The organism is Streptomyces sp. NBC_01217 (genome assembly GCF_035994185.1).
Taxonomy (GTDB): Bacteria; Actinomycetota; Actinomycetes; order Streptomycetales; family Streptomycetaceae; genus Streptomyces.
This window is the reverse complement of record NZ_CP108538.1, coordinates 6,347,079-6,404,749: the sequence shown is the minus strand read 5'-3', so window position 1 is coordinate 6,404,749 and position 57,671 is coordinate 6,347,079. Positions and strand designations below refer to the sequence as shown.

The 57,671-nt window shown below is 70.9% G+C and carries 42 protein-coding genes and 2 pseudogenes (2 of these 44 cut by a window edge); 12 read left to right on the top strand and 32 right to left on the bottom strand.

Translation table 11 applies throughout. The annotated features are described in order from the left end of the window. From OG507_RS28720 to OG507_RS28690, 7 genes are all read right to left on the bottom strand, one after another. Positions 1-1,167, bottom strand: the 5' portion of a protein-coding gene (locus OG507_RS28720; RefSeq protein WP_327370039.1) for an MFS transporter. It extends 168 nt beyond the left edge of the window; 1,167 of the gene's 1,335 nt are visible here — the first part of the coding sequence; its start codon is at positions 1,165-1,167; its stop codon lies off the left edge, out of view. 81 nt (positions 1,168-1,248) lie between these two features. Beyond that, entirely contained in the window at positions 1,249-1,872 is a 624-nt protein-coding gene (locus OG507_RS28715) for a TetR/AcrR family transcriptional regulator (protein WP_327370038.1), read from the bottom strand. 3 nt (positions 1,873-1,875) lie between these two features. Continuing rightward, positions 1,876-2,877 (bottom strand): agmatine deiminase family protein, encoded by a 1,002-nt coding sequence (locus tag OG507_RS28710; protein WP_327372139.1) that lies wholly within the window; start codon positions 2,875-2,877, stop codon positions 1,876-1,878. Between the two features lie 22 nt (positions 2,878-2,899). After that, the gene (locus OG507_RS28705; RefSeq protein ID WP_327370037.1) at positions 2,900-4,588 is read right to left on the bottom strand and encodes an urease subunit alpha; all 1,689 of its coding nucleotides are present in this window, start codon (positions 4,586-4,588) and stop codon (positions 2,900-2,902) included. Further along, positions 4,585-5,265 (bottom strand): urease subunit gamma, encoded by a 681-nt coding sequence (ureA, locus tag OG507_RS28700; RefSeq protein WP_327370036.1) that lies wholly within the window; start codon positions 5,263-5,265, stop codon positions 4,585-4,587. The genes OG507_RS28705 and ureA overlap by 4 nt, the downstream gene beginning before the upstream one ends. Positions 5,266-5,436: 171 nt before the next feature. Next, positions 5,437-6,525: a branched-chain amino acid aminotransferase gene (locus OG507_RS28695; protein ID WP_327370035.1), complete on the bottom strand. Its 1,089-nt coding sequence runs from the start codon at positions 6,523-6,525 to the stop codon at positions 5,437-5,439. A 241-nt stretch (positions 6,526-6,766) separates the two neighbouring features. Then, positions 6,767-7,807, bottom strand: a complete 1,041-nt coding sequence (locus OG507_RS28690) for a 3-isopropylmalate dehydrogenase (protein ID WP_327370034.1) — start codon at positions 7,805-7,807, stop codon at positions 6,767-6,769. A 128-nt stretch (positions 7,808-7,935) separates the two neighbouring features. On the opposite strand from OG507_RS28690, the pseudogene OG507_RS28685 reads away from it, so the two are divergent. Further along, positions 7,936-9,403, top strand: a pseudogene (locus OG507_RS28685) (purple acid phosphatase family protein). Positions 9,404-9,409: 6 nt separating this feature from the next. On the opposite strand, the gene OG507_RS28680 reads toward OG507_RS28685, so the two are convergent. Beyond that, positions 9,410-9,538 carry a hypothetical protein gene (locus OG507_RS28680; RefSeq protein WP_327370033.1) on the bottom strand — a complete coding sequence of 43 codons (129 nt, stop codon included), beginning with the start codon at positions 9,536-9,538 and terminating at the stop codon, positions 9,410-9,412. Positions 9,539-9,722: 184 nt separating this feature from the next. Continuing rightward, a complete protein-coding gene (locus OG507_RS28675) occupies positions 9,723-10,583 on the bottom strand; it encodes a LysR family transcriptional regulator (protein WP_442811036.1) in 861 nt (286 codons plus the stop codon). Between OG507_RS28675 and OG507_RS28670 the strand changes: the two genes are divergently transcribed. The 7 genes and pseudogenes from OG507_RS28670 (at position 10,560) to OG507_RS28645 (ending at position 18,937) form a co-directional block, all read left to right on the top strand. Beyond that, positions 10,560-11,579, top strand: a complete 1,020-nt coding sequence (locus OG507_RS28670) for a zinc-binding dehydrogenase (RefSeq protein WP_442811035.1) — start codon at positions 10,560-10,562, stop codon at positions 11,577-11,579. The two genes, OG507_RS28675 and OG507_RS28670, sit on opposite strands and share 24 nt — an antisense overlap. 143 nt (positions 11,580-11,722) lie before the next feature. Continuing rightward, positions 11,723-12,295, top strand: coding sequence for a CDP-alcohol phosphatidyltransferase family protein (locus tag OG507_RS28665; RefSeq protein WP_327370031.1), 573 nt, complete (start codon positions 11,723-11,725; stop codon positions 12,293-12,295). Further along, entirely contained in the window at positions 12,292-13,152 is an 861-nt protein-coding gene (locus tag OG507_RS28660) for a phosphatidate cytidylyltransferase (protein ID WP_327370030.1), read from the top strand. The genes OG507_RS28665 and OG507_RS28660 overlap by 4 nt, the downstream gene beginning before the upstream one ends. After that, positions 13,149-14,357, top strand: a complete 1,209-nt coding sequence (locus OG507_RS28655; protein ID WP_327370029.1) for a lysophospholipid acyltransferase family protein — start codon at positions 13,149-13,151, stop codon at positions 14,355-14,357. The genes OG507_RS28660 and OG507_RS28655 overlap by 4 nt, the downstream gene beginning before the upstream one ends. A 135-nt stretch (positions 14,358-14,492) precedes the next feature. Next, a complete protein-coding gene (locus tag OG507_RS28650) occupies positions 14,493-16,844 on the top strand; it encodes a SpoIIE family protein phosphatase (protein ID WP_327370028.1) in 2,352 nt (783 codons plus the stop codon). 130 nt (positions 16,845-16,974) lie between these two features. Beyond that, positions 16,975-17,295: pseudogene (locus OG507_RS40455) on the top strand (PAS domain-containing protein); the annotation flags it as partial. Between the two features lie 199 nt (positions 17,296-17,494). Then, positions 17,495-18,937, top strand: a complete 1,443-nt coding sequence (locus OG507_RS28645; protein ID WP_327370027.1) for a PP2C family protein-serine/threonine phosphatase — start codon at positions 17,495-17,497, stop codon at positions 18,935-18,937. Positions 18,938-19,036: 99 nt separating this feature from the next. On the opposite strand, the gene pruA is transcribed toward OG507_RS28645, so the two are convergent. Beyond that, the gene (gene pruA / locus OG507_RS28640) at positions 19,037-20,668 is read right to left on the bottom strand and encodes an L-glutamate gamma-semialdehyde dehydrogenase (RefSeq protein ID WP_327370026.1); all 1,632 of its coding nucleotides are present in this window, start codon (positions 20,666-20,668) and stop codon (positions 19,037-19,039) included. Between the two features lie 47 nt (positions 20,669-20,715). After that, positions 20,716-21,696, bottom strand: a complete 981-nt coding sequence (locus tag OG507_RS28635) for a proline dehydrogenase family protein (protein ID WP_327370025.1) — start codon at positions 21,694-21,696, stop codon at positions 20,716-20,718. A 179-nt stretch (positions 21,697-21,875) separates the two neighbouring features. Here OG507_RS28635 and OG507_RS28630 point away from each other — a divergent pair, with 179 nt between their 5' ends. Then, a complete protein-coding gene (locus OG507_RS28630; RefSeq protein WP_327370024.1) occupies positions 21,876-23,018 on the top strand; it encodes a PucR family transcriptional regulator in 1,143 nt (380 codons plus the stop codon). A gap of 20 nt (positions 23,019-23,038) precedes the next feature. On the opposite strand, the gene helR is transcribed toward OG507_RS28630, so the two are convergent. The 9 genes from helR to OG507_RS28585 form a co-directional block, all read right to left on the bottom strand. Then, positions 23,039-25,192: an RNA polymerase recycling motor ATPase HelR gene (gene helR / locus OG507_RS28625; protein WP_327370023.1), complete on the bottom strand. Its 2,154-nt coding sequence runs from the start codon at positions 25,190-25,192 to the stop codon at positions 23,039-23,041. 75 nt (positions 25,193-25,267) lie between these two features. Continuing rightward, a complete protein-coding gene (locus OG507_RS28620; RefSeq protein ID WP_327370022.1) occupies positions 25,268-26,509 on the bottom strand; it encodes a glycosyltransferase in 1,242 nt (413 codons plus the stop codon). Positions 26,510-26,666: 157 nt separating this feature from the next. Continuing rightward, positions 26,667-27,260, bottom strand: a complete 594-nt coding sequence (locus OG507_RS28615; protein ID WP_327370021.1) for a TetR/AcrR family transcriptional regulator — start codon at positions 27,258-27,260, stop codon at positions 26,667-26,669. 77 nt (positions 27,261-27,337) lie between these two features. Further along, a complete protein-coding gene (gene serA / locus OG507_RS28610; RefSeq protein WP_327370020.1) occupies positions 27,338-28,930 on the bottom strand; it encodes a phosphoglycerate dehydrogenase in 1,593 nt (530 codons plus the stop codon). A 273-nt stretch (positions 28,931-29,203) separates the two neighbouring features. Continuing rightward, positions 29,204-30,205: a ketol-acid reductoisomerase gene (ilvC, locus tag OG507_RS28605; RefSeq protein WP_327370019.1), complete on the bottom strand. Its 1,002-nt coding sequence runs from the start codon at positions 30,203-30,205 to the stop codon at positions 29,204-29,206. 115 nt (positions 30,206-30,320) lie between these two features. Continuing rightward, positions 30,321-30,848, bottom strand: coding sequence for an acetolactate synthase small subunit (gene ilvN, locus OG507_RS28600; protein ID WP_327370018.1), 528 nt, complete (start codon positions 30,846-30,848; stop codon positions 30,321-30,323). A gap of 22 nt (positions 30,849-30,870) precedes the next feature. Beyond that, positions 30,871-32,727, bottom strand: coding sequence for an acetolactate synthase large subunit (locus OG507_RS28595; RefSeq protein ID WP_327370017.1), 1,857 nt, complete (start codon positions 32,725-32,727; stop codon positions 30,871-30,873). A gap of 217 nt (positions 32,728-32,944) precedes the next feature. Then, the gene (locus tag OG507_RS28590; RefSeq protein ID WP_327370016.1) at positions 32,945-35,782 is read right to left on the bottom strand and encodes a putative bifunctional diguanylate cyclase/phosphodiesterase; all 2,838 of its coding nucleotides are present in this window, start codon (positions 35,780-35,782) and stop codon (positions 32,945-32,947) included. A gap of 362 nt (positions 35,783-36,144) precedes the next feature. Beyond that, complete coding sequence (locus tag OG507_RS28585) at positions 36,145-37,095, bottom strand: 2-hydroxyacid dehydrogenase (RefSeq protein ID WP_327370015.1); 951 nt, start codon at positions 37,093-37,095, stop codon at positions 36,145-36,147. Positions 37,096-37,263: 168 nt separating this feature from the next. Here OG507_RS28585 and OG507_RS28580 point away from each other — a divergent pair, with 168 nt between their 5' ends. From OG507_RS28580 to OG507_RS28570, 3 genes are all read left to right on the top strand, one after another. Next, positions 37,264-38,220, top strand: a complete 957-nt coding sequence (locus tag OG507_RS28580; protein ID WP_327372138.1) for an aldo/keto reductase — start codon at positions 37,264-37,266, stop codon at positions 38,218-38,220. Between the two features lie 204 nt (positions 38,221-38,424). Beyond that, positions 38,425-39,591: a PQQ-dependent sugar dehydrogenase gene (locus tag OG507_RS28575; RefSeq protein ID WP_327372137.1), complete on the top strand. Its 1,167-nt coding sequence runs from the start codon at positions 38,425-38,427 to the stop codon at positions 39,589-39,591. A gap of 22 nt (positions 39,592-39,613) precedes the next feature. Then, a complete protein-coding gene (locus tag OG507_RS28570; protein ID WP_442811034.1) occupies positions 39,614-39,934 on the top strand; it encodes a DUF6191 domain-containing protein in 321 nt (106 codons plus the stop codon). 32 nt (positions 39,935-39,966) lie between these two features. Here the strand turns inward: OG507_RS28570 and OG507_RS28565 are convergent, their stop codons facing one another. The 12 genes from OG507_RS28565 to ligA all read right to left on the bottom strand — a co-directional run. After that, positions 39,967-43,119, bottom strand: a complete 3,153-nt coding sequence (locus OG507_RS28565) for a helix-turn-helix transcriptional regulator (RefSeq protein ID WP_327372135.1) — start codon at positions 43,117-43,119, stop codon at positions 39,967-39,969. Between the two features lie 69 nt (positions 43,120-43,188). Beyond that, on the bottom strand, positions 43,189-43,374 hold the full coding sequence (locus OG507_RS28560; RefSeq protein WP_327370014.1) for a hypothetical protein: 186 nt from the start codon (positions 43,372-43,374) through the stop codon (positions 43,189-43,191). Between the two features lie 229 nt (positions 43,375-43,603). Next, entirely contained in the window at positions 43,604-44,248 is a 645-nt protein-coding gene (locus OG507_RS28555) for a hypothetical protein (RefSeq protein WP_327370013.1), read from the bottom strand. Positions 44,249-44,328: 80 nt separating this feature from the next. Next, on the bottom strand, positions 44,329-44,883 hold the full coding sequence (locus OG507_RS28550; protein WP_327372134.1) for a GNAT family N-acetyltransferase: 555 nt from the start codon (positions 44,881-44,883) through the stop codon (positions 44,329-44,331). Then, complete coding sequence (locus OG507_RS28545; RefSeq protein ID WP_327370012.1) at positions 44,883-47,126, bottom strand: MMPL family transporter; 2,244 nt, start codon at positions 47,124-47,126, stop codon at positions 44,883-44,885. Before OG507_RS28545 ends, OG507_RS28550 begins: the two co-directional genes overlap by 1 nt. A gap of 169 nt (positions 47,127-47,295) precedes the next feature. Next, the gene (locus OG507_RS28540) at positions 47,296-49,422 is read right to left on the bottom strand and encodes a phosphocholine-specific phospholipase C (RefSeq protein ID WP_327370011.1); all 2,127 of its coding nucleotides are present in this window, start codon (positions 49,420-49,422) and stop codon (positions 47,296-47,298) included. A 221-nt stretch (positions 49,423-49,643) separates the two neighbouring features. Next, on the bottom strand, positions 49,644-51,152 hold the full coding sequence (gatB, locus tag OG507_RS28535; protein ID WP_327370010.1) for an Asp-tRNA(Asn)/Glu-tRNA(Gln) amidotransferase subunit GatB: 1,509 nt from the start codon (positions 51,150-51,152) through the stop codon (positions 49,644-49,646). A gap of 15 nt (positions 51,153-51,167) precedes the next feature. Next, complete coding sequence (locus tag OG507_RS28530) at positions 51,168-51,407, bottom strand: hypothetical protein (RefSeq protein ID WP_093897778.1); 240 nt, start codon at positions 51,405-51,407, stop codon at positions 51,168-51,170. Continuing rightward, the gene (gene gatA / locus OG507_RS28525) at positions 51,404-52,906 is read right to left on the bottom strand and encodes an Asp-tRNA(Asn)/Glu-tRNA(Gln) amidotransferase subunit GatA (RefSeq protein WP_327370009.1); all 1,503 of its coding nucleotides are present in this window, start codon (positions 52,904-52,906) and stop codon (positions 51,404-51,406) included. The genes OG507_RS28530 and gatA overlap by 4 nt, the downstream gene beginning before the upstream one ends. Before the next feature lie 5 nt (positions 52,907-52,911). Further along, complete coding sequence (gene gatC, locus OG507_RS28520) at positions 52,912-53,208, bottom strand: Asp-tRNA(Asn)/Glu-tRNA(Gln) amidotransferase subunit GatC (RefSeq protein ID WP_015036350.1); 297 nt, start codon at positions 53,206-53,208, stop codon at positions 52,912-52,914. A 139-nt stretch (positions 53,209-53,347) separates the two neighbouring features. Beyond that, positions 53,348-55,504, bottom strand: coding sequence for a putative bifunctional diguanylate cyclase/phosphodiesterase (locus OG507_RS28515; protein WP_327370008.1), 2,157 nt, complete (start codon positions 55,502-55,504; stop codon positions 53,348-53,350). Positions 55,505-55,873: 369 nt separating this feature from the next. Continuing rightward, on the bottom strand, positions 55,874-57,671 hold the 3' portion of the coding sequence (ligA, locus tag OG507_RS28510) for an NAD-dependent DNA ligase LigA (RefSeq protein ID WP_327370007.1). Its footprint extends 431 nt past the window's final position; the window shows 1,798 of its 2,229 coding nt (coding positions 432-2,229); the start codon falls outside the window, past its right edge; the stop codon is at positions 55,874-55,876.

The following is a 57,671-nucleotide window of genomic DNA, read 5'->3' as shown; positions in this document are numbered from 1 at the left end:
GACGCCCGCCTTCTTGAACCAGAGCGCCACGTACTCGGCGGTGCCGCCGAAGAGCGCGTTGGCGATGGCGTACGGGAGGGCGACGCCCAGGGCGCGGATGCCGGTCGGGAAGAGCTCGGCCTTCACACAGGCGTTGATCGAGGTGTACCCGGTGACGACGACCAGGGCCAGGAGCGCCAGGCCGAACGCGGGCCAGAAGGTGCCCGCGTGCCTGAGCATCGTCATGATCGGCACGGTCAGGAAGGTGGAGCCGAGCGCGAAGGTGATCAGCAGCGGGCGGCGGCCGATCCGGTCGGAGAGCAGTCCCGCCAGTGGCTGGATGCACATGAAGACGAACAGGGCGCAGAAGCTGACGAGCGAGGCGGTGGACTTCTCCATGCCCGCGCTCTTGGCGAGGAACTTGGTGAGATAGGTCGTGTACGTGTAGTACGCGACGGTCCCGCCCATGGTCAGCGCCATCACCAGGAACGCCTCGCGCCTGTGCCGCCACAGCGCCTTCAGCGTGCCGCGGTCCTCCTGCTCGGCGGCGCCGGACTTCGCGTACACCTCGGTCTCCAGCATCGAGCGGCGCAGATAGAAGACGACCGCGGCACCGAGCGCGCCGACAACGAACGGGATGCGCCAGCCCCAGCCGTGCAGGGCCGTTTCGGACATGGTGCGCTGCAGGATGATCAGGAGGCCGAGGCCGATGAGCTGTCCCGCGGTCATGGACACGTACTGGAAGCTGGAGGCGAAGCCGCGCCGGTGGGGTGCGGAGGCCTCGGTCAGATAGGTGGCGCTGGCGGCGTACTCGCCGCCGACGGAGAGGCCCTGCAGCAGCCGGGCCACCAGCAGGACGGCCACGCCGCCGTATCCCGCGACGTCGTACGTCGGCGCGGCCGCGATGAGGACCGCGGAGGCCGACATGAGGGTGACGGTGAGGGTGAGCGCCGCCTTGCGGCCTCTGCGGTCACCGATCCGGCCGAGCATCCAGCCGCCGACCGGCCGCATGAAGAAGCCGACGGCGAAGATGCCCATGGTGTTCATGAGGTTGGCGGTCTCATTGCCTTCGGGGAAGAAGGAATCCGCGAAGTAGACCGCGAAGGTCGCGTACACGAACCAGTCGAACCACTCGACCATGTTGCCGGCGGAGCCGACCCAGATTTTCTTCCACTGCTCTCGTCCCATGGTCACTCACCGTGCCCGAATGTCCGGGAGCGTAACAAGGGCGCAACAGGCAACGATCACGCGTACTTACGTGCGTTGCGTTCACGACGTCCCTGGACGCTCCGGCGCGGTGAGCGAGTCGTCGATGAACTCCCTCACCCGGTCGAGTACTTGACCGCGGCTCATACCGGGGATGCCGACGGCGACATGGACGCTGAACCCGTCGAGCAGGGCCCGCAGCCGGGTCGCGAACCGTTCGGCGTCGACGGTACGGAACTCGCCGTGCGAGGCGCCCTCCGCCAGCAGCGCCACCAGGTCGCGGTGCCAGGCGCCCTCGATCGCGGCCTGCCGGGCGCGGGCGTCGTCGTCGGCGTTCTGCGAGCGGTTCCAGACCTCCAGCCAGAGCGTCCAGTGCGGATCGCGGTGGCCGTCGGGCAGGTAGAGATCGATGTACGCGTCGAGCCGCTCGCGGACCGCCGTCCGCCCGGACAGCAGGGTGCGCCGCTCGGCGCCGAGCCGGCCCTCGCTCCACTCCAGGGTCTGGAGCAGCAGTTCGTCCTTGGTGCGGAAGTAGTAGAGAAGGTGTCCGCTGCTCATGCCGACCTCACGGCCGAGCCCGGCCATGGTGAGGCCGTCCAGGCCCCGTTCGGCGATGGTGGCCATGGCGGCGGCCAGCACGTCCTCGCGGGGCGGGGCGGTGTTGCGGCGGCGTGGAGCGGGGGGCACGGTTCAGACCTTCGGCTGCTGCTGGGTGATGCAGTGGACACCTCCACCGCCGGCAAAGATCGTACGGGCGTCGACGAGTGTCACCGTACGGCCGGGGAACAGCTCGCCGAAGATTGCCGCGGCCTCCTTGTCGCGCGGGTCGTCGAAGGCGCAGAGGATCACGCCGTCGTTGCAGAGGTAGTGGTTGATGTAGGAGTAGTCGACCCACTCCCCGTCGGCCCTGAGCACGGTGGGGGCGGGGACCTCCACGACGTTCAGGGTGCGGCCCCTGGCGTCGGTGGCGGCGCGCAGGATGCGGACGGTCTCGCGGGTGATCTCGTGGTCGGGGTGGGCCGGGTCCGGCTGGACATGGGCGACGACGGTGCCGGGGCGGGCGAAGGCGGCGACGATGTCGACATGGCCGAGGGTGCCGTACGTACCGTAGTCACCGGCCAGTCCGCGCGGCAGCCAGATGGCCTTTTCGGTGCCGAGCCTGGCGTGGATCTCGGCCTCGGCCTCGGCCCTGGTCCACTCGGGGTTGCGTTCCTTGCCGAGCTGGACGGTCTCGGTGAGCAGGACGGTGCCCTCGCCGTCGACGTGGATGGCGCCGCCCTCGTTGACGAGCGGGGAGCTGTGCACGGGCACGTCGGCGAGCTCGGCGACTGAGCGCGCGATGTGCTGGTCGTGCTCCCAGCGGGCCCAGCCCTGGGCGCCCCAGCCGTTGAACGTCCAGTCGACGGCGGCAAGTTGATGCCCGTCGCTGACGAAGGTGGGGCCGATGTCGCGCATCCAGGCGTCGTCGAGCGGACGGACGGCGAGATCGATGTCCGGGCCGAGGAGGGCGCGGGCGCCGTCCTCCTGGCCGGGGCCGACGACCATCGTGACGGGTTCGAAGCGGCGCACGGCGCGGGCGACACCGGCCCAGGCGCCGCGGGCCTCGTCCAGTGCGGCGTCGGTGCCGAAGGTGGGGTTGGGGCCCGGCCAGGCCATCCAGGTGCGTTCGTGCGGGGCCCACTCGGGCGGCATGCGGAAGGTCACAGCGGGGTCCTTACAGAAAGTAGAGGCGGTTGAGGGAGACGGAGTCGGCGGGCTCGGAGCGCAGCGGGTCTCCGTCCAGGGTGACCAGACCGCTGCGGGCGTCCACGGCGACCTCTCCGGTACGGGAGTTGTGGACGAGGTCGCCGGGGCCGATGCCTCGGGTGCCGCGCACCCCGACGCGGCGCCGGCGGGTGGGCATGAGGTCCGCGCCGAACTGGGTGGCGGCCTGCGAGACGAAGGCCACGGAGAGATCGGCCGCGGTGGCTCCGTACGCCCCGAACTGCGGTCCGAGGACCAGGGGTTCACAGGTGTCGGTGGCGGCGTTCGGGTCGCCCGTGACCCCGTACGCCGGGAAACCGGACTTCAGTACGAGCTGTGGCTTCGCGCCGAAGAACTCGGGCCGCCACAGCACGATGTCGGCGAGCTTCCCGGTCTCGATGGAGCCGATCTCGTGCGCGAGGCCGTGGGCGATGGCGGGGTTGATGGTGAGCTTGGCGTTGTAGCGCAGCACCCGGGCGTTGTCGTCCGCGGGGCCGTCGCCGTCCATCGGTCCGAGCTCGGCCTTCATCTTCCCGGCCATCGCGAAGGTGCGGCGTACGGTCTCACCGGCGCGTCCCATGCCCTGGGCGTCGGAGGACGTGATGCCGATGGCGCCCAGGTCGTGCAGGACGTCCTCGGCGCCCATCGTTCCCGCGCGGATGCGGTCGCGGGCCATGGCGGTGTCGCCCGGCAGGTCCGTCTTGAGGTCGTGTACGGAGACGATCATCCCGTAGTGCTCGGCGACGGCGTCCCGGCCGAAGGGCAGCGTCGGGTTGGTGGACGAGCCGATGACGTTCTCGACGCCCGCCATCTTCAGTACGTCGGGGACGTGGCCGCCGCCGCAGCCCTCGATGTGGAAGGCGTGGATGGTGCGGCCTTCCAGGACGCGCAGGGTGTCCTCGACCGACAGGCACTCGTTCAGCCCGTCGCTGTGCAGGGCGACCTGGACGTCGTGCTCCTCGGCGACGCGCAGCGCGGTGTCCAGGGCGCGGGTGTGGGCGCCCATGTCCTCGTGGACCTTGAAGCCGCACGCCCCGCCCGCGGCGAGCGCCTCGACCAGCGGGGCCTCGTGGGAGGACGAACCGCGGCCCAGGAAGCCGATGTTGACGGGCCAGGCGTCGAACGCGTTGAAGGCATGGCGCAGGGCCCACGGCGAGTTGACGCCGACGCCCCAGACCGGGCCGAACTCCTGGCCGATGACCGTGGTGACGCCGGAGGCGAGCGAGGCCTCCATGATCCGCGGCGAGAGCAGATGGACATGGGTGTCGACGGCTCCCGCCGTCGCGATCATCCCCTCGCCGGAGACGATGGTGGTCCCCGTGCCGACGACAACGTCGACGCCGTCGAGGGTGTCCGGGTTGCCGGCCCGTCCGATCGCCGCGATCCGGCCCTCGCGGATGCCGATCGACACCTTGCGGATGCCCTGCACGGCGTCGATGACCAGCACATTGCTGATGACGACGTCGCAGGTGTCGCGGACGGCGGCGGCCTTGAGATGCAGTCCGTCGCGGGCGGTCTTGCCGAATCCGGCAAGGAACTCGTCCCCGTACCGCTGAGCGTCGGACTCGACGCGGACGGTCAGCCCGGAGTCACCGAGCCTGACCCGGTCCCCGGCGCGCGGGCCGTGCACGGAGGCGTATTCGTGAGGGTCGATGCTCATCGTCCGACTCCCAGATATCCGCAGGCCGCCGCGCGCCGCAGGGCCTCCTCGCGTGCGCCGGGCGCATCCAGCGGCCCGTCGACCAGTCCGGCGAACCCGATGGCGATCCGGTCGCCGCCGATGGGTACGAGCCCCACCTCGGCCGACTCCCCCGGCCCGAAGCGGACGGAGGACCCGGCGGGGACGCTCAGCCGCATCCCGTAGGCGGCCGCCCGGTCGAAGTCGAGGCGCGGGTTGGCCTCGAAGAAGTGGAAGTGCGAGGTCACGGAGACCGGCACGGTCGCGGTGTTACGGACCGTCAGCAGCGCCGCCGGTTCCGGCTCGGGCACCGCGGGGCCGGGGAGGACGGCCCCGGGCGCGTCGGCACCGAGCCCGTCGCCCAGCGGCCGGGAGACCACCGCGAGCCGCGAACCGTCGTCGAAGACGGCCTCCACATGGACCTCGGTGACGACATCGGCGACCCCCGGAAGGACATCGTCCGGGCCGAGCACGCAGCGCGCGGCCTCGATGGCCTCGGCGAGCCTGCGCCCGTCGCGGGCGGCCTCGCAGACCGTGTCCGCGATCAATGCGGTCGCCTCGGGGACATTGAGCTTCAGGCCCCGGGCGCGGCGGGCCCGGGCCAGTTCCGCGGCGCCGAAGAGCAGCAGCCGGTCACGTTCCGTCGGGGTCAGTCGCATGCCCGTACACCTCCTGTTTAGAGCAGCACTCTAACCGCGAATCAGCGTGAATCGAAGGGTTGAATGGCTCACTATTGAGCGATGCTCGAACAGCGCGACAGACCCCGGCACATGCAGAAGGCCGCGCCCGGCAGAACCGGGCGCGGCCTTCGCGCGTACGTAAGGGGGCTGCTAGCCGAGCGGGTGCATCCAGCCGTGGGTGTCATCGGCGACGCCGCGCTGGATGTCCAGCAGGCGCTCGCGCAGCTTCATCGTGACCTCGCCGGGCGCGCCGTCGCCCTGGGTCCACTCGCCGCCCGCGGACTTGACGGTGCCGACGGGGGTGATGACGGCGGCCGTGCCGCAGGCGAAGACCTCGGTCAGCGTGCCGTTCGCGGTGTCGTCGCGCCACTGGTCGATGGAGACGCGGCCCTCCTCGGACTCGTGGCCCAGGTCACGGGCGACCTTGAGCAGCGAGTCACGGGTGACACCGGCGAGCAGGGAGCCGGTCAGGGCCGGGGTGACGATCTTGTTCCCGTACACGAAGTACAGGTTCATCCCGCCCAGTTCCTCGACCCACTTGTGCTCGACCGCGTCGAGGTAGGCGACCTGGTCGCAGCCCTTCGCGGAGGCCTCGGCCTGGGCGAGGAGGGACGCGGCGTAGTTGCCGCCGGTCTTGGCGTCGCCCATGCCGCCGGGGACGGCCCGCACCCGGTCCTCGGAGAGCCAGATGGAGACCGGCTTGACGCCCCCGGGGAAGTACGCGCCCGCGGGCGAGGCGATCACCAGGAACAGGTACTCGTTGGCGGGCCGCACTCCGAGACCGACCTCGGCCGCGATCATGAACGGGCGCAGGTAGAGCGACTCCTCGCCGCCGTGCTCCGGAACCCATGCCTCGTCCTGCTGGACGAGCGCGTCACAGGCCGCGATGAACGTCTCGACGGGCAGCTCCGGCATGGCGAGCCGGCGCGCGGAGGCCTGGAAACGCCTGGCGTTGGCCTCGGGGCGGAACGTGGCGACCGAGCCGTCCGGCTGGCGGTAGGCCTTGAGGCCCTCGAAGATCTCCTGCCCGTAGTGCAGGGTCATGTTGGCGGGGTCGATCGACAGCGGTGCGTAGGGAACGAGCTGGGCGTCGTGCCAGCCACGGCCCTCGGTCCACTTGATCGTCACCATGTGATCGGTGAAGTAGCGGCCGAATCCGGGCTTGACCAGGATCGCCTCGCGCTCCGCGTCGGACAGCGGGTTCGAGGAGGGCTTGAGCTCGATCGTGGGCGTCGTCATGAGTGCGTGTCCTTCACCGGTTGTGTGTGTTGGACCGCGCTCACGCCGCTCCTGTCAGACAGGTGCTAGGACGTCCGAGCTTCATGGCGAGCCACGGCCCCGTTCGATTATCGCTCCCGGGGGGCCGTGCACGAAATGACGCGAATGCGGTCCAGTGGTCGATGGTGGCACCCGGGACCGCAGAGGAGAAGCCGCCGGGTGCGGTTGCGACCCGGCGGCTTCGAAAAATGGAGTCGTCGGGTCAGCTCGCTACTCGTACCGCGAGCGCGTCGCCGATCTGATCGGTCGTACGGGGGGTGTCGCCCCGCTCCGCGAGGTCGGCGGAGACGGCGTCCTCGATGCGCCCGGCCTCGGTCTCGTAGCCGAGGTGGCGCAGCAGGAGGGCGACGGAGAGGACCGTGGCCGTGGGGTCGGCCTTGCCCTGGCCCGCGATGTCCGGGGCGGAGCCGTGCACCGGCTCGAACATCGAGGGGAATTCGCCGCTCGGGTTGATGTTGCCCGATGCCGCGACGCCGATGCCGCCGGAGACGGCCGCGGCGAGGTCGGTGATGATGTCGCCGAAGAGGTTGTCGGTGACGATCACGTCGAAGCGCTCGGGCTGCGTGACGAGGAAGATCGTCGCCGCGTCCACGTGCAGGTAGTCGGTGGTGACGTCCGGGAATTCGGCAGCGACCCGGTTGAAGACGTTGGTCCACAGGTGCCCGGCGTAGGCCAGCACGTTGTTCTTGTGAACGAGCGTCAGCTTCTTGCGCGGGCGGGCCTGGGCGCGGGCGAAGGCGTCACGGACCACGCGCTCGACACCGAAGGCGGTGTTGACCGAGACCTCGGTGGCGACCTCGTGCGGGGTGCCGGTGCGGATCGAACCGCCGTTGCCGGTGTACGGACCCTCGGTGCCCTCGCGGACCACGACGAAGTCGATCTCCGGCTGGCCCTTGAGCGGGGTGGCGACACCCGGGAGGAGCCTCGACGGCCGCAGGTTCACATGGTGGTCGAAGAGGAAGCGGAGCTTCAACAGGAAGCCGCGCTCCAGGACGCCGGACGGGACCGAGGGGTCACCGATCGCGCCGAGCAGGATCGCGTCGTGCCGCTTGAGCGCCTGGACGTCCGCGTCGGTGAGGGTCTCACCGGTCGCGTGGTAGCGCTTGGCGCCGAAGTCGAACTCCTGGGTCTCCAGCTTCACATCCTGCGGGAGAACAGCATTGAGGACCTTGAGGCCCTGAGCCACGACCTCCTGGCCGATACCGTCACCAGGGATCACTGCGAGATTGATGCTGTGAGACATATCGGCACCTTACTGCGCGTCCCACCCCATGACATTTTACGTCCACCATACGGACACATGGGAGCTGTACGTGTACCGTTCACCTATCTGAGGCGATGGCGTCAGGCGACGGGTGGCTGTTCTCGTCCATGGACATCCCACGTTTCGGCATTCCCGAGCAACTCGCCGGCCGTACGAGCATGGCCGAGCAGCACGAATACCTGCGCACCCGGCTCACCCGGCGCGGCGTGCTCCGTACGAGCGTGGCGACCGCGGCCGTCGCGGGCCTGGGCACCGCACTCGCCTCCTCGCCCGCCCACGCGGCACCGGCCGTTCTCACCTCCGGCCGCACCTCCACCCAGGTGGACGGATCGCTGGTTGCGCCGTTCGGGCGGCACCTGGCGTACGGCGCCGGCCCGCGCACGCAGATGGCGGTCTCCTGGCAGGTCCCGTTCGCCGTGAAGAAGCCCTACATCCACATCGGCCTCAAGCCGTGGGCGCTGAGCCACCGCATCGACGCCGAGGTGCGCCACCTCACCACCCCCGAGCTGAACGACGGCAAGATCGCGGCCGTCGAGCAGTTCTACGTACACGCGAGCCTGGAGCGGCTGCAGCCCGGCACGACGTACTACTACGGCGTCGGCCACAACGGCTTCGACCCCGCCGACCCCCGCAACCTGGGCACGCTCGGCACCTTCATCACCGCGCCCGCGCGCGCCGAGGCCTTCACCTTCACCGCCTTCGGCGACCAGGGCGTGAGCTACCACGCGCTGGGCAACGACCAGCTGATCCTGGGCCAGAACCCGGCGTTCCACCTGCACGCGGGCGACATCTGCTACGCCGACCCGTCCGGCTCCGGGCAGAGCACCGACACCTACGACGCCCGCACCTGGGACCAGTTCCTGGCGCAGACGGAGACCGTGTCGAAGACCGTGCCGTGGATGGTGACCACCGGCAACCACGACATGGAGGCCTGGTACTCGCCGGACGGCTACGGCGGCCAGAACGCGCGCTGGACACTGCCCGGCAACGGTCCGGACCCGGTGAACCAGCCCGGTGCGTACTCGTTCGTACACGGCAACGTGGGCGTCATCGCCCTCGACGCCAATGACGTCTCGTACGAGATCCCGGCCAACTTCGGGATCAGCGACGACCAACGCACACGCCTCGGACGGCGGGGTGCGCGACGCCTGGGTGCCGCTCTTCGAGAAGCACCAGGTGGATCTGGTCATCAACGGGCACAACCACGTCTACGAGCGCACGGACGCGATCCTGAAGAACGCGGTCCAGCGCAAGGTGCCGATCGGCGAGCGCACCGACCCGACGCGGGACGGCATCGTGTACGTCACGGCGGGCGGCGCGGGCAAGGCGCTGTACGACTTCCCCGCGCCGGACACCTACGAGGGGCACGTCGATGACCGGGAGAGCGTGAACACGTACCACGTGGTCAAGGGCAGCGGGAAGGCCACCGAGACCGTGGAGTGGTCGCGGGTGCGTTACACAGGCTTCTCGTTCCTCGCGGTGGAGGTGCAGCCCGGGCAGCACGCCCGGATGAAGGTGACCGCGCTCGCCGAGTCGGGCGAGCGCATCGACCACTTCGAGATCAGCCGCGGCTGACCTCTCTCAGTGGCCCGTGGAGCCGCCGTTGTCCCTGCGGTCGAGAGCCCGCTGCAGGGCGGCGGCGGCGTTCTGGCGCTCCGAGTCGGTCGGGCGGTGGGTGTGACGGACGCGGCGGACAGTCGTCTCTGCCATGGTGGATCGACTCCTTGAGATCGCGAGGACTTCGAGATCGAAAAATCGTGAACGTGATTTCGAGATCGGGATTTCGAGGCGCCGGAAGGGGCGGGGAGCGGGCGCCGCAGGGGTTGCCTGCACAGGAGCGCGCACTCACGACCGCCAGTCGCTGGATCTAGCGAGACGTTCGGCTCCTACAAAGCTAGGACAGCTCGGCCGGTCTGTCTCCACAATTACTCGGACTTCCTACTATCTGAGACGGAGGTTTACGCCAGCCCGCTCTCAGTTCCCGGATCAGGGCCCGCACTGCGAGCGATCGTGCCTGCTCAGGGGTGGTGACATAGCCGACCGAACGCGTCGGCCGCTCCGGCCCGAGGGCAGTGATCTCGACCGTGCCGGGTGCTCCTTCGAGTGACAGCTCCGGCATGATCGCCATACCGAGACCACGGGACACCATCGAGAGCACCGCTCCGTCGTCCTCCGCCTCGATGGTCGCCCGCGGAATCCACTCCTGCGCGGCCCACCAGTCGCGGGTGTACGAGGTGCAGCTCTCCGCCCAGTCCACCAGCGGGAGCGTCCGCGGCGCCGGATGACCGGCGGGGTGCACCAGCGCGTACTCCTCCTCCATCAGCACTCCCCCGACCAGCTCCTTCGGTACGGGGGAACTCGTCCCGATCGTCGCGATCCCCAGATCGGCGCGCCCGTCCAGGACCTCGCCCGACGTGCCCCGTCCCACCTCGCGCACCATCCGCACCACCGGCTCGATCCCCGGGTGGCGGGCCCTGAGCCGCTCCAGCGCGGGCGGCAGCAGATACAGCGCGGCGCTGCGGAAAGCGGCGATCCGCAGCGGCCCGGCCACCACGTCGGACCCCGAGCGCCCGGCCGCCACGCCCCGCGCCTCGGCGCCCATCAGATCGAGGAGCCGCAGAATGCGTCGGGCGTGCGCGACGGCGCTCTCACCGGCGGGGGTGGGCCTGGCACCCTTCCTGCCGCGGTCGAAGAGCACCGCCCCGATCCTGCGCTCGCTGGTACGCACGGAGTGGGACACCGCGGACTGCGTCATGCCCAGCGCCTGTGCCGCGCCGGAGAAGCTGCGGGCGTCCTCGACGGGCGACGAGTACCCGCAGCTCGTGCGGGGCGAGGTCGGTCATCTCGCGGTTCCCCCTCATTGCATGAACACCGCTCATGGAAACGGCCTTTCCATCGACGCAACCCACTGCCCGGCACCCCGCTGGAGGGCCGGACCGTCGGCCGGGTCGTCGCCTCCCGCGACCCCGCTCTCGCCGAGGGCGATCTGGTCTTCCACCGGCAGGGCTGGCGCACCCACGCCCTGGTCACGGCCGGGGCCCTCGGCGCGCGCAAGCTCCCGTCGTACGAGGGAGTGCCGCTGACCGCCCACCTCTCGATCCTCGGCGGCACCGGACTGACCGCCTATGTGGCCCTCACCCGCACGCTGGATCTCCGGGCGGGCGAGGACCTGTTCGTCTCGGCCGCCGCGGGCGGGGTCGGCTCCGCCGTGGGCCGGATCGCCCGGCTGCTCGGCGCCGGACGGATCATCGGCAGCGCGGGCTCGGCCGCGAAGGTGGCCCGGCTCACCGGGGAGTTCGGATTCGACGCGGCCTTCGACTACCACGACGGACCGGTCGGCGAACTGCCGGCGAAGGCGGCACCCCAGGGGATCGACGCCGCGGTCGACAACGTGGGCGGGGACCATCTGGAGGGCGCGATCTCGGCGCTGCGCGAGCACGGGCGGATCGCCTGGGTCGGTGCGATCGCCCAGTACCACTCCCCGGACCGGCCCCCGGCCGCCCCGCGCAACCTCTACGACGTGGTGGGCAAGAGCCTGCGCCTCGAAGGGGTACTGGTTCGCAACCACCGCGAAGTGCAGGGCGAGTTGGAGGACTTCCTGGTGCCGCATCTGCGCAGCGGGCTGATCGCTGCGGACGTCACGGTCATCGACGGTATCGAGCGGACCGTGGACGGCTTCCTGGGGATGCTGCGCGGCGAGAACACCGGCAAGATGCTGATCCGCATCGCCGGTCAGGGCGCCCGGCCCTGATCCGGGGACGGCCCCGGAGCGCCGGCTCGGTGGACTCAGTCATGCGCCCCGGCCTCCCGGGCACCGCACGCACCAGGTACTCAGCCCTCATCTGAGTACCTGCCACGTGTCGAAGAACCGTGCGCCGCAGGAGAGTTGAGCCCATGAACGGCCTCTACGCTCTCAAGCCCTGGTACGCGGACCGGCTCTCCGGTGTCCGCGCCTCGCTGGTCCGCCGTGAGGTGTCGCCCGACACCCTCACCGCGGCCGGCGTGGTCTCGGCGGCCGGTGCCGCCGCCGCACTGGCCTGGCTGCCCACCGGCCTCGCCGCCCTGCCGGTCGCCGTGCTGCTCGCGGCCCGGCTCGCCTTCGCCAATCTTGACGGCGCACTGGCTCGCGACACCGGCCGGACGACCCGGCGCGGCGCCGTCCTCAACGAACTCGGCGACCGGGTGGCGGATCTGGTCGTGCTGGCCGGTTTCCTGGCACTCGCCCCGCTGTGGCTGGTGGCAACGGCCGGACTCGCGGCCACGCTGCCGTCGTGGGTGTCGCTGGCCGGGGCCGCCGCGGGCGCGCCCCGGCGCAACGGCGGCCCGGTCGGCAAGACCGAGCGCTGTCTGCTGGTCGTGTTCGCCGCGGCGATCGGCTGGGCCGTACCCGTCCTGATCGTGATCGCCGTCGGCTCGCTGCTCACCGCGGCGCTCCGGCTGGCCGGGCTGTGGCGGGAGCTGGCATGAGCGCCGTACTGATCGCCGAGGAGGCGGCGGCCCGGGCCGTGCCGCTGGTCGCGGGGGTTCTGGGGGCGGGCGGCGTCGCCGTCGCCGTACTGCCGTCGAGGGTCCGGATGCGGGCCGAGCTGCGCAAGCGGTGGCGTACCTGGGCGCTGGTGGCGCCGGTCTTCCTGGGGGCGTACTTCCTTGGCGGCGGCGGGACGTTCACACTGGCCGCGGGGCTCGGGGTGATCGCGGTGAGCGAGTTCGTCCGGATGGCGGGGCTCACACGCGGCGATCACGCGGTGCTCGCGGTGGCGGCCCTCGCGCTTCCGGCGCTGGCCTGGCTGGCGCCGCAACTCCTCGACGTACGGGCGGCGGCGCTGCTGCTGGTCGCGGCCGCGCTTCCCGCGGTGCTGTCCGGGGACGACCGGGCGGGCTTCACCCGCACCGCCCGCACCGTCTTCGGGCTGCTGTGGATCCCGGTCGCGCTGACCGGTCTGGTGACGCTCGGCGACACGGGTGTGGCGGTGGGGCTGGCGGTGGCGCTCGGCGATGTCGGCGCCTGGTGCGGGGGTACGGCGCTGGGCCGGCGCGGCCCGCTCGCCCGGCCGCTGTCGCCGCTCTCCCCCAACAAGACCTGGGCGGGTGTGGCCGGTGCCGCGGCGGCAACCGCCGCACTCCTGCTCGTACTCGGCACGTTCACCCTCCCGCTGTGGGCAGCGGTGCTCGGCGGCTGTGTCCTCGGCGACCTGCTCGAATCGATGGTCAAGCGCGAGTCGGGGGTGAAGGACGCGGGCAGCTGGCTGCCCGGCTTCGGCGGCCTCCTCGACCGGATCGACTCCCTGCTGGTGGCCCTTCTCCTGGCGATGGTGATGACATGACCTCCGCACTCCCGCGCATCCGCGACCGGATCGTGCTGCCCGTGCGCTCCCGCGCGACCGCCGCGCTCCGGCGCGGCCTGTGGTGGGGCGTCCTCAGCCTCACCGGCGGGGTGGAGCGGCGCGGCAGGCTGCCGCGCGGCGGCTGTGTCGTCGTCGCCAACCACTCCTCGCACGCGGACACGGCGGCGCTCCTCGCCGCGCTCGACGCCCGGCACACCCCGGCGATCGGCGCGGCGGCCGACTACTGGTTCGCCTCGCCGTGGCGGCGCCGGATCTGCCGCAGGCTCGCGGCCGGGTTCCCGGTGCGGCGCAGCGGCGGCGGCATGGACGACCTGCTGTCGATGGCGGACGAGCTGCGGGCGGGCCGGGCCGTCGTCCTGTTCCCCGAGGGCACCCGGGGCGGGGACGGCGAGCTGGGCTCCTTCCACCGGGGCGCGCTGGTCCTGGCCGAGCGGGCGGGTGTCCCGGTCGTGCCGGTGGGGATCGCGGGCACGGACCGGCTGCTGCCCAAGCACGGCCGGCTGCGCTCGGCGCTGGTGCGGGTGTCGATCGGTGACCCGCTGCCGTCGGCCCTCACGCCGGAGGAGGCCCGCGACGCGGTGGCGGCGCTGCACGCGCGTACGGTCGCCGAGCCGCTGAGGGACTCCGCAGCGCGGCGCCGGGTGGCCTCGGTCGTCACCTCGCGCTGGGGCATTCCGCTCGCCTCCCTCTGGGCGCTGGCGGAGGCGCTCAGCTGGCCGCTGATGCCGGAGCTGCTGCTGGGCGCGGTCTGTGTGGCGGTGCCGAGGGCGGCGCCGAAGATGTCGCTGGCGGCCCTGGCCGGCAGTCTGGCCGGTGGCCTGCTCGCCCTACAGCTGGCCTCGGCGGGCGTGCAGTTGCCCGCACCGATGACCACGGACCGGATGCGCGCGGAGGTCCGCGGCGAACTGGTCCTGGAGGGTGCGTCCGCGGTGCGTCACCAGCCGTGGAACGGCATCCCCTTCAAGGTGTACGGCGCCGAGGCGGGCCGCGCCGAAGTGCCCGCGCTCGACTGGCTCACCGCATCGGCCGCGGCACGCGGCTCGCGGACCCTCACCGTGGGGCTGGGCTTCGCCGCCTTCGGTCTGCTGATGCGCCGTCACCGTCGTCACTACGGCCGCTATCTGGTCCTGCTGGGCGGCGGCTTCACGGCCGGACTCTCACTGATCGTGCACGGCTGGAGCTGAACGGACGCAGCGGGAGGCCGGGATCGGCTCGCTCCGGCCGGCGGTCCGCGGGCTGAGCCGATCGGCGCAACTGCCCGGTGAGCGGGCCTGTCGTCCGCACGGGGCGGGCAGGGATGGGCGCGGAGGTGTTTTCGAATGCCCAGCGGTGACGTGCTCGTACTCATCGATGAGAGTGGCCGGGTGATCGAGTGGGGGCGTCCGGCCGAGGAACTGTTCGGATGGTCCGCCGAGGAGGCCGTCGGCCGGTCCGTGACCACGCTCATGCATGCGGTCGCCGCTGACCGGGAAGGTCGGCGGGAAAGGTTCTCGGATGCGGCCGCGGTGCTGGTCAAGCCGGTACTGCGCGGTACTTCCGTGGTGTGGCAGGTGCTCGCGGCGGCGGACACCGCGCCGGGGCGGGACATGGCGATCCTGAAGGCCGTGTTCACCCATTCCCCGGTGGCACTGCACGTCCTCGACAGCCGGCTGCGCGTGGTCCGTATGAGCACCGCAACCGGCGGGCCGCACGACACGCCGGTGGAGCACCTGCTGGGCAAGCATTTCACCGAGGCGTGCGAACTCGCGGACCCCGAGGAAGAAGCCGCCGTGGCGCAGAGGGTCCTGGAGAGCGGAGAGCCGGTGGTGAACCGGCTCGTCCGGCGCATCAAGACACCGGGCCGGCCCACGCGCCGTATCGACGCCTTCTCCTACTTCCGCCTGGAGGACTCCCACGGCGAAGTGGTCGGACTGGTGGCATCCGCACTCGACGTCACCGAGCGGGAGAACGCACAGAACCGACTGGCCCTCCTGGACACGGTCCGCACACGGGTGGGGCACCGGCTGAGCGTGATGGACGTCTGCCGTGAGCTGGTGGAGGCGGTGGTGCCCGCCTTCGCGGGCATCGCCGACGTCGAGGTGATCGAAGACGTCATCGGCGGAGAGGACCCTCCCCCGGTACCCGTCCACCGCGACGTTCCACTGCGCCGAGCAGCCTTCGAAGGACGGATCGCGGGTCACCCGGCGGGAGCCTTCCGCCCTCTGCCGGTCGGAGTCTTCCACCCCCTGCCGGTCGGCACCCCCTTCTCGGACGTCCTGTCCGACCTTCGCCCGCGCCTCGTGGTGATCGAGGAGGACAGCTCGTGGCTGGCCGCCGACCCGGCCCGGGCCGACGTCATCCGGCGATCCGGTGCCCACTCCCTGATCGTGGCACCGCTGGCGTTGCGCGGCCATGCTCTGGGCGTGGTCAGCTTCTACCGCCACCAGCGGGAAGACTTCTTCGAGGAGGAGGACGTCGCGGTGGCGTCCGCCATGTGTGCGCACGCTGCGCTCTGCATCGACAACGCCCGTCAGTTCATGCGCGAGTGGATCATCGCGCGAACCGTCCAGCGCAGGCTTCTTCCCCAACGACCGGCCACACATGCCACCGTGGAGGTCTCCCAACTCCACCTTCCTGCCCCGGAGGGCGGCGGGGCGTGGTCCGACGCGATCGCGCTGCCCGGTGCACGAACCGCGCTGATCGTCGGCGACGTGGCAGGGCGAGGCATCGCCGCAGCCATCACGATGGGACTCCTGCGGACGGCCGTCCACACACTCGCCGCCCTGGACCTGCCACCCGACGAGCTGCTGGCCCGCCTCAGCGACACCGCGGCCCGCCTCGTGGCCGCGCGCGCAACGCTGCCTCCCATGGACCCCCTGAGCCACGAGCCGCTCACCGCCGACTGCGTCATCGCGATCTACGACCCGGTCGATCTCACCTGCGCCATCGCCCGCGCCGGCCTCCCGGAGCCGATCGTGGCCTTTCCCGACGGGACCTCGGCCGACCTGCCCGTCCCCCCGGGTCCCCCACTCGCCGAGACGGGCAACGCCCCGTTCCCTGCGACCACCGTCGACCTCCGCGAAGGAAGCACACTGGTGATGGGCACGGCCGCGCTCGCGGACGAGGTCCTGGCGCCGTCCGGTCCACTGCGCCCGCTCCTGGACGGCGCCTGCACAGGGCCCCTGTCGGATCTGTGCGACGACATCACGCACGCGCTCGCGGGCGGCCGCCGGACCGGCGAGACACTGATGCTGCTCGCCCGCACGAAGGCGCTCCCCCGGGACCGGGTACTGACCCTCGCGCTGCCTGAGGGCCCCGAGGCCGCACCGGTCGCCCGCGCGGCGGCCCGCCGCCGGCTGGACGCCTGGGGGGTGGACGAGGAGACGGCGTTCACCACCGAGCTCATCGTCAGCGAGCTCGTCGGCAACGCGGTCCGCTACGGCACTCCGCCTCTGCAACTGCGCCTGATCTTCGAGCGGATGCTGACCTGCGAGGTCAGCGACACCGCGACCAGCGCCCCGCAGGTGAAACACGCCCGCACCATCGACGAGACAGGCCGGGGGCTGTTCATCATCGCGAGCCTCGCGGACCAGTGGGGCACGCGTTACCGGACCCGGGGAAAGACCGTCTGGGCGGAGCAACCGACAGGGATGTCCACGGAGCGCGGAAGCGGTGCCGGGCCTCCTGCGTGAGCCCGGCAGGCGGGGCCCGCCGCGTGGCGTCCCGGATCGCGAAACTTCCGGGGCGCCGCTGCGAAAGGACCGGAATATGATGTAGAAGGATCGTTTGTGTCATCGCCCTAGGATTGTCAGGGAGTGACCGATGGACACCTGGGACGAATTCCTTCGATGGGCCACTCCATCGGCTCTTCTGGCGCTGGACGGCACCGTCCGCTCCCTCAACGCCCCGATGGCCGCGACGCTGGGCAGGCCCGAGAAGCAGTGCGTGGGTTATGACTTCCTCGGCCTGCTGCCCGAAACCCAGCGGGCCTCGGCCGAGAGTCTGCTGATACACGGGGCCACGACGAAGACGGTCGCAATGCGTGTGCTGGAGTTCTCCGGACCGGGCAGAGCATCCGTGATCAGCCTCATCGAGGCCCGGCCGGTAAGGGATCCCGCAGGTCACGAGCGGCTGGTGTGGGTGCACTCGGTGGACGCGCGAAACGACCCGGGCGGCCTGCTGATCCCGTTCCGGCTGGCGGCCGCGGCCGCGGATCTCGGTCTGTGGATGTACGCGCCCCGGAAGCACCAGCTGGACTGGCTGGGCGGCTCACCCGCCCTGGCGGCGCTGTTCCCGGAGGCCTCGGTCTCCTTGTCCAGGGTGGTCCGGCGAGTACACCCGGATGACCGGGAGGCCCTGGGGCGGCTCGCGCTCGACTGCCGCCCAGTCCCCCTGGGTCAGCCTGCGGTTCCGTACCGAGAACGGCGGGTGGCACCATATGACCTGCCAGATCCGTCGGATCCAGCTGGGCTACGGCGGCCGCGAGCAGGTCTTCGGGGTGATCCGCGACGACACCCGGCTGGAGGCGGGCCGACGCAAAGCGCTGGCCAAACTGGCTGCCGAGCGGCAGCGTGCCGGCGAGATCGCCGAATTCTCCGCCGCCCTGATCACCGCCGCCAGCGAGCAGGAACTGCGGCAGGTCGTCCTGACACGGGTCGCAGCGACCTTCGGCGGCACGGGCGCCATGCTCATGCTCCTCGACGATGAGACAGGGTGCCTACGCGCCTCCTCCGATGCCAGTGTCGACCCGCGTCAGGTAGATGCCATGGGCGGTTTGTCGCTGGATGATCCGGTACCGGTGACCGATGCGATCCGAACTGGCAGGCCGCACTTCATCCCCAACCACGAGGAGTTCATACACCTCTGGCCGCAGGCAGTCGGTATTCCGTGGCTCGACTCCTTCACCGCCCTATCGATCGCCCCCCTCAGTCCGGTCGGCGCCCATCCGCTCGGGGCGTGGGCGGTGACCTACGACAGCGAGCACCACTCGCCCCCGGACGAGCGCGCCCTCATGACCACTCTGGCCGACCTGGCGGGCCAGGCACTCAAGCGCATCCGACTGCAGCAGGCCCGCGTCGAGCTGGCCACGGCGCTCCAGCAGCACATGCTCCCCACGCTGCCCGACCATCTCCCGGGCCTGGAGGTCGCCGCCCGCTACCAGCCCAGCCGGGACGGGCTCGACATCGGCGGGGACTGGTACGACGCCTTCGTGATGCCCGGCGGTGCGGTGGCCCTGGAGATCGGCGACAGCCAAGGGCACGACGTGGACGCCGCCGCCTTCATGGGGCAGGTACGCACCTCCATCCGCGCGATCGCCCCGCACGAACCGGAGCCGGCAACCGTGCTGACGCGCACCAACGAACTGCTCATCACGATGAACGCGCCACGATTCGCCAGCTGCACCATGCTGTACATCGATCCACGCGACGGACAGGTCACCGGCACCAGCGCGGGCCATGTGCCGTTGCTGTGCGCACGCGGGGACGGCAGCAGCGACGTCCGCGAGCTGCCGGGCGGTCCGGTGCTGGGAGTCCTGTCAGGCACCGACTACCTGGAGGAGACCTTCGTGCTGGAGAAGGGCACCGCGCTGGTCATGGTCACCGACGGCGTGGTCGAAGGGCCGGGCCTGACGCTGGACGCCGGTCTGGAGCGGGCCGGAACACTGGTTGCACAGGCCCTCCATGACGGACTGAACGCCGAGGCGGTCGCCGACCGGATCCTCGACGCCGCGGTCGCGGTGGACCACCTCGACGACGTGGCCGTGCTGGTCATCAAGCGCACATGACGGCGCCACCGCAATGGAAACCGCCTCCCGGCCGGCAGGGGAACCGGGCGGGAGGCGGGAATCGTGGCGGGGCGCCGGGGTGCGGCGCCCCGGAGGGCATCAGCCCTGGTGGGGGTAGGTGTAGTCGGTCGGCGGGACCAGCGTCTCCTTGATGGCGCGGGTCAGCGTCCAGCGCTGCAGGTTCTGCGGGGCGCCCGCCTTGTCGTTCGTGCCCGAGGCACGGCCGCCGCCGAAGGGCTGCTGGCCGACGACGGCACCGGTCGACTTGTCGTTGATGTAGAAGTTGCCCGCCGCGTAGCGGAGCTTCTCCATCGTGTGCGCGGCCGCGGCGCGGTCGTTCGAGATGACCGAGCCGGTCAGCGCGTAGTCGGAGACCGACTCCATCTGCTCCAGCATCTCGTCGTACTTGTCGTCCTCGTAGACGTGCACGGCGAGGATCGGGCCGAAGTACTCGGTCGTGAAGACCTCGTTCGAGGGGTCGCTGCACTCGATGACGGTCGGGCGGACGAAGTAGCCCACCGAGTCGTCGTACGTGCCGCCCGCGACGACCGTGCAGGCCGGGTCGGACTTGGCTCGGTCGATCGCGGCCTTGTTCTTGGCGAACGCGCGCTCGTCGATGACGGCACCGATGAAGTTCGACAGGTCGGTGACGTCACCCATGGTGATGGAGTCGACCTCGGCGGCGAACTTCTCCTTGAAACCGGAGTTCCAGATGGAGGCCGGGACGTACGCGCGGGAGGACGCCGAGCACTTCTGTCCCTGGTACTCGAAGGAGCCACGGGTCAGCGCGGTCTTCAGGACGGCGTGGTCGGCCGACGGGTGGGCGACGACGAAGTCCTTGCCGCCGGTCTCGCCGACGAGCCGCGGGTAGGTGCGGTAGTTGGCGATGTTGGTGCCGACCGTCTTCCACAGGTGCTGGAAGGTGGGGGTCGAGCCGGTGAAGTGGATGCCGGCCAGGTCGCGGTGGTTCAGGGCCACCTCGGAGACGGCGATGCCGTCACCGGTCACCAGGTTGATGACGCCCTTGGGCAGCCCGGCCTCCTCCAGGAGCTGCATCAGCAGCACGGCGGAGTGGGTCTGCGTGGGGGACGGCTTCCACACCACGACGTTGCCCATGAGGGCGGGGGCGGTGGGCAGGTTGCCCGCGATGGCAGTGAAGTTGAACGGCGTGATCGCGTAGACGAAGCCCTCCAGCGGGCGGTGGTCCATGCGGTTCCACACGCCCGGCGAGTTCGCCGGGGGCTGCTCGGCCAGGATCTGGCGCGCGTAGTGCACGTTGAAGCGCCAGAAGTCGACGAGCTCACAGGGGGTGTCGATCTCGGCCTGCTGGACGGTCTTCGACTGGCCGAGCATCGTGGACGCGGCCAGCGTCTCGCGCCAGGGGCCGGACAGCAGCTCGGCGGCGCGCAGGATGATCGCGGCGCGGTCGTCGAAGGACATCGCGCGCCAGGCCGGGGCGGCGGCCAGCGCGGCGTCGATCGCGTCCTGGGCGTCCTGCTGGGTGGCAGCGGCGAACGTACCGATGACGGCCTTGTGGTTGTGCGGCTGTACGACGTCGAAGCGCTCGCCGCCGCCCATCCGCTTCTCGCCGCCGATGGTCATCGGAAGGTCGATCGGGTTCTGGCTGAGCTCCTTGAGCTTCGCCTCCAGGCGGGCGCGCTCGGGAGAACCCGGGGCGTAGGAGTGGACCGGCTCGTTGACCGGCGCGGGGACCTGGGTGACAGCGTCCATGAGTGCCTTGTCTCCTTGTGTCAGGGGGTGGGGGTCAGCCGGGCAGGTCAGCCCTTGGTGAGGATGGAGCGGCCGAAGAACAGCAGGTTCGCGGGCTTCTCCGCGAGGCGGCGCATGAAGTAGCCGTACCAGTCGGTGCCGTACGCGGTGTAGACGCGCATCCGGTGGCCCTCGGCCGCGAGCCGGATGTGCTCCTCGCTGCGGATGCCGTACAGCATCTGGAACTCGTACTCGTCCAGTTTGCGCCCGGCCTTGCGGGCCAGCTCCTGACCGATGGCGATCAGACGCGGGTCGTGCGACCCGATCATCGGGTAGCCCTCGCCCTCCATCAGGGTCTTCAGGATGCGGACGTACGCCTTGTCGATCTCGGCCTTGTTCTGGTACGCGACGGAGGCGGGCTCCTTGTAGGCGCCCTTCACGAGGCGGACGCGGCTGCCCGCGGCGGCCAGGCGGCGGGCGTCCTCCTCGGTGCGGAACAGGTAGGACTGGATCACGCAGCCGGTCTGCGGGAAGTCCTTCCGCAGCTCCTCGTGGATGGCGAACATCGAGTCGAGGGTGGTGTGGTCCTCGGCGTCCAGCGTGACCGTGGTGCCGATCGCGGCGGCGGCCTCGACAACCGGGCGGACGTTGGCGAGCGCCAGCTCGTGACCGCCGGGGAATCGAGCAGCGAGCCCGGAGGGCTCTGCGTCGAGGGTGGCGGCGGGCGACGGGAGTGACTGGCCGAACATCGACAGCTTGATGGACATCTCGGCCCTGGTGCCCAGGCCGAGGTCCTTGAGGCGCTCGATCAGTTCCAGGTAGGCGTCGCGGGCGGCGGCGGCCTGCTCGGGGGTGGTGATGTCCTCGCCCACCACATCGAGGGTGACTTCGAGGCCCTTGTCGGCGGCGTCCTCGATGATCGGGACGACCTGGTCGACGGTCTCACCGGCGATGAACCGGTCGACGACCTGCTTGGTGCCAGGTGCGGCCGAGATGAAACGGCGCATCCTGTCGCTGCGGGACGCGGCGAGAATCACGGGACCCAGCACGGGGCACCTCCACGGAAAGTACGAACGATGGCCGTACCGGCGAAAAGGGAACAGAGCGGTACAGCACGGAGAACCACCGTGAAATCTAAGGATCCCTCCGATGGTGTGCCATCGACAGCTGTCACGCATCCATTCGCGGGTTCTCAGACATATGTCTGAAGGGGTGCGAGAATGGCCGGGTGAAGGGCGATTACCAGGAGCTGGTCGACGAGATCTCCGGGCTGCTCGGCGCCCCCGCGACGCTGGAGAACCGGGATTTCGGCCTGGTCGCCTTCGGTGCCCACGACAGCGACGACGACACGGCGATGGACCCGGTCCGCACCCGCTCGATCCTCACCAGGCGCTCCACGCCCGCGGTCCGCGCCTGGTTCGAGGGCTTCGGCATCGCCCGCGCCACCGGCCCGGTCCGCATCCCGGCCGCCCCGGAGGCCGGGGTGTTCCGCGGCCGTATCTGTCTGCCGGTACGCCATCGGGGTGTCGTCCTCGGTTACGTATGGCTGCTCGACGCCGACCCCGGGCCCACCGACGAGCAGCTGAAGGCGGCGATGGAGGCGGCGACCCGGATCGGGGGGCTGCTGTCAGACGAGGCGCGGGCCGGTACGGATCTGTCCCGGGAGTTCGGCGCGGTCCTCACCGCCGGGCGGGGCTGGCAGCGCGACATGGCGGTGGCCGCGCTGCACGAGGCGCTGGGCCGGGACGCGGAGGGACTGCACGCGGTGGTGTGCGTGACCCCGTGGACCGACGATCCGCCGTCGGCCCGTACGGTCTCGGCGGCGTCGGCCCTGACCTCGCTCCCGGCCCCCGGGGCCGCCGGTCCCCCCTCGCTGGCCGCGCTGGTCCGGCTGCGCTCCGCCGATGTCCTCGATCCGGCGCTCACCGCGGCGGACCGGCTGCGCGCCACCGCGGTCCGGGGCGCCACCGCCGGGGTCGGGGTGCCCCGCCGCGGCCTGGCGGACCTGGCCGAGGCCTGGCAGGAGGCGTCGGCCGCGGCCCGCGCCGCGGCGGCCGAGTCCCGCTTCGGCCCGGTCGCGAACTGGTCGGCGATCGGCCCGTACCGGCTGCTGACCGCGCTCCCCGCGGAGGCGACCGCGGACCCCGCGGTCCGCGCCCTGCTCACCCCGCCGAACAAGGAGCTGGCCCGCACCGCCGAGGTGTTCCTCGACTGCGCGGGCCAGGCGTCCCGCACGGCCGCCGCACTCGGCATCCACCGCCAGACGCTCTACTACCGGATCTCCCGGGTCCAGCAGCTCACCGGCCTCGACCTGAACGACGGCGAGGACCGGCTGCTGCTGCACATGGCACTCAAGAGCGCCCGCCTCTGAGCCCGCTCCAGGATCCGGCGTCAGGAGCTCGTGAGGATGACGAGCTGCTGGGTCGCCCGGGTCATCGCGACATAGCGGTCGACCGCTCCCTCGATGCCCTTGCCGAACGTCTCCGGGTCGATGAGGACGACCAGGTCGAACTCAAGTCCCTTCGACAGCTCCGGGGTCAGCGACCGGACACGGGACGTCGTCCGGAACGCGGGATCGCCGATGACGCAGGCGATCCCGTCGGCATGTGCGGCGAGCCAGGTGTCGAGGACCGAGCTCAGATCCGAAGCGGATCCATGGACGACGGGGACGTCGCTGCTGCGGATGGAGGTCGGCACGTTGGCGTCCGGGAGCACGGCCCGGATGACCGGCTCGGCTTCCGCCATGATTCCCGCCGGTGTCCGGTAGTTGATGCTCAGGGACGCCAGGTCGATCCGGTCGAGCCCGACCCGGTCGAGCCGTTCCTGCCACGACTCCGTGAACCCGTGCCTGGCCTGGGCACGGTCCCCGACAATGGTGAAACTCCGGGACGGGCACCGCAGCAGCAGCATCTGCCACTCCGCGTCGGTCAGTTCCTGGGCCTCGTCCACGACGATGTGGGCGAACGGGCCCGCGAGCAGGTCCGGTTCGGCGCCGGGCGGTGCGCTCTCGTCGATCAGGGCGTCCTGCAGGTCGCGTCCGCGCAGCATCCCCACCGCGCCTTCGCTCTCGTCGATCTGGGTGTCCCGCAGGATGCCGTCGATGACGTCGGCCCGGCGCGCGCGTTCGGCGGCGAGGGTGGCCTCGTGCCGACGCCTGCGCAGTGACGCCTCCGGGTCGCCGAGCCGCTGCCGTGCCGCGTCCAGGAGCGGCAGGTCGGACACCGTCCAGGCCCGGGCGTCCTCACGCTGCAGTTTCGACACGTCGTCGGGGCCGAGCCAGGGAGCGCACATCCGCAGGTAGGCGGGTACGGACCACAGGTCTGCGACGAGGTCCGCCGCTTCCAGCAGCGGCCACGCACGGTCGAAGGCCGTGAGCAACTCCCTGTTCTGCAGCAGCGACTTGCGGAGCCGGTCGGCCGGGGCGTCACCGTCGTGCTTGTCCACCAGGATGGTGAGCAGCTCCTCCCAGACCTGGTCGCGCGCCTCGTTGTGCGGGGTACCGGGTTCTGCCGCCTCGAACGCCACGGCCCAGTCGTCGGCGCTCAGCCGGATGTCGGACCAGTGGGTCGTGACCGTCATCCCCCTGGCGGGCGGCTTCTCGTAGAACCTGACGGCCGTCTCGATCGCGTTCACCAGGTTCGCGGACGACTTCAGGCGGGCCACGTCCGGGGCGGTCTCGATCGCTGCCGCGGCTCCCTCGGCGACGAGGTCCCGCAGGATGCAGGTCTGCACACCCTCCTCCCCGAGGCTGGGCAGGACGTCGGCCACGTAGGCCAGGTAGGGCCGGTGCGGACCGACGAACAGCACGCCGCCCCGGCGGTGACTCAGGCGGGGGTCGGAGTAGAGGAGGTAGGCGGAGCGGTGCAGGGCGACGACGGTCTTCCCCGTACCCGGACCGCCGTCGACGACGAGAGCGCCGCGGGATCCCGCGCGGATGATGGCGTCCTGGTCGGCCTGGATGGTGCCGAGCACGTCTCGCATCCGGGGCGAGCGGTTGCTGCCCAGGCTGGCGATGAAGGCGGACTGGTCGTCGAGCGCGGCGTGCCCGGCGAACCCGTCCGAGGTGAACACCTCGTCCCAGTAGTCGCTGATCCGGCCACCGGTCCAGCGATACCTGCGGCGGCTCGCCAGACCCGTCGGGTTGGCGTGGGTGGCTCCGAAGAAGGGCTCGGCCGCAGGGGAGCGCCAGTCGAGCAGCAGCCGCCGCCCCGTACTGTCCGTGAGGCCGAGCCGTCCGACGTACACGGGCTCGGGGTCGTCCGCGCCGACCATGCGTCCGAGGCACAGGTCCAGGCCGAAGCGGCGCAGTGCGCGCAGGCGCGCGGTCAGCCGGTGGACCTCCACGTCCCGGTCCATCGCCTGCCGGCCTGCGCCGCCGGGCGACTTGAGCTCGGCATCGAGGCGGTCGGACAGCTCGGCGATCGACTGCTCAAGGCACTCCGCGATGGCCGCGAAGTGCTGCTCGTCCCCGGCGATCAGCGCCGGGTCCGCCTTGTGGGAGAGGCGGTCGGGAAGGCCGAACGCACTGGTGGTCAGGGGGTTCACGTCATCAGCTCCGTTTTGAGGCCGCTTGCGACCATTGCGCGCGGCAAGGCGTCCGGCTTGGCGGTCCCGCGTGGTTCACGCGGACACCGATGGCCTTTCGCGGTCGGCCATGTCGAGCAGCAGCCTCGCGGCCACGGTCGTCCCGTCGGCGCGGACCGTGCCGGCCACGGCCCTCGCTCGTGCGCGGGTCCCGGGGGTCAGGGCCGTCCTGAGCGCGGCCGACAGGGATTCGGCGGTCGGAGTCGGACCGTCGTGTGCCGCGCCGATGCCCAGCTCTGCCACCCGGCCCGCCCAGTACGGCTGGTCCGTCGCCTGGGGTACCACCACCTGAGGCGCACCGGCCCGGGTGGCCGTCGTCGTGGTGCCCGCGCCGCCGTGGTGCACGACGGCGGCCACCCGGCCGAACAGTGCCTGCTGGTTGACCTCGCCGACGACGAAGCAGTCGTCCTGGTCGTCGATCAGGGCCAGGTCGGCCCAGCCGTGGGCGAGGAGTGCGCGGCGGCCCTGCGCGCGGACCGCCTCGATGGCCACCCGGGCGACGTCCGTCGATGTGCGCATGGGCATGCTGCCGAAGCCCACGTACACGGGTGGTGCGCCGGCGTCCAGGAACGCCGTCAACTCGGCCGGGAGGGTCCGTTCGTCCGGCAGGATCCACGCGCCGGTCTGTACGACGTCGAGGTCCGCCGACCCCTTCCACGGGTCCAGGACCGGGTCCGTCGCGAGCCACGGCCGGTCACCGATGACATGGTCGCGGACGTTGTCCACCGGTGGCAGACCGATCGACGCCCGGTTCGTGTTGAGCGCCGCACCGAACAGCGCGTTGATGCTCCGGGCGTCCAGATCCCACAGCACCCGGTTGTCGGTCACCTCCGGCGGGAACGGCCGGCCCGGATACGCCAGCGGCGCGTGGTGCGGGGACGGCAGGGTGACCTGCTGGAAGGTCACGGACACGGAGCGGATGCCCAGTTTCTCGGCCACCGACCGCGCGCCGGCCACGGCCGGCATCACGCCGGTCGCCACCAGCACATCGCATCCCTCGGCCGCCGTGGTGACCGCGTCGAACTGACCGGCGATCAGCTCGGCCGCTCGCTGGGGCAGGCCCGCGGCGGACGGCGGCGTCGTCCCGATCGTCAACGCGCGCGCCGACCGGCCGACCGGCACCAGCTCCACGCCGACACCGGCCAGCAGCTTCGCGAACTCCTCGTCCGGCGGCGCGCACACCCGCACCTGCGCGCCGAGTGCCCGCAGCCGCACCGCGAGTCCCACCAGCGGTTCGACGTCCCCACGCGACCCATACGTAGACAACAGCACACGCACTTCGTGACTCTCCCATTTCCGCAGGTTCTGGCCTCGGCCGATGATTCTGCGGCACGATGGGGGCCTTGCCGCAAGGCCCCCCATGCGCTATATGTTGAGAGTGGAAAGGAGTGGGTACTCCTCCTTCCCCGCTGTCGTGCGATCCGCCCTGAGCCGACTACGGCGCCCGCCCCTCCAGCACCGCCTTCAGGCCGTCCGTCAGGTCCTGTGCGGACGGCGCGGATTCACTGTCCATCAGCCACTGCACCATCACGCCCGCGAGCAGCGCCTGGCAGAACAGTCCGGCCACCCGCGCCTTCTCCGGTTCCGTCTCCGGGTCGATGCCGAGCATGCTCTGGGCGAGCCCGTTTCGCCCCTCGCGCTGCGGGCCCGCCAGGGCCTTTTGCAGTTCGGGGTCGGAGTCGATGCGGGAGACGACCTCCGTCTGGAGCTGCCAGACGGACCGGGACTGCTCGTAGCCGGCGATCACCCGCTCCCAGGTGTCGCGGAACTGGTCGAGCGGCGGCTTCTCCACCTCGGCGTCACCCGCGGCCGCGTCTTCGTCCGGCTGCTTCGTGAGCACATCGCCCCACTCCTCCGTCACCTTGAGGAAGGCGAGGTTGAGCAGGGCCTCCTTGGAGCCGTAGTGGTAGCCGATGGAGGCGAGGTTCGTACCGGAGGCGGCCACGATGTCGCGTGCCGTCGTCCGGGCGTACCCCTTCTCCAGCAGGCAGCGCTTGGCGCCTTCGAGCAGATCCTCACGATGTCCCATGACAGCAGCGTACCCGGCATCCAGACGTCCGTGTAAGACGCACGTCTAGATGCCGGGTACGTGGGACTCCGGAGCCGTCAGTCGGAGAGGTTCACCATACGGGCCGACGCCGCACCGATCTCCGTGGCGATCTCGGCGAGCACCGAAGCCGGGACGTCGTCGTCGACGGTGAGGACGACCAGCGCCTCGCCGCCCGCGTCCGTCCGCGAGACCTGCATGCCCGCGATGTTCAGTCCTGCCTCGCCGAGGATGCGGCCGACCGTGCCGACGACACCGGGACGGTCCTCGTAACGCAGCACCACCATGTGGTCGGCCAGGGCCAGATCCACGTCGTACTCGCCGACGGCGACGATCTTCTGGAGGTGCTTGGGTCCGGCCAGCGTGCCGGAGACCGCGACCTCCTCGCCGCCGGAGAGCGTGCCGCGGACGGTGACCACATTGCGGTGGTCGGGCGACTCGGAGCTGGTGGTGAGGCGGACCTCGACACCGCGCTCCTGCGCGAAGAGCGGGGCGTTCACATACGACACGGTCTCGTCGACCACGTCCTCGAACACGCCCTTGAGCGCGGAGAGTTCGAGCACCTTGACGTCGTGCTGGGTGATCTCGCCGTACACCTCGACGTCCAGGCGGACCGCGACCTCGCCCGCGAGCGCGGTGAAGATCCGGCCGAGCTTCTCGGCGAGCGGCAGGCCGGGGCGTACGTCCTCGGCGATGACGCCGCCCTGGACGTTGACCGCGTCCGGCACGAGCTCACCGGCGAGGGCGAGGCGCACGGACTTGGCTACCGCGATGCCCGCCTTCTCCTGCGCCTCGTCGGTGGAGGCGCCGAGGTGCGGGGTGCAGACGACCTGGTCGAACTCGAACAGCGGGGAGTCCGTGCAGGGTTCCTTCGCGTACACGTCGAGACCGGCGCCGGCGACCCGGCCCTCCTTGAGGGCGGAGGCGAGCGCCGCCTCGTCGACGATGCCGCCGCGCGCGGCGTTGACGATGCGCACCGAGGGCTTCACCTTGTGCAGCGCCTCGTCGCCGATCAGACCGAGCGTCTCGGGGGTCTTGGGCAGGTGCACGGTGATGAAGTCGGCGACTTCGAGGAGCTCGTCCAGCGTGAGGAGCTTGACGCCCATCTGCGCGGCGCGCGCGGGCTGCACATAGGGGTCGTACGCGACGATCTTCATGCCGAAGGCCGACATGCGCTGCGCGACCAGCACGCCGATGCGGCCGAGGCCGACGACACCGAGGGTCTTCTCGCTCAGCTCGACGCCGGTGTACTTGGAGCGCTTCCACTCGCCGTTCTTGAGGGCGGTGTTGGCCTGCGGGATGTTGCGCGCGGTGGCGACGAGCAGACCGCAGGCCAGCTCGGCGGCGGTCACGATGTTGGACGTCGGCGCGTTGACGACCATCACGCCGGCCTTGGTGGCGGCGGAGACGTCGACGTTGTCCAGACCGACGCCCGCGCGGGCGACGACCCTCAGCTTCTTCGCGGCGGCGATGGCCTCGGCGTCGACCTTGGTGGCGGAGCGCACCAGGATGGCATCGACGTCGGCGATCGCGGGGAGGAGCTCGGCGCGGTCCGCGCCGTTGCAGTGCCGGATGTCGAAATCCGGACCCAGGGCGTCAACCGTGGCAGGCGACAGCTCTTCAGCGATGAGTACGACAGGTTTCGAGCTCACGTGAGTCCTCACAGGTCCAGTGCGGACGGCCGTCCCGACGGCCGCAGGCGGTGGAGGGGCTTGCCGCGTGGAAGACGCACGACACTGTGGGCCTGACGCGTGTATGTGTGGAGAAGTGTAGTCATGCGCCAGGACGCATACTGAGCCCCGATGGAAGGATCACCCACACGGGGGTGGACGACTTGTACACACGTACGACGCCGCCTCTTCCAGCGGTGAAGCAGGGCAACGCCCCGGGGGCGGGCCGGATGACCCGCCCCCGGGGCGAAAGAGTTACGCGTCCTCGTCGTTGACCCAGCTCATGAGCTTGCGCAGCTCACGGCCCGTGGTCTCCAGGAGGTGGTCGCTGTCGGCCTTCTTGTACTCGTTGTACTTGGGCAGACCGGCGTGGTACTCGGCCATCCAGTTCTTGGCGAAGGTGCCGTCCTGGATCTCCGCGAGGATCTTCTTCATCTCGGCCTTGGTGGCGTCCGTGATGATCCGCGGGCCGGTGACGTAGTCGCCCCACTCGGCGGTCTCCGAGATGGACCAGCGCATCTTCTCCAGGCCGCCCTCGTACATGAGGTCCACGATGAGCTTCAGCTCGTGCAGGCACTCGAAGTACGCGATCTCCGGCTGGTATCCGGCCTCGGTCAGGGTCTCGAAACCGGCTTTGACCAGAGCGGCGGTGCCACCGCACAGGACGGCCTGCTCGCCGAAGAGGTCGGTCTCGGTCTCCTCGGTGAAGGTCGTCTTGATGACGCCGGCGCGGGTGCCGCCGATGCCCTTCGCGTACGAGAGGGCGAGCGCCAGGCCGTTGCCCGAGGCGTCCTGCTCGACGGCCACGATGCACGGAACGCCGCGGCCCTCCTCGTACTGACGGCGGACCAGGTGGCCCGGGCCCTTCGGGGCGACCATGCAGACGTCGACATTGGCCGGCGGCTTGATGAAGTCGAAGCGGATGTTCAGGCCGTGGCCGAAGAACAGCGCGTCGCCGTCCTTGAGGTTGTCCTTGATGGACTCCTCGTAGACCTGGGCCTGGATCGGGTCCGGGACGAGGATCATGATGACGTCGGCCTCGGCGGCGGCCTCGGCCGGGGTCACCACGCGCAGGCCCTGCTCCTCGGCCTTGGCCTTGGACTTGGAGCCCTCGTGCAGACCGACACGGACGTCGACACCCGAGTCACGCAGCGACAGCGCGTGGGCGTGGCCCTGGCTGCCGTAGCCGATGACCGCGACCTTGCGGCCCTGGATGATGGACAGGTCGGCATCGTCGTCGTAGAACAGCTCGGCCACTGGGTCTTCTCCTTGGTGTGCAGGTGTTGCGTCCCACCGTACGGCGGGGTGCGTCAGATACGTTTTCGGGTCTCGCCATACGAGCGGCGAGGCGGCGGCGACTGGTGCTTTCGGATCAGGCCGAACGGTCGAGTGCCCGCAGCGAACGGTCGGTGATCGAGCGCGCGCCGCGCCCTATGGCGATGGTGCCGGACTGGACGAGCTCCTTGATGCCGTACTGCTCCAGCATCTTGAGCATGGCCTCCAGCTTGTCGGCGCCGCCGGTCGCCTCGATCGTGACGGCCTCCGGGGAGACGTCCACGGTCTTGGCGCGGAACAGCTGGACGATCTCGACGATCTGGGAGCGGGTCTCGCTGTCGGCGCGGACCTTCACCAGGACGAGCTCGCGCTGGATCGCAGCGGACGGCTCGAGTTCGACGATCTTCAGGACGTTGACCAGCTTGTTGAGCTGTTTGGTCACCTGCTCCAGGGGCAGGTCCTCGACATTGACGACGATGGTGATGCGCGAGATGTCGGGGTGTTCGGTGGTACCGACCGCGAGCGAGTCGATGTTGAAGCCGCGGCGGGAGAACAGGGCGGTGATCCGGGCGAGGACACCGGGCTTGTTCTCGACCAGGACGGAGAGCGTGTGCTTGGTGGACATGGAGTCGGTCTCTCTCTGTCTCTCAGTCGTCTTCGTTGTCGCCGAAGTCGGGGCGGACCCCGCGGGCGGCCATGACCTCGTCGTTGGAGGTGCCTGCGGCGACCATCGGCCACACCATGGCGTCCTCGTGGACGATGAAGTCGATCACGACGGGGCGGTCGTTGACGGAATTGGCCTCTTCGATGACCTTGTCCAGGTCGGCCGGGTCCTCGCAGCGGATCGCGTAGCAGCCCATGGCCTCGGACAGCTTGACGAAGTCCGGGACGCGGGTGCCCTTCGCCGGGATGCCCTCGGTGTCGGCGCCGGAGTGCAGCACGGTGTTGGAGTACCGCTGGTTGTAGAACAGGGTCTGCCACTGGCGGACCATCCCGAGCGCGCCGTTGTTGATGATCGCGACCTTGATCGGGATGTTGTTCAGCGCGCAGGTGGTGAGTTCCTGATTGGTCATCTGGAAGCAGCCGTCGCCGTCGATCGCCCAGACGGTGCGGTCCGGCATGCCGGCCTTGGCGCCCATCGCGGCCGGGACCGCGTATCCCATCGTTCCGGCGCCGCCGGAGTTCAGCCAGGTGGCGGGCTGCTCGTACTGGATGAAGTGCGAGGCCCACATCTGGTGCTGGCCGACGCCCGCCGCGAAGATCGTGCCCTCGGGGGCGAGCCGGCCGATGCGCTGGATGACCTGCTGCGGCGAGAGGCTGCCGTCCTCGGGCAGGTCGTAGCCGAGCGGGTAGGTGTCGCGCCAGCGGTTGAGATCTTGCCACCAGGCCGCGTAGTCGCCGGTGTGGCCCTCTGTGTGTTCGGCCTGGACGGCCTGGACGAGGTCGGCGATGACCTCGCGGGCGTCACCGACGATCGGCACGTCGGCCGTGCGGTTCTTGCCGATCTCGGCCGGGTCGATGTCGGCGTGGACGATCTTGGCGTACGGGGCGAAGCTGTCCAGCCTGCCGGTGACGCGGTCGTCGAAGCGGGCTCCGAGGGCGACGATCAGGTCGGCCTTCTGCAGCGCGGTGACGGCGGTGACCGCACCGTGCATGCCCGGCATTCCGACGTGCAGCGGGTGGCTGTCGGGGAATGCGCCGAGCGCCATCAGTGTGGTGGTGACGGGCGCTCCGGTGAGCTCTGCGAGGACCTTCAGTTCGGCGGTGGCCCCCGCCTTGATGACACCGCCGCCGACGTACAGCACCGGGCGCTTGGCCTGGGTGATCAGCTTGGCGGCTTCGCGGATCTGCTTGGCGTGCGGCTTGGTGACCGGGCGGTAGCCGGGCAGGTCCATGGTCGGCGGCCAGCTGAACGTGGTCTGCGCCTGGAGGGCGTCCTTGGCGATGTCGACGAGGACGGGGCCCGGACGGCCGGTGGAGGCGATATGGAAGGCCTCGGCGATGGTGTGCGGGATGTCCTCGGCCTTGGTGACGAGGAAGTTGTGCTTGGTGACCGGCATCGTGATGCCGACGATGTCCGCCTCCTGGAAGGCGTCCGTGCCGATCGCCGCGGAGGCGACCTGGCCGGTGATCGCGACCAGCGGGACGGAGTCCATGTGGGCGTCGGCGATCGGGGTGACCAGGTTGGTGGCGCCGGGGCCCGAGGTGGCCATGCAGACGCCGACCTTGCCGGTGGCCTGCGCGTAGCCGGTGGCGGCGTGTCCGGCGCCCTGCTCGTGACGGACCAGCACATGACGGACCCGGGTGGAGTCCATCATCGGGTCGTACGCCGGAAGGATGGCGCCGCCGGGGATGCCGAATACCGTGTCGGCCCCCACTTCCTCAAGAGACCGGATGAGTGACTGCGCGCCCGTGACGTGCTCAACGGTGGCGGCGGACGATCCGCCGTTACGGGCCCGCGGCTGGGGATGGTGGGCCCCGGTGGCCTGCTCGGTCATCGGCATTCTCTTCTCGAAGCTGAGGGTTTTTGCGGGTGTTTTGCGAGGTTATGCCTGGTCTTAGTGCAACAAAAAACCCCTCGTGCCGTGAGGCAAGCGAGGGGAGCGCGCCGGTGCGGTCTGCAGAGTGTCAGGGAGGGACTCTGCTTCAGCCGACGCGCTTTCCAAGTACGAGAATTCGGGTGCGCATGGCCATGACCCTCTCTCCGGCGCCTACAGCGTGTCAAGTGGGTGGGACGGGCGTCTCAACATGTGAGCCACTGAGGAGCGGGATCGAGCCGCCTGCCAGGACCGGCTGGGCGGTGGCGCTGCTGGGCACCGGGAACTCGCCCCGGGCCAGGGCGCGGCGCAGCCGGTACTCGTCGAGCGGCCCGGAGAAGGCCATTCCCTGGCCGTGCGTACAGCCCATGGCGCGCAGTGCGAGGACCTGCTCCGGTACGTCCACGCCGTCGGCCACGGACTGCATACCGAGGTCGCAGGCGATGCGCAGGAGGCCGCTGGTGATCTTGTGCAGCCGGGCGGATTCCACGACTCCCTCGACGAGACCGCGGTCCAGTTTCAGTACGTCGATGGGGAGCCGGCGCAGGGCGTTGATCGCGGCGTAGCCGCTGCCGAAGCCGTCGAGTGCGATGCGGACGCCGAGCCGGCGCAGCGCGACGAGGCGCTGTTCGAGTTCTTCGAAGGAGATCCGGGGGTCGCTGTCGGCGACCTCGATCATCAGGGCGCCGGAGGGCAGGCCGTGCCGGGTGAGCAGCGCCTCGACGGAGCCGAACGGCATGCCCTTGTCGAGGAGGCGGCGGGCGGAGAGCCGCACGGCGACGGAGACCGGGTGGCCGGCCCTGGCCCGGTCGGCGGCCTGCTCGACGGCCTCTTCGAGGAGCCAGCGGCCCAGCTCGGCGGTGCGGTCGCCGTCCTCGGCGACGCGGAGGAATTCGGCCGGGGTGAACAGGATGCCCTGGGCGGAGCGCCAGCGGGCCTGGGCGGCGACGGCGGCGACGGTGCCGCTGGCGAGATGCACCACGGGCTGGTGGAGCAGGGCGAACTCGCCGTCGCGCAGGGCGGTGCGCAGCCGGGCGGCCAGCTCGGAGCGGCGTACGACTTCGGCCTGCATCTGCGGGGCGTACAGCTCGACGCGGTCCTTGCCGCCCGCCTTGGCGCGGTACATGGCGAGGTCGGCGTTGCGCATGAGGTCGCTCGGGGAGATGCCGGGCTCGGCGAAGGCGACGCCGATGGACGCGGCGACCCTGACCTCACCGGCGCCGATGCGGTACGGCTGGGAGAGGGTCAGGCGCAGCCGGTCGGCGATCTCGTGGACCTGGCATTCGCGGGCGGACTGTTCGCGGATGCCGTCGCCGAGGATGATCGCCGCGAATTCGTCACCGCCGAGGCGGGCGGCGGTGTCACCGGCCCGTACGGACTCGTGGAGGCGGCGGGCGGCCTGGATGAGGAGCTCGTCGCCCGCCTGGTGGCCGAGGCGGTCGTTGACCGCCTTGAAGCCGTCGAGGTCGATGAAGAGCACCGCGGTGCCGGGGTCGCCGGAGCGGCGGCCGCCCAGGGCCTGGCGTACCCGCTCGGTGAACAGGGCGCGGTTGGGCAGGTCGGTGAGCGGGTCGTGTTCGGCGTTGTGCTGCAGCTGGGCCTGCAGGCGCACCCGTTCGGTGACGTCGCGGCTGTTGAGGATCAGTCCGCCCTGGTGGCGGTTGACCGTGGATTCGACGTTGAGCCAGTCGCCCGTACCGGATCTGAAGCGGCACTCGATGCGGGTGGTGGGTTCCTCTCCCGGGGAGGCGGCGAGGAACCGGCGCACCTCGTGGACCACCCGCCCCAGGTCCTCGGGATGGATGATCGAGGCGAGCTCGGCGCCGACCAGGTCGTCGGCATCGCGCCCGTACACCCCCGCGGCGGCGGGGCTGACGTAGCGCAGGACGCCGGAGGGGGCGGCGATCATGATGACGTCGCTGGAGCCCTGCACCAGGGAGCGGAAGTGGTTCTCCTTCTGGGCCAGCTCCTGGGTGAGGGCGATGTTGTCGACGAGCATGATGCCCTGCCGTACGACCAGGGCGAGCACCACCGTGCAGCCGGTGAAGACCACGACCCGGTCCACCCGGCGGCCCTCGATGACGTTGTACAGAATGCCGAGGGTGCAGACGGCGGCGGCGAGATACGGCGTCAGCGCGGCCAGCGATCCCGCGATGGGGCGGCTGGTCGAGCGCGGCGCCCCCCGCGGCGGGAAGGCGTTGTCCGCCGCGCTGTTCGCGCCCCAGGGTGCGTACGCGAGGAGCAGGGAACCGGCGAACCAGCCCGCGTCCAGCAGCTGGCCGGAGTGGTAGCTCTGGCGCAGCAGCGGAGAAGTGAACAGCGCGTCGGACAGGACCGTCAGGGCGAGGGCGGCGACGGCGGTGTTCACCGCGGAGCGATTGACGCTGGATCGCCGGAAGTGCAGGGCCAGCACCATGGAGACCAGCACGATGTCGAGCAGCGGATAGGCCAGCGAGAGCGCGGCGCGGGCCACGCTCGCGCCCTCGGCGTCCACGAGATGTGCGGTGTGGGCGAGGGCGAGGCTCCAGGAGAGCGTGAGGAGCGATCCGCCGATCAGCCAGGAGTCCAGTGCGAGACAGAGCCAGCCGGCCCGGGTGACGGGGCGCTTGGCGAGGACGAGCAGCCCGACGACGGCGGGCGGTGCGAAGCAGAGGTAGAAGACGTCGGCGAGGGAGGTGCCGGGCACCGGGATGCCGAGCACGACCTCGTACCAGCCCCAGACCGCGTTGCCCCCGGCGGCCATGAGCGAGGAGAGCGAGAACAGCAGCCAGGCGGGCCGGAACCGGTCACCGCCGGTCCGCGCGTAGAGGAAACAGGAGACGGCCGCGACCAGCGCGGCGGCGCTGAGGCCGAAGTCCCCCATGATGAGCGCCAGTTCCGAAGAACCCCAGCCGAGGGCCGCCCCCACCGCGTAGCCGCCGCAGACGAGGCCGAGCAGGACCTGCGGGACCAGTGCGGATGCGCCGCCGACGGCCGACCGCCGGGAGAGGAACGCCCCGAGGGCGCCGGCCGGGGCGCTCACCGGGGATCACCCGACGCCGCCGGGTGCGCGCGCACCCGGCGCCCGGACGGGGCCCGCTCCGGCCCTGCCGTCCGCCTCGCGACAACCGGCGCGCACGCCCCGCGGCCGGACTGCGGGGAGCCCGGAACGGGTACCGCTCGCCGCCGACTGCCCCGCGGTGTCGGATCGTTCGCCCATCGGCCGTACATCGCCCGTATCCCCCTCGCGTATTGCGTCCTCCCCGGCGCAGCCCTCTCCTCGGCGCAGCGCCCCTTTCGGGACGATACACCAGACCGGTCACGCAGGGACATAGCTTGTCTACTCTCCGTGACGATCAAGGGTCTTGTCGGTACGGTACGCAGTCGCGTGGACCCGCAGCGTGGTCAGCCGGTGGTGCGCACGACGTTGTGCACCGGCTCCCCCGCGGCGAAGCGGCTCAGCTGCCCTGCCACCAGCCGTCGGGCGCGCGGCAGGAACGCCGAGGTGCTGCCGCCCACATGAGGAGTGATCAGGATATTCGGAGCATGCCAGAGCGGATGGCCGGAAGGCAGCGGTTCCGGATCGGTGACATCGAGGGCGGCACGCAGCCGGCCGGACTCGAGTTCGAGCAGCAGCGACCCGGTGTCGACGACACCGCCGCGCGCGACGTTCACGAGCAGCGCTCCGTCCCGCATCGCGGCGAGGAACTCCGCGCCCACCAGCCCTTGTGTGGACGCGTTCAGCGGGGTGGACAGCACGACGACATCGGCCTCGGGCAGCAGTGCGGGCAGTTCGTCGAGTGCGTGTACGGGGCCGCGTGCTGTTGCCCGTGCAGAGCGCGCGACGCGCGCCACCCGCGCACACTCGAAGGGCGCGAGCCGGTCCTCGATGGCGGCGCCGATCGATCCGTACCCCACGATCAGCACGGACTTGTCGGCGAGCGCGGGGTAGAAGCCGCTCCGCCACTCCTCCTCGTCCTGGCCCCGGACGAACCCGGGAAGGCCGCGCAGGAAGGCGAGGATCAGGGTGAGGGCGAGCTCCGAGGTCGACGCCTCGTGGACTCCCCTGGCATTGCACAGCCGAACCCCGACGGGCAGCAGTCCGAGCCCCGGCTCGATGTGGTCGATGCCCGCGGAGAGCGTCTGCACGATCCGCACGGCCGTCATGCCGGCAAGCGGACGGACCGCGACCTCGGGGCCCTTCATGTACGGCACGACGTAGAAGGCGCAGTCGGCCGGATCGGCGGGATAGTCCTGCGCGCCGTCCCAGAAAAGGTAGTTGAGACCCTCGGGGAGTCCTTCGATCTCCTCGGCGGGAAGCGGCAGCCATACGTCGGGCGTCTTGGTCGAAGTCACGGTCAGGAGGCTAATCCCCGGGAGGCCGGGCAAGGGCGGTGGGCGGCAGAGGCTACTTTGGGGTGCTGTGTGGTCCCGTGACTGCGGGGCCGAGGTCTCGTGGTCACGGGACCTTAGGGAGGGTCAGGGGAGTTGGAGCGCAGGAGTCTCGGTGCGGCGGCACTCGCCGTGGGTGCGGTCGGGCTCGGCTGCATGCCGATGAGCTGGGCGTACAGCGCGTCGCAGCAGCGCGGTGACCGTGCGTTGCGCGCGGTGCACGCGGCGCTGGACGCGGGCGTCCAACTGCTCGACACGGCCGACATGTACGGCCCCTTCACCAACGAGCTGCTGGTGGGCCGGGCGCTGAAGGGCCGCAGGTCCGATGCGTTCGTCTCCACCAAGTGCGGGCTGCTGGTGGGCGATCAGCACATCGTCGCCAACGGCCGCCCCGGCTATGTGCGGCGGGCCTGTGACGCCTCGCTGCGGCGGCTGCAGACCGAGGTGATCGATCTGTACCAGCTGCACCGGGCCGATCCCGAGGTGCCGGTGGAGGAGACCTGGGGCGCGATGGCGGAGCTGGTGAGCGCCGGGAAAGTGCGGGCGCTCGGACTCTGTGCGGTCGGGGCGCGGGCCTCGCGCCGGCCGGGGGCGCGGATGTACGACGAAACGATCCGTCAGCTGGAGCGGGTGCAGCAGGTCTTCCCCGTGAGCGCGGTCCAGGCGGAGCTCTCGGTCTGGTCGCCGGACGCGCTGGAATCGCTGCTTCCGTGGTGCTCGGCGCGGGGAGTCGGGCTGCTGGCGGCGATGCCGCTGGGGAACGGCTATCTGACGGGAACCCTGACCCCGGGTCAGGGTTTCGAGCCGGAGGATCTGCGGGCCAGGCATCCGCGGTTCACGGCCGAGATGATGGCGGCGAACCAGCCGGTGGTGGTCGGGCTGCGGCGGATCGCCGAGCGGCACGGGGCGAGTACGGCGCAGGTGGCGCTGGCCTGGGTACTGCGGCAGGGGCCGCATGTGGTACCGGTGCCGGGGACCAAGCGGGAGCGGTGGGCGGTGGAGAACGCGGGGGCGGCCGGGCTGACGCTGACCGCGCAGGACCTGGCGGAGATCGCCCGGCTGCCCGCGGCGCGGGGGTCGTGGGACTGAGCGCAGGCGTTGTCCGCGTGGTCGGCGGCCGAGAAAGTTGGCGGCGTCGGGAACCCTGAGCGGGGCCGCGGTGTAAGAACGAACAGTGGTCGGGTCGCCGTCGAAGGGATCGATGCTGTGCGCGGTGTTCTGTTCAAAGATGCTGGAGATGTACGAGGCCCCGCGGGCCGCGCGGGACGGCGCCGGGGCGTGCGCCGCGGGGCGGTGGCCGCGCTGGCGGCGGGCACGCTGCTGCTGACGGCCGGGTGCTCCTCGGAGGACGGTTCCGGCACCACGGCAGGCGGCGGCACGACGCCTGCCCGGCCCTCCCCCGCCGCCTCGGGCCCGTCGGCCGCCCCGTCCCCGTCGGTCGCCCTGCCGCCCGCGAAGGGCTCGGTGAAGGTGGTCTCCACCCTCACCGAGGGTCTCGACTCGCCGTGGGGGCTGGCGCAGCTGCCCGACGGCGATCTGCTGGTGTCCTCGCGCGACCGGGGCACGATCACCCGGATCGACCAGAAGAGCGGCAGGAAGACCCTGCTGGGCTCCGTGCCCGGGGTGGCGCCCGACGGGGAGGGCGGGCTGCTGGGCATCGCAGTCTCACCCACGTACGGCTCGGACCATTTCGTGTACGCGTATTTCACGACCGCGTCCGACAACCGCATCGCGCGCATGCAGTACGACGAGAACGGCACGACGCCCGGACAGCTGCTGGGTGCACCGGACACGATTCTGCGGGGCATCCCGAAGGGCACGATCCACAACGGCGGGCGGATCGCGTTCGGCCCGGACCGCATGCTGTACGCGGGCACCGGTGAGACGGGGGACACCGGGCTCGCGCAGGACAAGAGGTCGCTGGCCGGCAAGATCCTGCGGATGACCCCGGACGGGCAGCCGCTGCACGGCAATCCGGAGGCCGACTCCGTGGTGTATTCGTACGGTCACCGCAATGTGCAGGGGCTGGCCTGGGACGGGCAGAAGCAGCTGTGGGCGTCCGAATTCGGACAGGACACCTGGGACGAGCTGAACCGGATCGTGCCGGGCGGGAACTACGGCTGGCCGGAGGCCGAGGGCACGGCGAAGAAGCCGGGATTCATCGACCCCGTGGCCCAGTGGAAGACCTCCGAGGCCTCCCCGAGCGGGATCGCCTTCGCCGCGGGTTCGGTCTGGATGGCGGGCCTGCGCGGTGAGCGACTGTGGCGGATTCCACTGTCCGGCAAGCCGGACAAGGAATCTCTGGCGCCCCCGCAGGCGTTCCTGGAGGGAAGGTACGGGCGTTTGCGCACGGTGCTCGCCGCGGGCGGCAACAGGCTCTGGCTCGTCACGAACAACACGGACACCCGTGGCACCCCGAAGCCGGGAGACGACAGGATCCTGGTGCTGGAGGTGCGGTAGCGGCTACAGCAGGTGAAAGGGCGTGCGGCCGGTGTTCAACTTCTTCGAGGAGCTCTTCGCACCGGGCCGTAAGCACGCCGCCGAGGAGCAGAGGCGGCTGGAGCTGAGCCGGGTGGATCTCGGTGTCGGCGACCCGGGGCGCGGGCCGATAGACCTCGCCTCCGGAAAGGTGACCGTCAGGGCGCCGGGGGCCGACAGCGGCCCTGCGGCTGACCGGGAGGCGCTGCCGGACCCGGACGGCCCGGACGCGGTCGCGGTCGATCCGGAGATGGCGTCCGGGCCGGGTACGCCGGACGACCCGGAGAGCGGGCCGGCCCAAGCAGGGCCGGACGCGCGGCCCTGAGAGGGCCGGGGGCGCCGGGGGCGGTTCCGGCGTCAGGAGGCGGCGTTCCCGGCGGGGTACAGACGGAGCCTGTGGGCCAGGGCGGCCGCCTCGCCGCGGCTGGAGACGCCGAGCTTGGCGAGGATGTTGGAGACATGCACGCTCGCGGTCTTGGGCGATATGTAGAGCTCCTCGGCGATGCGGCGATTGGTGTGACCGGCGGCGACCAGCCGGTGCACATCCTGTTCGCGGCGCGTCAGCCCGAAGGACTCCACCGCCGCCGCGGCGGCCTCGCGCAGATGGTCCTCGGTCTGCTCGCGGTCCGCGGTCTCCTCGGTGGTGCCGTCCCGGTCGGGGACGGTGACGGCGGCCGGTATCTCGTGCGCGGTGCCATGGGCCCCGGTCCGCTCGGGCGCGGTGAGGGTGATGCGGGCGCGGCCCGCCAGCAGCTCGATGGTCTCGGTCAGCGGGCGGGCGCCGAGTCGCCCGGCGGTGTGGTGGGCGTCGCGCAGCAGGGCGGTGGCCGCGGACCGGTCGCCGGAGGCGATGAGCAGGGCCTCGGTCCAGCGGTAGTGGATCTGGGCCAGTTGGTACGGGCGGTGGAGCGGGGCGAAGGCGGCGGCGGCGCGGGACCAGTGGTCGGGGGTGTCGAGGCCCTCGGCCCTGGCCAGCTCGGCGTCGACCAGAAGACCGTGCGCCGCCCAGACGGGGACGAGCATCGGCAGCCGCTTCAGGTGGGCCCGGACGGCCGCGAGGATCGCCGGACGACCGGGGTCGGCCGCGGGCAGCCCCCGGGAGTCGGCCTCGGCGGCGGCTGCGACATGGAGCAGCGGCAGGGCGTACCGCTGGGTGCCGGGCGGGAAGCCCTGCTCCGACTGTGCCTCGAACACGGCCCGCGCCTCGGGGAGCCGCCCCTGCTGCACGGCGAGCATCATGGCATGGCGCACGGGAGTGATGAGGTGTTGGGGCTGCGGGTCGCGGGAGCCGAAGAAGCGCCGGGTCAGGGCGAGTTGGATCTCGGCTTCGGCCAGGTCCCCCTGGGCGAGGGCCAGTTCGGTCCGGTGTGAGGCGACGAGTCCCTGCGCCTTGCCGGACTGGGCGGCGCGGGCCGCCGCGTCGGTGGTGGTCCGGCTCTCGTCCCAGTGGCCGAGGGAGAAGAGCGAGGTCGCCTGGTTGCAGCGGACCCAGGCCTCCATGTCGGCGATGCCGTGGCTGCGGCTGATCTCGATGCCGTGGTCCGCGGCGGCCACAGCCTCCAGGGAGCGGCCCATGGCTTCGAGGGTGGAGGGGAGGTTGATGCCTGCCCGGCTCATGATGCCGACCAGGTGCAGCTCGTCGGCGCGGTCGCGGACCGCGTACATCTCGGCGATACCCTCGTCGGCATCGCCCGCGTCGGCGGTGAGCCAGCCACGGGTGAGCCTGGCGTGCAGTTCGATGTACTCGTCACCGACGAGCCTGGCGTACTCCACGGCCCGGTCGACGGCGAGCAGTGTCTCGGCGCCCGGGCGGTGCAGCGCGCCCCATCCAGCCACGCTCATCAGGACATCGGCGTGCACGGCGGACGGGGGCAGGCCGCGGACGAGCTCCTGGGCGTTGGCCAGTTCCTGCCGGCCGTCGCCCCGGGCGAGGTCCTGCATCAGCCGTGAGCGCTGGACCCAGAACCAGGCGGCGCGCAGCGGGTCGTCCTCGCCGTTCAGGACGCGCATGGCCTTCTTGGCGATGGCCAGGGCCCGTTCGCGATCGCCGCCGAACCGGGCGGCGACGGTGGCCTCGGCCATCAGGTCGAGATAGCGCAGCGGGGTGGTGTCGGGGTCGCAGCCGCAGGCCGGGTAGCTCTCGGCGTAGTCGATGGGGCGCAGGGTGCGGCGCACCTCGTCGGGGGCGTCGTCCCACAGCTCCATCGCCCGTTCCAGCAGGCGCAGTTGCTCGGAGAACGCGTAGCGGCGGCGGGTCTCGGCCGAGGCCTGCAGTACGGCGGGCAGGGCCTTGGCGGCATCGTGTGCGCCGTACCAGTAGCTGGCGAGCCGGGTGGCGCGTTCACCGGCGCGGACGAGGGTGGGGTCGGCCTCCAGGGCCTGTGCGTAGCGCCGGTTGAGCCGGGAGCGCTCGCCGGGCAGCAGGTCGTCGCTGACGGCCTCCCGGACCAGGGAGTGGCGGAAGCGGTAGCCGTTGCCCTCGGGGGAGGTGAGCAGCAGATTGGCGCCGACGGCCGCCCGCAGCGCCTCGATGAGCTCGTCCTCGGCAAGTTGCGCCACGGCGGCCAGCAGTTCGTACTCGACGGTGGAGCCGCCCTCGGCGACGATCCGGGCGATCTTCTGGGCGCCGTCGGGGAGCGCTTCGACGCGGACCAGCAGGAGGTCGCGCAGCGAGTCGGAGAGCCGGGAGTGGTCGCCGCACTCCAGGCAGCAGGCGAGTTCCTCGACGAAGAAGGCGTTGCCGTCGGAGCGTTCGAAGATCTCGTCCACGAGGGCGGGCTCGGGGGTGGCGGCGAGGATGCCGGTGAGCTGGCGGCGGACCTCGGCGCGGTTGAAGCGGGCGAGTTCGATCCGGCGGACGGCACGGAGCCGGTCCAGCTCGGCGAGGAGGGGGCGCAGGGGGTGGCGGCGGTGGATGTCGTCGGAGCGGTAGGTGCCGATCACGACGAGGCGGCCGCTGCGCACGGTGCGGAAGAGATAGGCGAGGAGATGGCGGGTGGAGGCGTCGGCCCAGTGCAGGTCCTCCAGGACGAGGACGACCGCGCGCTGTGCGGAGATGCGCTCCAGGAGTCTGGCGGTGAGTTCGAAGAGGCGGGCGGTGCTGTGCTCGTCGGTCGCGTCCCGGTCGGCCTCGCCGAGTTCGGGGAGCAGGCGGGCCAGCTCGCCCTCCTGCCCGGAGCAGGCCGCGGCCATCTCGTCGGGCAGGGTGCGGCGCAGGGCGCGCAGGGCGGTGGAGAACGGGGCGTACGGCAGGCCGTCGGCGCCGATCTCGACACAGCCGCCGACGGCGACGGCGGCCTCGCGGCGCACCGCCGCCGCGAGGAACTCCTCGACCAGCCTGGTCTTGCCGACGCCCGCCTCGCCGCCGATGAGCAGCGCCTGCGGCTCGCCGCCGGTGCCGCCGCCGCTCGGCGCGGTGGCGCGGGTGAGCGCATCGACGAGGGAGGCGAATTCACCTGCGCGGCCGACGAACACGGGACTGACGGACCTGGTCTCCACGTCGCCGAGCATCGCATACGGGTCCGACAGTGCGGGCCCCGGAATCGGTTCGTCCGGCATCACGCAGCCGCCACAAGGCCGCTACGCGGCGTGGACGAACCGGTTCCGGTCCGTACTCACCGGCCCCTCCGCCTCCTTGCGTACGGATTCACGCGCGGCCCTGCGGGCGGCCCGGCGGGCACGACGGGCCTCCCCGACAAGCCGCGCCTGCTCGGCCCGGCGCCGCAGTTCGGTCTCGTGCACCTTGTGGAGTTCGAGGGCGTACATGTGCTTCTCCCTGAGGACGACGGCCTGTTGGGGCCTGGGGGGCGGCAGTGCTTCTGCCGTGCCCCCACTGTCGTCTCCCAGGGGGTGCCACCACATCGGGTGAGTTCCGCATCTTCACCGGGTGGGAGGCCTTAGCCGGGTGCGGACACTGCCGCATACGGGCCGGGACCGCCCGGGCGGATGCCTTAGACGGCCGCTGGGAGGTGCGTACTCACTCGGCTCGCTCGGCTCACTTGGTGGTGACCGCGGTCGGCAGGGAGACGATGAGGTCGAAGTACATGCCGACGGATATCAGCACACCGAGGACACCGAGGGCGATGCCGGCGGCCGCGACGGCACGCACCCAGCCGGGCTGCGGGTGCGAGGAGGGCGCGCCGAAGGCCGGGCGGACCAGGGCGAAGACGCCGACCAGCAGGGCGAGCAGCGCGAAGAGGCCGTTGACCAGCGCCGTGGAGTGCCAGGCGTCGCCGTAGATCTCGGAGATCTGCTGGGCCGCGGAACTGCCGCTCGGGGTCTTGATCTGCCCGATCAGGGTCTCGCGCTCCGCGATGACCTTGCCGGCCCAGGACCCGCTGAGCGCGACGACCCCGAGTCCGGCGGCGGCGACGGCCGCGGCGGCCGGGACGAGGCCGGACGGCCCCTTGCCGGAGTCGTCGAAGTCGGCGCCCTCGAAGCCGGAGGCGGCGGAGTCGTCGGCGTCGGTATCATCGAGGCCCTCGTCGGCCGTCGTGAGCTCTCCCTCGGCTTCGGCCGCCCCCTTGTCGAGGTTGTGCGTCGCGTCGTCGGCAGTGGTCACCCCGGCCGCGGTCTCCTCGGCGTCGGGAACCGCCGGAGCGGTGGGGGTGGTGGTGTTCATGGGAGTTCTGGGGTTCATGTCCCGCACGCTAGGCGGCCCGTATGAGAACCTCCTTAACGCCGTCCCCACCCCCGCTTAACGCCGTCCCACCCCCGCCCTCAGCCCTTCTGTTCCCGCCACTCCCGGGCCAGTACGGACCAGATCTCCGAGTCGTGCCGCTCACCGCGGTACAGGTAGTTCTCGCGCAGCACCCCGTCGCGCGTCATGCCGAGCCGCTTGGCCACGGCGATGCTGCGGGTGTTCGCGGCGGACGCGTCCCACTCCACGCGGTGCATGCCGCGCTCGTACACCGCCCAGTCGATCAGCTTGCGTGCCGCCCGGGTGACCAGGCCGCGCCCCTCCCCCGCCGGTTCCAGCCAGCAGCCGACCTCGCAGTTGCCCGACTCCGTATCGAAGATACGGAACAGGACACCGCCGACGAGCGTGCCGTCCAGCCAGATGCCGTAGAGCCGTCCCGTGTCGGCCGCCTGCTTCTGCGCGTACCGCCCGAGCAGGGCGCGCGCCGAGTCCAGGTCGGTGGCGAAGGAGGCGAAGGGGATCCAGGGGTCGACGATCTCGCGGGCCCGGTCCATATGGGCGAGGAACTCCGCCGCCTGCCAGATCTCCAGCGGACGCAGCTCCGCTCCGTCGTCGCCCAGGGATATCGCGAACATCATGCTCCTTCTCGAACCGCTTCCACCGCTCGCACGGCGTGCACGGCTTCCGCTTCCACCGATTGCGCTGCCTGCGGGATCTTCGCATGCGGCGCGCCGCACTCGGGAGGCTCGATGCTGATCCGCGGCAGCCGCTGGTCCAGCCAGCGCGGCAGCCACCAGTTCGCCCCGCCCAGCAGATGCATCAGGGCGGGGACCAGCAGCGTACGGAGAACGAAGGCGTCCAGGGCGACCGCCGCGGCGAGCGCGATGCCGAACATGGCGATGACCCGGTCCCCGCTCAGGACGAACGCCAGGAAGACCGAAATCATGATCACGGCCGCGGAGTTGATCACCCGGCTGGTCTCGGCGAGGCCGACCCGGACCGCCCGCCGGTTGTCGCCGGTCTCCAGCCACTCCTCGTACATCCGCCCCACCAGGAACACCTGGTAGTCCATGGAGAGCCCGAAGAGCACCGACACCATGATGACCGGCAGGAACGGCTCGATGGGCCCGGAGCTTCCCAGGCCCAGCAGTTCGCTTCCCCACCCCCACTGGAAGATCGCGACGACGACCCCGAACGAGGAGGCGACGGCGGCCACGTTCATCGCGGCGGCCTTCAGCGGAATGCCGATCGAGCGGAAGGCCAGCAGCAGGAGCAGACAGCCGAGCCCTATGACGACGCCGACGAAGAGCGGGAGTTTGCCGATGATGATCCTGGCGAAGTCGTCGTAGCTGGCCGTCACGCCGCCCACATGAGCCCGGAGCGAGGTGTTCGCCTCGGCCTGCGGGAGCACGTCCGTACGCAGCCGTTCGACGAGCCTGCTGGTCTGCTGCGACTGCGGTGACGACTTCGGTACGACGGTGACGAAGGCCGCGTTGCCGCTGTTGTTGTACGTGACCGGACCGACGGAGGCCACACCGTCGGTGACCCGCAGCGCGTCCGGCAGGCCGTCCATCGCGAGCCTGTCGTCCGCGCCGTCGAGCTGTGCGGCGATCGTCAGCGGGCCGTTGACACCGGGCCCGAATCCGTCGGCCAGCAGGTCGTACGCCTGCCGGGTGGTCGATGTGTTCGCGTTGTTGCCCTGGTCGGAGGTGCCCAGATGCAGGGAGAACGTGGGCAGTGCGAGGACCAGCATCACCACGGCGGCGAGCGCCCCGAGCAGCTTGGGGTGGCGTTCGACGAAGGCGGACCAGCGGGCGGCGAAACCGGTGGTCAGTTCGGGCTGCGGCCCGCGCTCGACGAGCCTTCTGCGCTCGCGCCGGCTCAGCGCCCGCATGCCGATGAAGGACAGCAGGGCGGGCAGCAGGGTCACGGACGCGGCCACGGTCAGGACGACGGTGAGCGAGGCGGCGATCGCCACGCCGTTGAGGAAGCCGAGCCGCAGGATCAGCATGCCGAGCAGCGCGATGCAGACGGTGGCCCCGGCGAAGACGACGGCCCGCCCGGTCGTCGCGACGGCGTTCTGCGCCGCCTCGGCGACCGTCATGCCTCTGCGCAGCCCTCTGCGGTGCCGGGTCACGATGAACAGTGCGTAGTCGATGCCGACACCCAGCCCTATCAGCATGCCCAGCATGGGGGCGAAGTCGGCGACGGTCATCACATGGCCGAGCAGCACGATGCCCGCGTACGCCGTACCGACGGAGACGAGGGCGGTCGCGATGGGCAGCATGCTGGCGGCGAGCGAGCCGAAGGCGAGGAACAGGACGGCCGCCGCGACGACGACCCCGATGGCCTCGCTGAGGTGGGCGGACGGCGCTTCGGTGAGGGCGACGGCCGAGCCGCCCAGCTCCACCTGGAGGTGGTCGCCCGCGGCCGCCTGCGCGGTGTCGACGACGGCCTGGGCCTGCTGCACCGGGATGTCCTCGGACTGCTGGTCGAAGGTGACCGTGGCGTAGGCGGTGTGTCCGTCCTCGCTGATCTGTCCGGCGCCGGACGCCCCGTAGGGCCCGGTGACGGCGCCGACGCCGGGCAGCTCCTCGACCGCGTGCAGGGTCCGGGTCATCGTCTGGCGGACGTCGGCGGCCCGCACGGTGGAGTCCGTGGTGTGCCAGACGATGGTGTCCGTGTCACCGCCGAGGTCCGTGAAGCCGCCCTTGAGGAGCTCGGCGGCCCGGCCGGACTCCGTACCGGGCACCTCGTAGTCGTTGGAGTAGGCAGAACCCGCGAAGCCCGCCGCGGTGGCCGCACCGCCGAGGGCGAGGAGCCAGATGAGAACGGCGATGAGACGGTGCCTGATGCACCAGCGGGCAATGGCAGCCAACGGACGTGCTCCCTGATGGTTCGCGGTTCTTCGCGGTGTTAAAACATGAAATACCCGCAAAGAACACATGACCTGAGAACCGCCACTCTGGCAGCCGAAGGTGATCCTTTGTCCCTTTCGTGTCGTTACTCACAAGGGACGCAGGAATCACCGCGGCCGGCGCACCGGGTCAGCCTGAGACGCTCACCCGGCCGTTCTCGATGTGCCCCATCAGCCTGCGCCGGAAGACGTCGTCTCCTTCGACGGTGACGGCCAGGTCGTACCAGCCGTGTGCGTCGGCAGCCGAGTGCACGACCGTACGGCTGCGCCCCGGCCTGACCTTGACGGTCCTGGTCCAGTCCCGCAGGTCCGCCTCGTCGACGTACCCCAGCGGCCGCACGGTGAAGGTGAGCGTCGTCCGGCCGGTGTTGCGCAGGGTGAGGTGCAGATCCCGCTCGTGCGCGTCGACCCGCGAGGCGACCTCGGCGCCTGCCGAGACACCGTCCTTCGCGGGCCCGGCGAACTCGCGCCGGAAGCCGTTCGGCCCCGTCACCGTGAACCGGTACGCCGCACCGGTAAGGGGCACCGTCCATTGCGCCGTGCCCCTTACATCCCGGTGCTGCGGCACGGGGAACTCACCCGCGTACGGATACAGCGCGAAGTGCGCCGACGAGCGCCCCGTGTTGCTGAGGGCCACCCGCACCGCCCCGTCCACCAGCCTGGCCTGGGCGTCCGGCTGGTACGGCAGCGGACGGGCCGGGCGCGCGCCCGGCTCCTGTACGGGCATCTGCTGCACCAGCGGCGGCTTCGGTGCCCAGCGCCCGCTGAACGGCGGGATGGCGCCGGGCTGCTCCACCTCGGGCCTGCGCCGCGTGTGCTTGAAGTCGAAAGCCGAGGTCAGATCGCCCGTGACGGTGCGCCGCCAGTCGCTGATGTTCGGTTCCCTCACCCCGGTCCAGCGCTCCAGGAAGCGGACCACGGAGGTGTGGTCGAAGACCTCGGAGCAGACGTAGCCGCCCACGGTCCACGGCGAGACGACGAGCAGCGGCACCCGTATCCCGAGGCCGGTGGGCTTACCCTCCCACTGCTCGTCAGCCACCTCGGCCGGCGCGACCGGCGGCGGCACGTGGTCGAAGAAGCCGTCGTTCTCGTCGTAGTTGATGAGGACGGCGGTGTGGCGCCACACATCGGGGTGCCTGCCCAGCGCGTCGAGGATCTTGTAGACGATCGTCGCGCTGTGGATCGGCGAGGAGACGCTCGGGTGCTCGGAGTCGACGGCCGAGGGCACCAGGTAGGAGACCTCGGGCAGCGTGCCCGCCGCCACGTCCTTGGCGAACTCGTCGGCCAGCGTTCCGGTCTCCACCCGGCGCAGCGCGCGCTCGAAGAGGCTGCGCTCGTTCTTGTCCAGGGTGGCGACACCCTCTTCGAGGAGACCGAGCAGCCGCTCGCGCTCGGCGGCGTCCGCGTCCCGCACCGCCGCGTAGAACGACTCCATGTACGTGTGGCCGCCGGTCCGCACCAGCGCCTTGCGGGCGATCGCCTTGAAGGTGGCGAAGAACTCGATCTGGTTGTCGGTGAAGTTCTCCCACTCGGTGTACGTGCGCCAGCTGCGCCCGGCCTTCTCCAGCCGCTCCGCGTACGTGCCCCAGTCGTAGCCGGGGTGCGTGCCCTCGTCGTACGCGTCGTTGCCGACGGCCCGCTTGCCGTTCGCCTCGTAGCCCGTCTTCCCGCTCCACAGGTAGTTGCGGTTGGGGCTGGTGGAGGTGTGGATGGAGGAGTGGTAGGCGTCGCAGACGGTGAAGGTGTCGGCCAGTTCGTAGTGGAGCGGGATGTCCCGGCGGTCGTAGTACGCCATGGTGGCGGCCGTCTTGGCGGTCACCCAGCCGTTCATCCACCCGCCGGCCCACGCCTTGCCGCCGCCGCTCCAGGAGTGGTCGAGCGCGCCGATGTACTGGAGGTCCTTCTTCTGCGTCTCGGCGGCGTCCCGCACCGGGAACGGCAGCACGGAGGTGCCGGACGCGGCGGGCTGCTCGAAGACCGGCTTGCCGGAGGGCAGTTCGACCGCGTTGCGGTCGCCGAAGCCGCGCACCCCGCGGAGCGTTCCGAAGTAGTGGTCGAAGGAGCGGTTCTCCTGCATCAGGATCACCACATGTTTGATGGCTCCGAGCCCGTCGACGCCACCGGACCCGGCCGGGTGCTCCGGCTGCGCGGCGATCGCGGCCTGCAGCGACGGCGGAAGCAGCGATCCCGCCGCCGCGGCGCCGAGTGCACCGCCGCCGAGCGCGAAGAGCCGTCGCCGTGAAATGTCCGTGGTCAAGTGAGCCTCCCGAGTCCGGTGGTACAGCCCGGAAACTAATGAAGGCAGGTGGCGCCGGGAAGGATTTCGTACGGCTTGGTGGTGAACGTCCAGCGGGCCGGTCGCGACCGTCCGGCCGTCCCGGCCGCGACGGTGTCCGGACGGGCGAAGGGGCGGTGCACCCGGTGATGGGTGCACCGCCCCTTCGGGGACGTACGGAAACCGCCTGTGGAGAGGCGGGATCAGCCCTCGACGCCGAGCTTCTCCAGGATCAGCTCGCGCACCCGGGCCGCGTCCGCCTGGCCGCGGGTGGCCTTCATGACCGCGCCGACGAGCGCGCCCGCCGCCGCGACCTTGCCGCCGCGGATCTTGTCCGCGACAGCCGCGTTGGCGGCGATCGCCTCGTCCACGGCCGCGCCCAGCGCGCCCTCGTCGGAGACGACCTTCAGGCCGCGCTTCTCGACGACGGTGTCCGGGTCGCCCTCGCCCGCGAGGACGCCCTCGATGACCTGGCGTGCCAGCTTGTCGTTGAGGTCGCCCGAGGTGACGAGCTCGGCCACCTTGGCGACCTGCACCGGGGTGATCGGCAGCTCGTCGAGGCCGCGGCCGGTCTCGTTGGCGTTACGGGCCAGCTCGCCCATCCACCACTTGCGGGCCTGGTCCGAGGGGGCGCCGGCGTCGGTCGTGGCGACGATCAGGTCGACGGCACCGGCGTTGAGGATGGACTGCATGTCGTGCTCGGAGACACCCCACTCCTCCTTCAGCCGGTTGCGGCGCAGCCGCGGCAGCTCGGGGAGCCCGCCCCGCAGCTCCTCGACCCACTCGCGGGCCGGGGCGACCGGCACCAGGTCGGGCTCGGGGAAGTAGCGGTAGTCCTCGGCGTTGTCCTTGATGCGGCCGGCCGTGGTGGAGCCGTCCTCCTCGTGGAAGTGCCGGGTCTCCTGCACGATCGTGCCGCCCGAGCTCAGCACCGCGGCGTGGCGCTGGATCTCGAAGCGGGCGGCGCGCTCGACGGAACGCAGCGAGTTCACGTTCTTCGTCTCGGAGCGCGTACCGAGCTTCTCGGTGCCGTTGGGGCGCAGCGACAGGTTGACGTCGCAGCGCATCTGGCCCATCTCCATCCGGGCCTCCGACACACCGAGCGCCTTGATGAGCTCGCGGAGCTCGGCGACGTACGCCTTGGCGACCTCGGGGGCTCGTGCGCCCGCGCCCTCGATCGGCTTGGTGACGATCTCGATGAGCGGGATGCCTGCGCGGTTGTAGTCGAGCAGGGAGTGGGACGCGCCGTGGATACGGCCGGTGGCGCCGCCGACGTGGGTCGACTTGCCGGTGTCCTCCTCCATGTGGGCGCGCTCGATCTGCACCCGGAAGATCTCCCCGTCCTCCAGCTGGACGTCCAGATAGCCGTTGTAGGCGATCGGCTCGTCGTACTGCGAGGTCTGGAAGTTCTTCGGCATGTCCGGATAGAAGTAGTTCTTCCGGGCGAAGCGGCACCACTCGGCGATCTCGCAGTTCAGCGCGAGGCCGATCTTGATGGCGGACTCGACGCCGATCTCGTTGACGACCGGCAGTGCGCCGGGCAGGCCGAGACAGACCGGGCAGGTCTGGGAGTTGGCGTCCTGCTTGAGTTCGGTCGAGCAGCCGCAGAACATCTTGGTCTTGGTGCCGAGCTCGACATGGACCTCCAGGCCCATGACGGGGTCGTAGGACGCGAGAGCGTCCTCGTACGACACCAGGTCGGTGACAGTCACGGTGAAACTTCCCTCTCAGCCCAGCAGTACGTCGTCGTCGCCGATGCGCTTGAGTTCGCGCAGCAGCAGGGCGACACCGGTGGCGATGGCGGCGGCGGAGACAACGGCGTCGATCAGCCGGAGCGTGTCGTGCTCGAAGCGGGCCTTCCTGGCCTGCTTGATGACGCCGAGCGCCCCGAAGGCGGTCGTACCGATGGACAGGTACGTACCGGTCTTCGACTTCTTGAACCCCTTGGCCTTGGTCAGTGCGCTCACAGCGACGGAGCCTCCTCCAGCAGCGGGTGCCCCCACTTTTCCACGAAGGCGGCCTCGACGGCGGCTCCGACCTTGTACAGCCGGTCGTCCTTCATGGCGGGGGCGATGATCTGCAGTCCGACCGGCAGGCCGTCCTCCGGGGCCAGGCCGCAGGGCAGCGACATGGCGGAGTTGCCGGCGAGGTTGGTCGGGATGGTGCACAGGTCCGCGAGGTACATCGCCATCGGGTCGTCGGCGCGCTCGCCGATCGGGAAGGCGGTGGTCGGCGTCGTCGGCGAGACGATGACGTCAACCCGCTCGAAGGCCGTCTCGAAGTCCTGGGTGATGAGGGTGCGGACCTTCTGCGCCGAGCCGTAGTACGCGTCGTAGTAGCCGGAGCTCAGCGCGTACGTACCGAGGATGATGCGGCGCTTGACCTCGTCGCCGAAGCCGGCCTCGCGGGTGAGCGCGGTGACCTCCTCGGCGGACTTCGTGCCGTCGTCGCCGACCCGCAGGCCGTAGCGCATGGCGTCGAAGCGGGCCAGGTTCGAGGAGCACTCGGACGGCGCGATCAGGTAGTACGCCGACAGGGCCAGGTCGAAGGACGGGCAGTCCAGCTCGACGATCGTGGCGCCGAGCGACTTCAGCAGCTCGACCGACTCGTTGAAGCGCTGGACGACACCGGCCTGGTAGCCCTCGCCGGAGAACTGCTTGACGACGCCGATGCGCATGCCGTCGACGCTGCCGCTCAGGGCGGCCTCGACGACCGGCGGGACCGGGGCGTCGATGGACGTCGAGTCGAGCGGGTCGTGCCCGGCGATCGCCTCGTGCAGCAGGGCCGCGTCCAGGACGGTGCGGGCGCAGGGCCCGCCCTGGTCCAGGGAGCTGGAGAACGCCACCATGCCGTAGCGGGAGACGCCGCCATAGGTGGGCTTGACGCCGACGGTGCCGGTGACGGCGGCGGGCTGGCGGATGGAACCGCCGGTGTCCGTGCCGATGGCGAGCGGGGCCTCGTACGAGGCGAGCGCGGCCGAGGAGCCGCCGCCGGAGCCGCCCGGGATGCGGGTGAGGTCCCAGGGGTTGCCGGTCGGGCCGTAGGCACTGTTCTCGGTGGAGGACCCCATGGCGAACTCGTCCATGTTGGTCTTGCCGAGGATGACGACGTCGGCGGCCTTCAACTTCTTGGTGAGGGTCGCGTCGTACGGCGGGATCCAGCCTTCGAGGATCTTGGAGCCGACGGTGGTGGGCATGTCCTTCGTGGTGAAGATGTCCTTCAGCGCGAGCGGGACACCGGCCAGCGGGCCGAGCTTCTCACCGGCCGCCTTCTTGGCGTCGACGGCACGGGCCTGCGCGAGCGCGCCCTCGCGGTCGATGTGCAGGAAGGCGTGGACCTTCTCGTCGACCGCGTCGATCCGGGCCAGGTGGGCCTCGGTGACCTCGACGGCCGTGAGCTCACCGGACGCGATCTTCGCGGCGATCTCGGCGGCGGTGAGCTTGATGATGGTGCTGTTGTCCGTCATGGCTGTTAGTCCTCCCCCAGGATCTGCGGCACCTTGAAACGCTGCTGCTCCTGGGCCGGGGCGCCGGAGAGCGCCTGCTCGGGGGTGAGCGACGGACGGACCTCGTCCGCGCGCATGACGTTGGTCAGCGGCAGCGGGTGGGAGGTCGGCGGTACGTCTTGGTCGGCGACCTCGGAGACGCGGGCGACCGCGCCGATGATGTCGTCGAGCTGACCGGCGAAGTGATCGAGCTCTTCGCCCTTCAGCTCCAGACGCGCCAGCCGGGCGAGGTGGGCGACCTCCTCGCGCGTGATGCCAGGCATGCAGCGATCCTCAGGGGTTGGTGTGTGGTTTTGGCCCAATCCTATGGTGTCGCCCGCGGCCACTCCCGCCACCCGGGCGAACACTCAGGTCGGACGGCGACTGCCGGGCCGTGTCCGCGCAGCCCCGCCCGGCCCGCGCTCAGGTCGTCGCGGGCCGCGACTTGACCGCCCGGCCGGCCGGAGACTGCTCCAGCTCGGGCGTCGCACCTGTGGCCGCTGCGGCCGCCGCCGCGGCCGCCAGCTCCGCAGGACGCCGCCACCCGTGCTCGCCGCGCGCCCGCAGCCAGGCCGTCGCCTCCTGCGGCGGCATCGCAGCGGCGACCAGCCACCCCTGCACCGCGTCGCAGTGCAGATCGCGCAGCCGCTCCCAGGTCTCGTCGTCCTCGACCCCTTCCGCCACGACCAGCAGGCCCAGCGAGTGGGCCAGGTCGATGGTGCAGCGGACGATCTCCGCGTCCTCGTGGTCGACGGCGAGACGGGCCACGAACGAGCGGTCGATCTTCAGTTCGCTGACTGGCAGCCGGCGCAGATGGACCAGTGAGGAGTAACCCGTACCGAAGTCGTCGAGGGACATCTTCACGCCGTGCCCGGTGAGCCCGGCGAGGGTGTCGGCAGCGCGCTGCGGGTCCTCCAGCAGCACGTGTTCCGTTATTTCCAGCTGGAGCGCGCCGGCCGGGACGCCGTGCCGGGCGAGCCGGGCCGCGACGCCGCCCGCGAATCCGGGGGTGTGGACGTCACGCGGGGAGACGTTGACCGCGACCGGGACGAACAGGCCCTGCGACCGCCACCGGGCGACCTGCGCCAGCGCCGTCTCCAGGACGTACTCCGTGAGGTGGGGCATCAGGCCGGACGACTCGGCGATGGCGATGAACTCGTCCGGAGGAACCCGCCCGCGCTCCGGGTGCACCCAGCGCACCAGCGCTTCGAGGCCGGCCACCTGGCCGTCGAAGCGGACCTTCGGCTGGTAGTGGAGCTCCACCTCACCTGCGTCCAGCGCGCGCCGCAGATCGCCGAGGAGCCCGAGCCGGTCCGGGGTGTTGCTGTCCCGCTTGGACTCGTAGACCTCGACGCCCGTACGGTCGCGCTTGGCCTGGTACATCGCGACGTCCGCGCGCCGGAGCAGCCCCTCGGCGTCCAGTGCGTGGTCCGGGTAGACGGCGACTCCGGCACTGGCTTCGAGAACCAGGGTCAGACCGTCCAGATCCAGCGGGGAGGACAGCTCGGCGACCAGATGGCGGGCGACGCGCTGGGCGCTGGTGGTGGAGTCCGCCGTCGGCAGGAGCACGGCGAATTCGTCGCCGCCGAGCCGCGCGGCCTCCGCTCCCCGCGGGAGCGCGAGGCGGAGCCGTTCCGCTATCTGCAGCAGCAGCCGGTCCCCCGCCAGATGACCGAGGGTGTCATTGACCGCACGGAAACGGTCGAGGTCGATCAGGACGAGAGCGGATCTGGCACCGATGGACTCGGCGTCCTCCAGAGCCGTCCAGGTGCGCTCCAGTAGCCACTGCCGGTTGGGCAGCCCGGTCAGCGGGTCGCGCAGCTGCTCCTCGGCCCGGGCGCGGGCAATCCAGAGGGTGGAGTCCAGGGCGATCAGCGGGACCGCGAAGAGCGGCAGGAGTACGGGCATGGCCATCGCGACGACGCAGATCAGCGGTGCGATGCCGAGCAGGGCGACCGCGACGAGGCCCTGGCGCAGCAGGGCGGTGCGGGCGATGGTCGGCAGCCCGCCGCCCTGGGGTGCCCGTGCGTACCACAGCAGGACCCGGGTCACCAGAAGATAGGTGGAGGCGGCCAGGAGGACTTCCGGGACGGCCTCGATGCCCCAGTCGAGTGGCTGCCAGGGCGATTCGACGCTCTGCACCTCGCCGAACGCGGCGAGCACCAGCGCCGCAGCTCCTATCCCCAGGATGTCCACCGCGCCGTGCAGCAGCCCCTGCCACCAGCGGTGTCTGCGGGCCACACCGACGAGGACGACGACGACCAGGCTGACCAGACCGGCGGGCACCCAGCCGTACAGGAGCAGCACGGACAGGGTGAGGGCGGCCCCGGAGCCGGTCCCGCCCCACCAGCGGTCACGTCCGAGCGCGACCAGATGGCCGACGATGATCCCGGTGAGGACGGCGAGGGACCAGCCGGCCCTGCCCCCGGGGAAGAGTGCGTGTCCCTCGCTCACGGCCCGGTAGAAGCCGGTCGCGAGCTGGACAGCGGCGATCGCCACGACGCCGGCTCCCACTTTGGGCGTGAGGCCGACGAAACCTTGCAGCCGCGACACCGGTGCGGCCCTCTCGGTCGGTTCCATTCCGTCCCTCTCACAGCCGGCGGTGCCGATGTCACCTGATGGTTCAGCTCCACGCCACCACGACCCGATTTCCCACCCTGTGTTCCCACCCCGTGGCCTGGCACGGCAGGTGCGCATCTCAACAGTAGGCCGCGGAAGGCTTCTACGGGCAGCGCTCTACAGCTCTTGCCCGAATGCGAACCGACCGTCCGTCAGCATCTGCTATGCGCCGTTCGGGTGAACCCGGCCCCGCGGCGGCAACCCTTGCCCCCGTCCGTCCATCTACACCCCTTCTGCTCCCTCTTGTTCGCCGTTCGTCGCCGCTCGCCACCGCTCGTCGCTGTTCGCGACTGTTCGCCGCTGGTTCGCCGCAGCTTCACTGCCGGTTCGCTACTGGTTCGCTGCTGGTTCGCCGCCCGCTCTGTCCTGTTCCGCCGGTTCTCCGACGGGTACGGCCGCCCCTCGCGCGGCGTCCGGGCCCTGCCCGAGCAGTACGGCGAAGCCGTCCTCGTCCAGCACGGGCACCTTCAGCTGCATCGCCTTGTCGTACTTCGAGCCGGGGTTGTCGCCGACGACGACGAAGGAGGTCTTCTTCGAGACAGAACCGGTGACCTTCGCCCCCTGGCTCTGGAGCGCCTCTTTCGCGCCATCCCTGGTGTGGCCGGCCAGCGTGCCGGTGACGACGACGGTGAGTCCTTCCAGCGGGCGCGGCCCGGTCTCCTCGCCCGCCCCCTCGTCCTCCATGCGGACTCCCGCCTCCCGCCACTTGCGCAGGATCTCGCGGTGCCAGTCCTCGGCGAACCACTGCTTCACCGAGGCGGCGATGATGGGGCCGACCCCGTCGGCATCGGCCAGCTCCTGCTCGCTCGCCTCCTCGATCCGGTCGATGGAGCGGAACTGACGGGCCAGCTCCTCGGCCGCGACCGGGCCCACATGGCGGATGGAGAGACCGGTGAGGATCCGGGCCAGCGGGGCGTCCTTGGCCGCGGCGACGGCGTCGAGCATGGCGAGGGCGTTCTTCTTCGGCTCGCCCTGCTGGTTGGCGAAGACCCAGGCGGTCTTCTCCTCACCGGTCTTCGAATCACGCTTGGGCAGCCCGCTGTCCTGGTCCAGGACATAGGCCCGGATCGGCAGCAGTTGCTCGACGGTCAGCCCGAAGAGATCGCCCTCGTCCCGCATCGGCGGCTCGGCGGGCTCCAGTGGCTTGGTCAGGGCCGCGGCGGCGACATAGCCGAAGTGGTCGATGTCGAGACTCTTGCGGCCCGCGAGATAGGCGAGACGCTCCCGCAACTGCGCGGGGCAGGAGCGTGCGTTGGGACAGCGGACGTCGATGTCGGCCTCCTTCATGGGCCGCAGCTCCGTACCGCACTCGGGACAGTGCGTCGGCATCACGAACGCCCGCTCGGTGCCGTCGCGCAGATCGACGACCGGGCCGAGGATCTCCGGGATCACATCGCCCGCCTTGCGGAGCACCACCGTGTCCCCGATGAGGACGCCCTTCTCCTTCACCACGTTCTGGTTGTGCAGGGTGGCGAACTCGACCTCGGAGCCCGCCACCTCGACCGGCTCGACCTGGGCGTACGGAGTGACCCGGCCGGTGCGTCCGACGCCGACGCGGATGTTCACCAGCTTGGTGTTGACCTCCTCCGGCGGGTACTTCCAGGCGATCGCCCAGCGCGGGGCGCGCGAGGTGGAGCCGAGCCTGCCCTGGAGCGGGATCTCGTCGAGCTTGACGACGACGCCGTCGATCTCGTGCTCCACGGAGTGCCGGTTCTCGCCGTAGTACGCGATGAACTCCCGTACGCCGTCGAGGGAGTCCACCACCTTGTTGTACCTGGCGGTGGGCAGACCCCATTCGTGCAGCAGCTCGTAGGCGTGCGAGAGGCAGTCGATGTCGAAGCCGTCGCGGGCGCCGATGCCGTGCACCACCATGTGCAGCGGGCGGGTGGCGGTGACCTTCGGGTCCTTCTGGCGCAGTGAACCCGCCGCCGCGTTGCGCGGGTTGGCGAACGGCTTGTCCTCGGCCGCGACGAGCCGGGCGTTGAGCTCCTCGAAGGCCTCCATGGGGAAGAAGACCTCCCCACGGATCTCGACCAGCGCCGGAATCCGCTCCCCCTTCAGCCGGTGCGGGATCTCGGCGATCGTACGGACGTTGGGGGTGATGTCCTCGCCGGTGCGGCCGTCGCCG

Bases quoted from the DNA above. Each gene is read 5' to 3' on its own strand.
- OG507_RS28560 (WP_327370014.1), bottom strand. From the start codon at position 43,374: ATGTACGCCCTCGAACTCCACAAGGTGCACGAGACCGAACTGCGGCGC.
- OG507_RS28665 (WP_327370031.1), top strand. From the start codon at position 11,723: ATGAACGGCCTCTACGCTCTCAAGCCCTGGTACGCGGACCGGCTCTCC.
- OG507_RS28550 (WP_327372134.1), bottom strand. From the start codon at position 44,883: ATGTTCGCGATATCCCTGGGCGACGACGGAGCGGAGCTGCGTCCGCTG.
- ureA (WP_327370036.1), bottom strand. From the start codon at position 5,265: ATGCGACTGACCCCGACGGAACGTGACCGGCTGCTGCTCTTCGGCGCC.
- OG507_RS28705 (WP_327370037.1), bottom strand. From the start codon at position 4,588: ATGAGCATCGACCCTCACGAATACGCCTCCGTGCACGGCCCGCGCGCC.
- OG507_RS28675 (WP_442811036.1), bottom strand. From the start codon at position 10,583: ATGACGCAGTCCGCGGTGTCCCACTCCGTGCGTACCAGCGAGCGCAGG.
- OG507_RS28515 (WP_327370008.1), bottom strand. From the start codon at position 55,504: ATGGAACCGACCGAGAGGGCCGCACCGGTGTCGCGGCTGCAAGGTTTC.
- OG507_RS28645 (WP_327370027.1), top strand. From the start codon at position 17,495: ATGACCGGGAGGCCCTGGGGCGGCTCGCGCTCGACTGCCGCCCAGTCC.
- OG507_RS28615 (WP_327370021.1), bottom strand. From the start codon at position 27,260: ATGGGACATCGTGAGGATCTGCTCGAAGGCGCCAAGCGCTGCCTGCTG.
- OG507_RS28695 (WP_327370035.1), bottom strand. From the start codon at position 6,525: ATGACGACGCCCACGATCGAGCTCAAGCCCTCCTCGAACCCGCTGTCC.
- OG507_RS28650 (WP_327370028.1), top strand. From the start codon at position 14,493: ATGCCCAGCGGTGACGTGCTCGTACTCATCGATGAGAGTGGCCGGGTG.
- OG507_RS28690 (WP_327370034.1), bottom strand. From the start codon at position 7,807: ATGTCTCACAGCATCAATCTCGCAGTGATCCCTGGTGACGGTATCGGC.
- OG507_RS28660 (WP_327370030.1), top strand. From the start codon at position 12,292: ATGAGCGCCGTACTGATCGCCGAGGAGGCGGCGGCCCGGGCCGTGCCG.
- gatA (WP_327370009.1), bottom strand. From the start codon at position 52,906: ATGACGGACAACAGCACCATCATCAAGCTCACCGCCGCCGAGATCGCC.
- OG507_RS28655 (WP_327370029.1), top strand. From the start codon at position 13,149: ATGACCTCCGCACTCCCGCGCATCCGCGACCGGATCGTGCTGCCCGTG.
- pruA (WP_327370026.1), bottom strand. From the start codon at position 20,668: ATGGACGCTGTCACCCAGGTCCCCGCGCCGGTCAACGAGCCGGTCCAC.
- OG507_RS28710 (WP_327372139.1), bottom strand. From the start codon at position 2,877: ATGCCGCCCGAGTGGGCCCCGCACGAACGCACCTGGATGGCCTGGCCG.
- OG507_RS28680 (WP_327370033.1), bottom strand. From the start codon at position 9,538: ATGGCAGAGACGACTGTCCGCCGCGTCCGTCACACCCACCGCCCGACC.
- OG507_RS28555 (WP_327370013.1), bottom strand. From the start codon at position 44,248: ATGAACCCCAGAACTCCCATGAACACCACCACCCCCACCGCTCCGGCG.
- gatC (WP_015036350.1), bottom strand. From the start codon at position 53,208: ATGCCTGGCATCACGCGCGAGGAGGTCGCCCACCTCGCCCGGCTGGCG.
- OG507_RS28595 (WP_327370017.1), bottom strand. From the start codon at position 32,727: ATGCCGATGACCGAGCAGGCCACCGGGGCCCACCATCCCCAGCCGCGG.
- ilvN (WP_327370018.1), bottom strand. From the start codon at position 30,848: ATGTCCACCAAGCACACGCTCTCCGTCCTGGTCGAGAACAAGCCCGGT.
- OG507_RS28565 (WP_327372135.1), bottom strand. From the start codon at position 43,119: ATGCTCGGCGACGTGGAGACCAGGTCCGTCAGTCCCGTGTTCGTCGGC.